Annotated in this window: 49 protein-coding genes, 3 tRNA genes and 1 pseudogene (2 of these 53 running past the window's edge); 20 read left to right on the forward strand and 33 right to left on the reverse strand. The window is 58.9% G+C overall.

What is annotated here, in order from left to right; genetic code table 11:
- On the forward strand, positions 1-613 hold the 3' portion of the coding sequence (locus ACP8KU_RS06180) for an amino acid ABC transporter ATP-binding protein (protein ID WP_284900561.1). It extends 152 nt beyond the left edge of the window; 613 of the gene's 765 nt are visible here — the last part of the coding sequence; the start codon falls outside the window, past its left edge; it ends in the stop codon at positions 611-613.
- A 28-nt stretch (positions 614-641) separates the two neighbouring features.
- On the opposite strand, the gene ACP8KU_RS06185 is transcribed toward ACP8KU_RS06180, so the two are convergent.
- Genes ACP8KU_RS06185 through ACP8KU_RS06220 form a run of 8 tightly spaced genes read right to left on the reverse strand, consistent with a single transcriptional unit; the run spans position 642 to position 7,879 of the window.
- The gene (locus tag ACP8KU_RS06185; protein ID WP_484483456.1) at positions 642-1,388 is read right to left on the reverse strand and encodes a TSUP family transporter; all 747 of its coding nucleotides are present in this window, start codon (positions 1,386-1,388) and stop codon (positions 642-644) included.
- A complete protein-coding gene (gene coaD / locus ACP8KU_RS06190; RefSeq protein ID WP_284853751.1) occupies positions 1,385-1,858 on the reverse strand; it encodes a pantetheine-phosphate adenylyltransferase in 474 nt (157 codons plus the stop codon). Before coaD ends, ACP8KU_RS06185 begins: the two co-directional genes overlap by 4 nt.
- Before the next feature lie 15 nt (positions 1,859-1,873).
- The gene (rsmD, locus tag ACP8KU_RS06195; protein ID WP_484483457.1) at positions 1,874-2,476 is read right to left on the reverse strand and encodes a 16S rRNA (guanine(966)-N(2))-methyltransferase RsmD; all 603 of its coding nucleotides are present in this window, start codon (positions 2,474-2,476) and stop codon (positions 1,874-1,876) included.
- Positions 2,477-2,689 carry a biotin/lipoyl-containing protein gene (locus ACP8KU_RS06200; protein ID WP_005280298.1) on the reverse strand — a complete coding sequence of 71 codons (213 nt, stop codon included), beginning with the start codon at positions 2,687-2,689 and terminating at the stop codon, positions 2,477-2,479. It lies immediately after the preceding gene.
- 19 nt (positions 2,690-2,708) lie between these two features.
- On the reverse strand, positions 2,709-4,835 hold the full coding sequence (locus tag ACP8KU_RS06205) for an ATP-dependent DNA helicase RecG (protein ID WP_484483458.1): 2,127 nt from the start codon (positions 4,833-4,835) through the stop codon (positions 2,709-2,711).
- Between the two features lie 2 nt (positions 4,836-4,837).
- Complete coding sequence (locus ACP8KU_RS06210) at positions 4,838-6,190, reverse strand: DAK2 domain-containing protein (protein WP_484483459.1); 1,353 nt, start codon at positions 6,188-6,190, stop codon at positions 4,838-4,840.
- A gap of 10 nt (positions 6,191-6,200) precedes the next feature.
- Positions 6,201-6,839, reverse strand: a complete 639-nt coding sequence (locus ACP8KU_RS06215) for a uracil-DNA glycosylase (RefSeq protein WP_484483460.1) — start codon at positions 6,837-6,839, stop codon at positions 6,201-6,203.
- A gap of 2 nt (positions 6,840-6,841) precedes the next feature.
- Positions 6,842-7,879: a thiamine-phosphate kinase gene (locus ACP8KU_RS06220; protein WP_484483461.1), complete on the reverse strand. Its 1,038-nt coding sequence runs from the start codon at positions 7,877-7,879 to the stop codon at positions 6,842-6,844.
- On the opposite strand from ACP8KU_RS06220, the gene ACP8KU_RS06225 reads away from it, so the two are divergent.
- Complete coding sequence (locus tag ACP8KU_RS06225; RefSeq protein WP_484483462.1) at positions 7,827-8,726, forward strand: DUF3515 domain-containing protein; 900 nt, start codon at positions 7,827-7,829, stop codon at positions 8,724-8,726. The two genes, ACP8KU_RS06220 and ACP8KU_RS06225, sit on opposite strands and share 53 nt — an antisense overlap.
- A gap of 15 nt (positions 8,727-8,741) precedes the next feature.
- Here ACP8KU_RS06225 and ACP8KU_RS06230 read toward each other — a convergent pair whose 3' ends face one another.
- Positions 8,742-9,809: a D-alanine--D-alanine ligase family protein gene (locus ACP8KU_RS06230; RefSeq protein ID WP_484483463.1), complete on the reverse strand. Its 1,068-nt coding sequence runs from the start codon at positions 9,807-9,809 to the stop codon at positions 8,742-8,744.
- A 22-nt stretch (positions 9,810-9,831) separates the two neighbouring features.
- Positions 9,832-10,830, reverse strand: a pseudogene (locus tag ACP8KU_RS06235) (NAD(P)H-dependent glycerol-3-phosphate dehydrogenase).
- Between the two features lie 150 nt (positions 10,831-10,980).
- Between ACP8KU_RS06235 and ACP8KU_RS06240 the strand changes: the two are divergent.
- On the forward strand, positions 10,981-11,979 hold the full coding sequence (locus ACP8KU_RS06240; RefSeq protein ID WP_237799742.1) for an NUDIX hydrolase: 999 nt from the start codon (positions 10,981-10,983) through the stop codon (positions 11,977-11,979).
- A gap of 30 nt (positions 11,980-12,009) precedes the next feature.
- On the opposite strand, the gene ACP8KU_RS06245 is transcribed toward ACP8KU_RS06240, so the two are convergent.
- From ACP8KU_RS06245 to leuC, 3 genes are read right to left on the reverse strand one after another with little or no spacing between them, the layout of a single operon-like run.
- Entirely contained in the window at positions 12,010-12,795 is a 786-nt protein-coding gene (locus ACP8KU_RS06245; protein WP_337887036.1) for a hypothetical protein, read from the reverse strand.
- 48 nt (positions 12,796-12,843) lie between these two features.
- Positions 12,844-13,434 carry a 3-isopropylmalate dehydratase small subunit gene (leuD, locus tag ACP8KU_RS06250; RefSeq protein ID WP_284639048.1) on the reverse strand — a complete coding sequence of 197 codons (591 nt, stop codon included), beginning with the start codon at positions 13,432-13,434 and terminating at the stop codon, positions 12,844-12,846.
- 22 nt (positions 13,435-13,456) lie between these two features.
- Positions 13,457-14,878 carry a 3-isopropylmalate dehydratase large subunit gene (gene leuC / locus ACP8KU_RS06255; RefSeq protein WP_023017841.1) on the reverse strand — a complete coding sequence of 474 codons (1,422 nt, stop codon included), beginning with the start codon at positions 14,876-14,878 and terminating at the stop codon, positions 13,457-13,459.
- Positions 14,879-14,930: 52 nt separating this feature from the next.
- Here leuC and ACP8KU_RS06260 point away from each other — a divergent pair, with 52 nt between their 5' ends.
- The 4 genes from ACP8KU_RS06260 to ACP8KU_RS06275 all read left to right on the forward strand — a co-directional run bounded on the left by ACP8KU_RS06260 (position 14,931) and on the right by ACP8KU_RS06275 (position 21,217).
- Complete coding sequence (locus ACP8KU_RS06260) at positions 14,931-15,614, forward strand: IclR family transcriptional regulator (protein WP_023017840.1); 684 nt, start codon at positions 14,931-14,933, stop codon at positions 15,612-15,614.
- Between the two features lie 217 nt (positions 15,615-15,831).
- Positions 15,832-16,125 (forward strand): hypothetical protein, encoded by a 294-nt coding sequence (locus ACP8KU_RS06265; protein WP_005282583.1) that lies wholly within the window; start codon positions 15,832-15,834, stop codon positions 16,123-16,125.
- 233 nt (positions 16,126-16,358) lie between these two features.
- On the forward strand, positions 16,359-19,031 hold the full coding sequence (locus ACP8KU_RS06270; RefSeq protein WP_484483464.1) for a YhgE/Pip family protein: 2,673 nt from the start codon (positions 16,359-16,361) through the stop codon (positions 19,029-19,031).
- Complete coding sequence (locus ACP8KU_RS06275) at positions 19,028-21,217, forward strand: YhgE/Pip domain-containing protein (protein WP_484483465.1); 2,190 nt, start codon at positions 19,028-19,030, stop codon at positions 21,215-21,217. Before ACP8KU_RS06270 ends, ACP8KU_RS06275 begins: the two co-directional genes overlap by 4 nt.
- 314 nt (positions 21,218-21,531) lie before the next feature.
- On the opposite strand, the gene ACP8KU_RS06280 is transcribed toward ACP8KU_RS06275, so the two are convergent.
- The 4 genes from ACP8KU_RS06280 to gltX form a co-directional block, all read right to left on the reverse strand.
- Positions 21,532-21,604: transfer RNA gene (locus ACP8KU_RS06280), tRNA-Glu, on the reverse strand.
- A 226-nt stretch (positions 21,605-21,830) separates the two neighbouring features.
- Positions 21,831-21,903: transfer RNA gene (locus tag ACP8KU_RS06285), tRNA-Glu, on the reverse strand.
- Between the two features lie 38 nt (positions 21,904-21,941).
- Positions 21,942-22,013, reverse strand: a tRNA-Gln gene (locus tag ACP8KU_RS06290).
- Positions 22,014-22,241: 228 nt separating this feature from the next.
- On the reverse strand, positions 22,242-23,735 hold the full coding sequence (gltX, locus tag ACP8KU_RS06295; RefSeq protein ID WP_237801121.1) for a glutamate--tRNA ligase: 1,494 nt from the start codon (positions 23,733-23,735) through the stop codon (positions 22,242-22,244).
- Positions 23,736-23,968: 233 nt separating this feature from the next.
- Between gltX and ACP8KU_RS06300 the strand changes: the two genes are divergently transcribed.
- From ACP8KU_RS06300 to ACP8KU_RS06330, 7 genes are read left to right on the forward strand one after another with little or no spacing between them, the layout of a single operon-like run.
- Positions 23,969-26,446 (forward strand): choice-of-anchor M domain-containing protein, encoded by a 2,478-nt coding sequence (locus tag ACP8KU_RS06300; protein ID WP_484483466.1) that lies wholly within the window; start codon positions 23,969-23,971, stop codon positions 26,444-26,446.
- A gap of 57 nt (positions 26,447-26,503) precedes the next feature.
- Positions 26,504-28,096: a choice-of-anchor M domain-containing protein gene (locus ACP8KU_RS06305; RefSeq protein WP_284624324.1), complete on the forward strand. Its 1,593-nt coding sequence runs from the start codon at positions 26,504-26,506 to the stop codon at positions 28,094-28,096.
- The gene (locus tag ACP8KU_RS06310) at positions 28,096-29,601 is read left to right on the forward strand and encodes an anchored repeat ABC transporter, substrate-binding protein (protein ID WP_484483467.1); all 1,506 of its coding nucleotides are present in this window, start codon (positions 28,096-28,098) and stop codon (positions 29,599-29,601) included. Before ACP8KU_RS06305 ends, ACP8KU_RS06310 begins: the two co-directional genes overlap by 1 nt.
- On the forward strand, positions 29,594-30,484 hold the full coding sequence (locus ACP8KU_RS06315; RefSeq protein ID WP_023028720.1) for a choice-of-anchor M domain-containing protein: 891 nt from the start codon (positions 29,594-29,596) through the stop codon (positions 30,482-30,484). Before ACP8KU_RS06310 ends, ACP8KU_RS06315 begins: the two co-directional genes overlap by 8 nt.
- The gene (locus ACP8KU_RS06320; RefSeq protein ID WP_484483468.1) at positions 30,471-31,205 is read left to right on the forward strand and encodes an anchored repeat-type ABC transporter ATP-binding subunit; all 735 of its coding nucleotides are present in this window, start codon (positions 30,471-30,473) and stop codon (positions 31,203-31,205) included. The genes ACP8KU_RS06315 and ACP8KU_RS06320 overlap by 14 nt, the downstream gene beginning before the upstream one ends.
- The gene (locus ACP8KU_RS06325; RefSeq protein WP_023031088.1) at positions 31,202-32,122 is read left to right on the forward strand and encodes an anchored repeat-type ABC transporter permease subunit; all 921 of its coding nucleotides are present in this window, start codon (positions 31,202-31,204) and stop codon (positions 32,120-32,122) included. Before ACP8KU_RS06320 ends, ACP8KU_RS06325 begins: the two co-directional genes overlap by 4 nt.
- A complete protein-coding gene (locus ACP8KU_RS06330; protein ID WP_484483469.1) occupies positions 32,119-33,666 on the forward strand; it encodes a choice-of-anchor M domain-containing protein in 1,548 nt (515 codons plus the stop codon). Before ACP8KU_RS06325 ends, ACP8KU_RS06330 begins: the two co-directional genes overlap by 4 nt.
- Before the next feature lie 26 nt (positions 33,667-33,692).
- On the opposite strand, the gene ACP8KU_RS06335 is transcribed toward ACP8KU_RS06330, so the two are convergent.
- On the reverse strand, positions 33,693-34,763 hold the full coding sequence (locus ACP8KU_RS06335) for a CE1 family esterase (protein WP_484483470.1): 1,071 nt from the start codon (positions 34,761-34,763) through the stop codon (positions 33,693-33,695).
- A gap of 100 nt (positions 34,764-34,863) precedes the next feature.
- On the opposite strand from ACP8KU_RS06335, the gene ACP8KU_RS06340 reads away from it, so the two are divergent.
- On the forward strand, positions 34,864-35,967 hold the full coding sequence (locus ACP8KU_RS06340; protein ID WP_023017828.1) for an isochorismate synthase: 1,104 nt from the start codon (positions 34,864-34,866) through the stop codon (positions 35,965-35,967).
- Positions 35,968-35,981: 14 nt separating this feature from the next.
- Here ACP8KU_RS06340 and ACP8KU_RS06345 read toward each other — a convergent pair whose 3' ends face one another.
- The 9 genes from ACP8KU_RS06345 to ACP8KU_RS06385 form a co-directional block, all read right to left on the reverse strand.
- On the reverse strand, positions 35,982-36,500 hold the full coding sequence (locus ACP8KU_RS06345; protein WP_156905114.1) for a class I SAM-dependent methyltransferase: 519 nt from the start codon (positions 36,498-36,500) through the stop codon (positions 35,982-35,984).
- Between the two features lie 106 nt (positions 36,501-36,606).
- The gene (locus tag ACP8KU_RS06350) at positions 36,607-37,419 is read right to left on the reverse strand and encodes a fumarylacetoacetate hydrolase family protein (RefSeq protein ID WP_023017826.1); all 813 of its coding nucleotides are present in this window, start codon (positions 37,417-37,419) and stop codon (positions 36,607-36,609) included.
- 115 nt (positions 37,420-37,534) lie between these two features.
- Positions 37,535-38,554, reverse strand: a complete 1,020-nt coding sequence (locus ACP8KU_RS06355; RefSeq protein WP_484483471.1) for a 3-isopropylmalate dehydrogenase — start codon at positions 38,552-38,554, stop codon at positions 37,535-37,537.
- Positions 38,555-38,687: 133 nt separating this feature from the next.
- Positions 38,688-40,274, reverse strand: a complete 1,587-nt coding sequence (gene serA / locus ACP8KU_RS06360; protein ID WP_005280258.1) for a phosphoglycerate dehydrogenase — start codon at positions 40,272-40,274, stop codon at positions 38,688-38,690.
- A 64-nt stretch (positions 40,275-40,338) separates the two neighbouring features.
- Entirely contained in the window at positions 40,339-41,250 is a 912-nt protein-coding gene (locus tag ACP8KU_RS06365) for a hypothetical protein (protein ID WP_237801087.1), read from the reverse strand.
- Positions 41,234-43,024, reverse strand: a complete 1,791-nt coding sequence (locus ACP8KU_RS06370; RefSeq protein ID WP_237801086.1) for a GmrSD restriction endonuclease domain-containing protein — start codon at positions 43,022-43,024, stop codon at positions 41,234-41,236. The genes ACP8KU_RS06365 and ACP8KU_RS06370 overlap by 17 nt, the downstream gene beginning before the upstream one ends.
- 124 nt (positions 43,025-43,148) lie before the next feature.
- A complete protein-coding gene (ilvC, locus tag ACP8KU_RS06375; RefSeq protein ID WP_237801085.1) occupies positions 43,149-44,162 on the reverse strand; it encodes a ketol-acid reductoisomerase in 1,014 nt (337 codons plus the stop codon).
- A 102-nt stretch (positions 44,163-44,264) separates the two neighbouring features.
- The gene (ilvN, locus tag ACP8KU_RS06380) at positions 44,265-44,780 is read right to left on the reverse strand and encodes an acetolactate synthase small subunit (RefSeq protein ID WP_005282517.1); all 516 of its coding nucleotides are present in this window, start codon (positions 44,778-44,780) and stop codon (positions 44,265-44,267) included.
- Between the two features lie 3 nt (positions 44,781-44,783).
- Positions 44,784-46,634 (reverse strand): acetolactate synthase large subunit, encoded by a 1,851-nt coding sequence (locus tag ACP8KU_RS06385; protein ID WP_484483472.1) that lies wholly within the window; start codon positions 46,632-46,634, stop codon positions 44,784-44,786.
- A gap of 303 nt (positions 46,635-46,937) precedes the next feature.
- Here ACP8KU_RS06385 and ACP8KU_RS06390 point away from each other — a divergent pair, with 303 nt between their 5' ends.
- The 3 genes from ACP8KU_RS06390 to ACP8KU_RS06400 all read left to right on the forward strand — a co-directional run bounded on the left by ACP8KU_RS06390 (position 46,938) and on the right by ACP8KU_RS06400 (position 50,740).
- Positions 46,938-47,480: a PH domain-containing protein gene (locus ACP8KU_RS06390; protein ID WP_005280251.1), complete on the forward strand. Its 543-nt coding sequence runs from the start codon at positions 46,938-46,940 to the stop codon at positions 47,478-47,480.
- A 56-nt stretch (positions 47,481-47,536) separates the two neighbouring features.
- Complete coding sequence (ilvD, locus tag ACP8KU_RS06395) at positions 47,537-49,390, forward strand: dihydroxy-acid dehydratase (RefSeq protein WP_237792018.1); 1,854 nt, start codon at positions 47,537-47,539, stop codon at positions 49,388-49,390.
- A 78-nt stretch (positions 49,391-49,468) separates the two neighbouring features.
- Positions 49,469-50,740, forward strand: a complete 1,272-nt coding sequence (locus tag ACP8KU_RS06400) for a glycosyltransferase 87 family protein (RefSeq protein WP_484483473.1) — start codon at positions 49,469-49,471, stop codon at positions 50,738-50,740.
- On the opposite strand, the gene ACP8KU_RS06405 is transcribed toward ACP8KU_RS06400, so the two are convergent.
- From ACP8KU_RS06405 to ACP8KU_RS06415, 3 genes are all read right to left on the reverse strand, one after another.
- Positions 50,715-51,032, reverse strand: a complete 318-nt coding sequence (locus ACP8KU_RS06405) for a transcriptional regulator (RefSeq protein ID WP_023026394.1) — start codon at positions 51,030-51,032, stop codon at positions 50,715-50,717. The two genes, ACP8KU_RS06400 and ACP8KU_RS06405, sit on opposite strands and share 26 nt — an antisense overlap.
- Entirely contained in the window at positions 51,022-51,477 is a 456-nt protein-coding gene (locus ACP8KU_RS06410) for a hypothetical protein (protein WP_023026393.1), read from the reverse strand. Before ACP8KU_RS06410 ends, ACP8KU_RS06405 begins: the two co-directional genes overlap by 11 nt.
- Before the next feature lie 147 nt (positions 51,478-51,624).
- Positions 51,625-52,515: a DoxX family protein gene (locus ACP8KU_RS06415; RefSeq protein WP_484483474.1), complete on the reverse strand. Its 891-nt coding sequence runs from the start codon at positions 52,513-52,515 to the stop codon at positions 51,625-51,627.
- A gap of 194 nt (positions 52,516-52,709) precedes the next feature.
- Here ACP8KU_RS06415 and ACP8KU_RS06420 point away from each other — a divergent pair, with 194 nt between their 5' ends.
- On the forward strand, positions 52,710-53,807 hold the full coding sequence (locus ACP8KU_RS06420; protein ID WP_484483475.1) for a glutathione S-transferase family protein: 1,098 nt from the start codon (positions 52,710-52,712) through the stop codon (positions 53,805-53,807).
- Here the strand turns inward: ACP8KU_RS06420 and ACP8KU_RS06425 are convergent.
- On the reverse strand, positions 53,776-54,648 hold the full coding sequence (locus ACP8KU_RS06425; RefSeq protein ID WP_005280244.1) for an ArgP/LysG family DNA-binding transcriptional regulator: 873 nt from the start codon (positions 54,646-54,648) through the stop codon (positions 53,776-53,778). The two genes, ACP8KU_RS06420 and ACP8KU_RS06425, sit on opposite strands and share 32 nt — an antisense overlap.
- Positions 54,649-54,717: 69 nt before the next feature.
- On the opposite strand from ACP8KU_RS06425, the gene ACP8KU_RS06430 reads away from it, so the two are divergent.
- Entirely contained in the window at positions 54,718-55,443 is a 726-nt protein-coding gene (locus ACP8KU_RS06430) for a LysE/ArgO family amino acid transporter (protein ID WP_484483476.1), read from the forward strand.
- A 114-nt stretch (positions 55,444-55,557) separates the two neighbouring features.
- Here ACP8KU_RS06430 and ACP8KU_RS06435 read toward each other — a convergent pair whose 3' ends face one another.
- Both ACP8KU_RS06435 and ACP8KU_RS06440 read right to left on the reverse strand, forming a co-directional pair.
- Complete coding sequence (locus ACP8KU_RS06435; protein ID WP_023017814.1) at positions 55,558-56,988, reverse strand: YkvI family membrane protein; 1,431 nt, start codon at positions 56,986-56,988, stop codon at positions 55,558-55,560.
- 202 nt (positions 56,989-57,190) lie between these two features.
- Positions 57,191-57,671 carry the 3' portion of an NAD(P)-dependent alcohol dehydrogenase gene (locus ACP8KU_RS06440; protein WP_484483477.1) on the reverse strand. The gene runs 572 nt beyond the window's last position, so 481 of the gene's 1,053 nt are visible here — the last part of the coding sequence; its start codon lies off the right edge, out of view; it ends in the stop codon at positions 57,191-57,193.

The following is a 57,671-nucleotide window of genomic DNA, read 5'->3' on the forward strand; positions in this document are numbered from 1 at the left end:
TAACCACCTGGATAAGGCCACGGCGGGCCGCCTTTATGTCGATGGTGAGCTCATTGGTTACCGCGAAAAGAACGGAATCCTCTACGAGATCAGCGAGAAGCAGGCTGCGCAGCAGCGCTCCGATATCGGCATGGTATTCCAGTCTTTTAACCTCTTCCCCCACCGCACGGTGATTGAAAACATCATTGAAGCACCGATGCAGGTCAAGAAGATGCCGGAGGATAAGGCCCGGAAGCGTGCCATGGAGCTATTAGACGAGGTGGGACTTGCCGCGAAGGCCGATAACTACCCGGTCCAGCTTTCTGGTGGCCAGCAGCAGCGCGTTGCCATCGCTCGCGCCGTGGCGATGGATCCAAAGCTCATGCTTTTCGATGAACCTACCTCCGCCCTCGATCCCGAGCTCGTCGGCGAGGTCCTTCGCGTGATGAAGAATCTCGCGGCCCAAGGCATGACCATGCTCGTGGTGACCCACGAGATGGGCTTTGCGCGCGAGGTCGCCGATAAAATCTTCTTCATGGATGGCGGCGTAGTACTTGAGTCCGGTACCCCGGCTGAAGTGCTCGACAACCCACAACAGCCGCGCACCAAAGAGTTCTTATCCTCGCTGCTTTAAGTAGCCCTCGCGCGGTGCCAGCCGCGCCCTAGGCACCGTAGGTGACGATACCGCGAATCAGCGCACTGAGAGCGCCAAGGCTTGCGACCGATAGCGACAGTGCGCGCGCAATATCCCTGGAGACTACATGCGCGATGCGCGAGCCCAGCCAGATGCCGATGAACATGCCGGCAAATCCTGCGGGCCAAATGATCCAAGGCAGGCCATCGAATGTCGCGGCACCGAGCGCGGTCTTGGTGATAACGGAAAAGAGCCCGCCCACCACAAAGATCGGCTGCAAGGTCGCCGTGTACATGGCTTGGGGCCATTTGGCCGCTTGTGCGTAAACGGTAATGACCGGGCCGGCCACTCCGGCCAAGGTATTGGTAAATCCGCCAAGGATGCCCGCGGAAATGGCCGGTCCTTTGCCTTCCATCGGTGGGACGAACCTAGCGCCGTAGGTCACCACCGCCAAGGCGATGAACAGTGCTGCACCCACCACTATCAATAGCCCTGCGGTATCGATCTTGCTAATCAACGCCGCGGCCGCCAGAGAACCGATAATCATCACGGGCGCGATAAGCCCGAACATTCTCCAGCTGACATTGCGGCGGACAGTGACCGTAGTAAGCAGAGCATTGACCGCCGCCAAGACGTTGATCACCAAGATGCCTTCTACCGGGCCCATCACCAACATAAGAATGGGCCCGCCGATGAGGCCAAGCCCCATGCCGGAGACGCGTTGCAGCGTGGATCCCGCGACAACGACGGCAAAAATAATCAGCGCCAATATCATCGGCGGTATTTTTCCTTCACCGCTTGAACTACCGGATCAGGAAGCATGCCAGTGACCTCGCCGCCGAATTGCGCGACCTGCTTGCACAGCGAAGAGCTGATGTAGCCGTACTTTTCATCGGTAAGCAAAAAGACCGTATCGATGCCGGACAAACGCCTGTTCATCTGGGCCATCGGCAGTTCGTACTCATAATCCAGGGAAGAACGCAGTCCCTTGACCAAAACGTCTACTCCGTGCTGCGAGGTATAGTCCACGAGCAGGCCGGACCAATAGTCCACGTTAATGCGCGAATCCACGCTTTGCCGGATGAGATCCATGCGCTCGTGCACGCTAAATAACCCGGAAGGCTTTTCTGGGTTGCCAGTAACGAGCACCGTAACCTCATCAAACATCTCGCTGGCGCGCTCAAAAATATTCACGTGGCCAAGAGTGATGGGATCAAAAGACCCGGGACACACGGCTGTGGTCATAAAATATCTCTTTCTCTAGTTATCAAAGGTGCCATCGGTATCGTCGGCAACGTCGGTACCGGGACGGGTATAGACTGCCATATCCATGCGCGCGATGCCGAAGGTACGCTTCTTTAATTTCTGCCCCGTCGGCTCAAAACCTTCGGGCCAGTCGGTCTCGGGTGATTCGACGTGGCGTTCAATGACCACCATCGCGCTATCTGTAAGCACTGGCTCTATTGCAGCGATAAGCCCGGCGACATCGTCAAACGCATAAGGCGGATCCGCTAGAACCAGATCAAAGTAGCCGCGCGGGGCGCTGGCCAGGTACGTAGATACCTTCCTTTCCTCCACGCGGGCACCGGGATGTTTCACCACGCCTATGTTGTGCTTGATGATAGAGACCGCCGCAGGGTTGGACTCCACCAACACTGCCTCGTCTGCCCCACGGCTTAATGCTTCCAGCCCCAAGGCGCCGGATCCAGCGAATAGATCAAGCACCGTGGAGCCTGCGAACCCCCAGCGGGCATTCAACGAGGAAAAGAGGCCTTCCCTCGCGCGATCAGCGGTCGGGCGGGTTCCCTCTGCCGGAACTTTAATAGTCCGCCCCCGCGCTTCGCCTGCAATAATCCGCGTCATTTACGCTTCTCCAATCTCCATAATTAAGTCTCCGCCAATAACATCGCTAAAATCCGCCACCGCTATGCGAGTAATCATCCCCGGGCCTGGGGACACGACGGGCGATTCCAGCTTCGTCGCCTCAACGGTAGCTAGCTCCTGACCAGTACTAATTTTCTCACCTACATCGACATGGCAGCGAACGATGCCCGCGAAGGGGGCGTAGATTTTCATACCTATAGCCTATCCCCTCTTAGTTTTTCTCCAAGTATTCCTGCTCGCTTTGGCTCAAATTCTGCGTCAGCTCTTCGGCCAACTGTGGATTGCGCTGAACCATGGCGTACGCATCCGCGTGAGTGCGCTCCACAATATCTTGGTCATCGGCAAGGTTGAGCAACCGCAGCGTCCGGTGGGTACCAGATTGCACCGCACCCAGAATATCGCCCTCGTGGCGTTGCCGAAGGTCTAATTCCGCAAGGTCAAACCCAGACGAGGTCTGGGCAATCTGGGTAATGCGCCGATACGAGGCCGAGTTCTCCTCCGCTTTCGTATGCATCAGGCAAATGGACGCATTGCCGCCGCGTCCTACGCGTCCGCGCAATTGGTGTAGCTGGGAGACGCCGAAGTTTTCTGCCTCGCGGATGAGCATGACCGTGGCGTTGGGAACATCGACGCCCACCTCGATGACCGTGGTGGATACCAAGATATCGATTTCACCCCGGGCAAAAGAGGTCATGACCTCATCCTTATTCGGCATCTTGCCGTGCAAGATATCTACCCGCAGCCCCTTAAAAGGGCCAGCAGCAAGCTGTTCCGCCAGTTCAAGCACTCCGCCCTCGCCTTCGATGCGCGGGCAGACGATATAGGCTTGGTGTCCATGCGCCACTTCCTCGCGAATGCGCTCGAGCGCCCGCGCCACCCAAACGGGTCGCCACTCCGCCACCACGGCGGACTGGATCGGTTTTCTCCCGCCGGGCAGCTCGGCGAGCGTCGATACGGCGAGATCGCCGAAAATCGTCATGGCGATGGTACGCGGGATGGGGGTTGCCGTCATGACCAAGACGTGGGGGCTTATCCCCTCGCGCGTCTTAGAGCGCAGGCTATCGCGTTGCTCTACGCCAAAGCGGTGCTGCTCATCCACGATCACCAAGCCCAAATCGAAGAACTCGACCGATTCTTGAATGATGGCATGCGTGCCGATGACGATATTCGCCTCACCCGAGACGATATCCAGGAGCGCTTGGCGCTTCTCGGCGGTCCGCATGGATCCGGTTAAGAGCACAACCTTGACGCCTTCTGGCACGGACGTACCAATCGAGGCCGCATGCTGGGAGGCCAAGACCTCAGTGGGAGCAAGCAACGCCGCCTGGCTTCCGGCATCGATGGCCTGCAGCATGGCGCAGGTGGCGACCATGGTTTTTCCCGAGCCCACTTCGCCCTGCAACAGACGCATCATGGGTAAGGAACCGGATAAGTCATCGTCAATCTCAGTAATGACCCTGCGCTGGCCTTGCGTGAGTTCAAAGGGAAGATGGGTCAATAACTCTTCGCGGAAACCGCCCAAAATAGCGGGCATCGTCGGCGCCGTGTGCGCATGCGCATCGCGCTGGCGCAGCGCCATGACCAGACCAATGGAAAGCGCCTCGTTGTACTTGAGGCGCTGAACCGCGCGTTGCGGGCCAGCCGCGCCGGGCTCATGGATTTCACGCACCGCTTGATCCAGGCTGATAATCATCTGCTGGTCTAACGGTTCCCTAATGGTTGGGGTGTGCGCGAGCACGTAGTGGATGGCTCCCATGAGGTACCAGGAGGTGATCTTTGCCGTGGCGGGATATACCGGTATCCATTCCCGCTCGAGCAATAATTTATCGAGCCGGCCGAATTGGGACAGGTTGCGCAGGGACCCGGTCGCCTTCTGTGGCTTTTTCTTTCCCGCCGCAGGCGCCTGGTAGGCGGCGAGTTCCCCGTCTGGGCGCCCGAAGGCATCGATTTCTACGAAATCCGGCTGTTGTAGCTGGGGCTGCTGGCGGAAATATTTCAATTTTCCGCTCATCATAACCCGCTGCCCACGGTGGAGCATGCGCAAGACGTACATGGCATTAAAAAACGTGGCGATAATATGACCATCGAGCTGGACGTTGATGATGGTGGTCTTGCCCGTATCGCGGGTCGTTATTCCCGTTACGGTTCCGGTAATGGTGACGATATCGCCCTCGGCGGCATCGCCAAGCCCCACGTCTTGATTATGGCGAATGTAATCGCGCGGATAGTGCGCCAAGAGCTCCCCGCAGGTCTTATATCCCAGCGCCTTGGTGATCTTGGTAGCGTCTTTTTTATCCAAGACATCGGTCAACGGGCGATCATCTTGCCAGCCAAGCATCGCTATTCCACCCCGATCTCGGTAGGAATATCCGGCACTTGCAAGGCCACTACATCGACGCCTAGCTCGGCCGCCAGCTCTTCTTGCGAGATGGCAAGCGGGCTAATGACCGTGACCTGTTCCCCGCCGGCGGCCAGCAACTGGCGGCACGTCTTAGCGATGGCTGCCTCTGTTTCTTCTGCTGGGTGCGCCACCCGCATCGACTGCGCCGCATCGCGCATGGATTCTACGACCGCGGCGGTATCCGCATTATCCGGTTCATAGACGGAGATGGCGGCCAGCCCCGCCGCAAGGGAAGAAATCTCCACGGTATGCGCGGCAGTTGCGTGTTCTTCTAACCCGCTGGATAACACGATGTCCTCGCCCGCCGCGTGGATTGTTTCTCCTGGTTCGACCACCGTAACCCCGGCGGACTGCACCAGCTCGGCCATGGGACCGGCGGGCACCGCGGCATAGACGGTGCGCGTATGACCGGCGTCAGTGTCTCCGCGCGGGGCCGAGGTTTCCGGAAGTGCCTCGAGGCGCAGGTTGCTGACCGATCCAGCGGCAAAGGCGGTTTCGATGACCGCACCGGCCTGGGTGGAATGGATGTGGATCGAGGCGCTATCGTCGCTTGCTTGCGCGATGACCAAGCTCGTGCCCAAGGGGGCAATCTTCTCCTTCAATGCTGCGCTATCGCCTTCGAAAAAGAAGACCACCTCAAGTTCGGTGACGGCCTCCGGCATGGATTCGGGCGCGTGGCTAGTCGTGCCCTCGATTTCTGCAAGGAGGGCCTCTAAAAGGATGACTAGGCCGGCACCGCCAGCATCTACGACCCCGGCTGCACGCAGTTCTGGCAGCTGCGAGGGTGTTTCCGCAAGGGCTTTCTGGGCTGCCGAAATCGTCTCCGCTACGACGCCATGAAAACTAGATTCGGGTTGCCGCGCGGTGTGCTCCGCCTTTTCTGCCGCACACCGCAATACGGTAATGACCGTGCCTTCCACCGGCTCTGCAATGGCTCGGTCCACGAGCTCTACCGCATGCATAAGCGAAGCCGCAAAAATGGCGCCATCGATGGTGGAATCCACGGTGGCCTCCGCGACCCCGCGCAGGACCTGCGAGAGGACCATTCCGGAATTTCCCCGCGCCCCGCGCACGGCCCCCATGGCTAGCGCAGCCGCAACGTCACCGTCGCCCTTTTCCACCTCGGCGACGGCGGCTTCCATGGTGTGCGCCATATTCGAGCCGGTATCAGAATCCGGCACCGGAAAAACGTTGAGCGCATTGATTTCGGCGCGCCGATGGGAAAGCTCGCCTACAGCGCGGTGCGCCCAATTGCGCAATCCGTGAGCGTCCAGCGTGCTGGGGTATGACATGCGCAATAGTTTACAAGTCCCACGCGATCTCCCGCGCGCATTGGTCCCGCAAAAGGGCGTTTGCCCGGGAAAATGGGCGGGAACCAAAGAACCCCCGGCTGGCCGAAAGCGGCGACGGGTGCGGCGAGGTAATGCAGGGCACATCGGGAAGGAAGCGCTCGCAGGATTGGGCATCGCGGCCCCATAAAATCGCGACCATCGGGGTGCGGTTGAGGGCGCGGATGGCGGCCTCGGTCACCTCTTCCCAGCCAATACGCCGGTGCGAACCCGCCTGGCCCGGTGCCACGGTCAGCACCCTGTTAAGGAGCAAGACCCCCTGGTCGGCCCAGGCGCTTAGATCGCCGTCCTCACGCCCGCGAACGCCCACATCGTCATACAGCTCGCGGTAAATATTGACCAAGGAGCGCGGGGGTTTGACCCCCGGCTTAGTGGAAAAGGCCATCCCCATCGCGTGGCCCGGGGTGGGATAGGGGTCTTGGCCAACGATGAGCACGCGGACATCATCAAGCGGCATCTGCAATGCCCTGCATACGTCTTCTGCCGGCGGCAGGTAATCCTGATTGTCCAGCGCCTGAGAAATCCGTGGCCACTGCTGCTCCAGCACCGGCGCGAGAACCGGTTCCCACGAGGGATGGTAAGTCGGGTGCATATCTAAAATCCTGCCCACCCTTCTGCATAACGGGGTTGTTTACCATCCACCGTAACGCCGCTGCCGCGCGAGACGGTGCCGATTTCCCGGAACCCCGAAGGTGCCTGCTTTGCGGTGGTTCCGATCAGGGTATGGTCTTCGCCGCCGGCTAGGACCCATTGCCAAGGATCGCAGTCAAGAACGGCGGCCGCGGCGTGCAGGAGTGGATCGGGCTGGATGGCATCGGCATCCAAATCGATGTGCACCCCGGAGCGCTGCGCCATGGTTCCGCAGTCTTGGATGAGGCCATCGGAATTATCGGTCATTGCGGTGACCTCGGCGGCGCGGGCGATAACGCCGCGGCCGGGGCTGAGCCAGGGGGCGCAGTGGGCATCAATAAGCGGGTACAAATCCGCATGCTCTGCCGGTAGATCGCGGCCAAACCGCTGCAGCAAAGACAAGCCCGCCGCCGCATGGCCAATCTCACCGTGGGCTACGACCTTCTGGCCCGCGCGCGCCGCATCAAGGGTCAACGCTGCCCGGCTGCCGCCCAAAAAGCCGATGGCGGTGATGTTGATAACCAGCAGATCCGATTTCGTAATATCCCCGCCCACCAGCTCGGCGTTGTAAAAAGAGCAATGCTCGGCGATGCCCTTAGCTACGCCCCTGACAAAACTCACCGGCGTACCACCCGGTGCGGCGATGGCTAAAAGGGCCGCCACTGGGCGCGCGCCCATGGCCTCGATATCGGCGAAGTTGCGCAGGATGGCCTTCTTGCCAATTTCGCGCGGGGTGGACCATTCCCGCAGGAAGTGCCGGCCATCTACCATCAGATCGGTAGAGGCCACCGTGCGCGAATTGGGCGGTGCCGCGAAAAGTACTGCGGCATCATCGCCATTCAGGCTGCTGGGAGCGGCCGCTGTGATTTCTCGAATTACCGCCTGCTCCCCCACGTCCGCGAGAGTCTGACTTAAGTTCACCGGCATCCTTTCGATAAAATGAACCCCTATGACATCCCAATTTAACCGCACCGCGATCTTCATTTCACTTGGGTTGTCCATAGTGATGGTTTTAGCGGTCCTTTTCGGCGCGAAATACGTATTCACAAACACGGCCAAGGCCCCCGTGGCGGTCTCCCCGGTGGATTCGCCAGAGGCCGATTCACAGGCGTGCACGGACTTCGTGCATGCGCTTCCCGATGAAGCCATGGGCCAACCGCGCGCCGATATTGCAGAGCCCGTCCCCGCCGGCGTTGCCGCCTGGGCCGCTAACTCCCAGGAAAAGGTGACGGCGCGCTGCGGTGTTGCCATGCCCTTCCAGTACACCGATTACTCCACGACGCAAGACGTCGACGGTGAGCAGTGGTTCAAGGTCAAGGATGCGACCTCTGGTTCTAACCTCTCTACCTGGTATTCGACCCAGCGCTTCCCGGTCGTGGCGGTAACGACCTTTAATGATGAAAAGCCGCAAGACCTCAACGAGGCCGTTGCCACCCTGGAGAACAAGCCGGCCGAAACCCACCCGGCACCCTTGCGCGATTTAAAGGCGGCAAAAAATGACCGCTGTACCGCGGTAGAAAAGGCGCTACCGGATGAGATTGCGGATAGCTACCACCGCCGCGAGGTGGACGACAAGGACACCTACGTGTGGAGCTCTGAGGGGCACGAGGACATCGTCGCGCGCTGTGGCATCGCCCAGCCAGAAAATTACGAGGCGGGCGTGCAGCTCCAGCAGGTCAACGATATTGCCTGGTTTGAGGATACGACCTTGGCCCAAGGCACGACCGCAGGAACCTGGTTTGCGCTCGGCCGCGAGAATTACCTAGCGCTGCACGCCCCGCAGGATTCCGCGCAGGCAGCACTGGTGGCGCTCAGCGATATCACCGCGAAGCACGTCCCAGAAAGGTAAAAGGAAGCCGCAGACCTATGCGGTGCGGGCCTCTGCGCTGGCGATGAGTACCTCAAGCAACGAGGGGTAATCCACGCCAGAGGCCGCCAGCACCTGCGGGTACATAGAAATCGGGGTAAATCCCGGCAGGGTATTGACCTCGTTGATGTACAGGCCCTCTTCGGTAACGAAGAAATCCACGCGGGAAAGGCCTGCGCAGTTGAGCGCTTTGAAGGCCCGAATCGCCATATCGCGCAATTGCGCCGTGAGTTCTTCTGGGAAAGGCGCGGGAATTTGGGCCGTGACCACGTTATCTAGGTATTTGGTCTCAAAACCATAAAACCCTTCATCGGAGTCATCGATGCCCTTAAGCAGCGCCGGCACAGAGGCAATAAGCTCGCCATCTGGGTATTGCAGGACGCCGACCTCTACCTCGCGGCCGACGATTTCTGGCTCGACCAAAATCTTGTCATCGTCTTCCAAGGCAATGCGCACGGCTTCTGGGAAATCCGCCCAGTCGCTGACCTTGGAGACGCCAATCGAGGAGCCCCCGCGGGCAGGCTTGACGAAGACCGGCAGGCCAAGCCGTTCTTTTTCTTCCACGGTCAATTCCGTGCGACCCTGCACGATGACCTCTGGTGCCACCGGCAGGCCCGCTGCGGATAAAATCTTCTTGGTAAATTCCTTGTCCATTCCCACCGAGGACGCCAATACGCCGGGGCCCACATAAGGGATTCCGGAGAGCTCGAAAAGCCCCTGCATAGTGCCGTCTTCACCATAGGGTCCATGGAGAATGGGAAAGATAACGTCAACCTGGGCATACAGCGAACCGTCACTAATCGCGCGGATTTCGCCCTTGCGCGTTGGATCCGCAGAAAGCGCCAATTCCGTGCCGCGCTTGACCTCAGGCATGACGCCATCGACGATTTCTAAGCCCTCGGTATCGCCCGGTGTCCACGTGCCCTCGCGCGTAATGCCGATGGGCACCACCTGGAATTTTTCCGGGTCGAGGTGCTTCATAATTGCGCCTGCGGATACGCAGGACACGGAGTGCTCGGTACTGCGGCCACCGTAAAGGACGGCCACGCGGGTCTTTTCAGTCATGGGCGATGATTTTACCTTTCTGCTACTCCGACTTCTTGGAGCGACCCATAAGGGCAATGATCATATCGTCTACAGCCATGCCCTGATGACACACGCCGTAGACGGCTTCCGTAATGGGCATCTCTACCCCAGCCTGCTGGGCTAGGCGGAAGATGGAATCAGAGGAAAACACGCCTTCTGCCACCTGGCCATTGGTGGCCGCCTTCGCTTCTTCTAGGCTGCCACCTTAACCGAGGCGGTAACCGAAGGTCCTGTTGCGCGAGAGCGTGGAGTTACACGTGGCGACCAAATCGCCCAAACCCGCCAGGCCGGAAAAGGTAAATGGCTCCGCCCCCAAGGCCGTGCCCAGGCGCGTAATTTCCGCCAGGCCGCGGGTAATCATCGTGGCCATGGTGTTATTGCCCAAGCCCTTGCCCGAGGCCATGCCGCAGGCCAAGGCGATGACGTTTTTGCACGCGCCACCGATCTCCGCGCCGATGACATCGGTATTTGTATAGGGCCGCAAGTAGGGCGCGGCGATGGCCGCCTGCACCGCCTTAGCGCGCTCTTCGTCGGTGCAGGCGATGACCGTGGCCGTAACCTGCCCCGCTGCTACTTCTTTGGCTAGGTTGGGCCCAGATAGAACCGCCACGCGCTGCGGATCCACACCCGCTGCATCCACGATGACTTCGCTCATGCGCTTGAGCGTGCTGGTTTCTACGCCCTTAGAAATGGAGACCAGCGTGGAATCCGCGGGCAATGCGGGCGCCCAGCGCTCCACGTTGGCGCGCAGGGACTGCGATGGCACACCGAAGACCACGATATCCGCGCCGGAAAGCACCTCTTCCTCATCGTGCGTGGCGCGCAGTGCCGCCGGAAGGTGGACATCCGGCAGGTAGTCAGGGTTGGTATGCGTTTCATTGATCGCTTCCGCCAATTCGGTCCTGCGCGCCCACAGGGTGACATCGTTTCCTGCGTCCGCAAATACCTTGGCCAAGGTGGTGCCCCAGGAACCGGCACCCATTACCGCTACTTTTACCATGGCTTCCTCCAAACGTTTTTCCTATTAGCTCCACCTTAAGGCATTTATCACTCCGGGCGTGGCAAGGATGCGGCAGGGATCTCCCCCGTGGAACAATGATGATGAGGTTAACGCCAATTTTTCACTTACCGAAGAAAGGCACGAAAAGCTATGCCGAGCGCGAAGAAGATGCACGAGACCGATAAAGATAAAAAGTCCGAAAAATTCATTTCCGGCCGGCACCAAGAAATTCCGGTGGATCCAGCCAAGGAATTTCCCCGCACTACCCTTGCCGCCGGCGCCGTAGTCTGGCGCGGCGACCCCGCGAACCCAGAGATCGCACTCATCCACCGCCCGCATTACGACGATTGGTCCCTGCCCAAGGGAAAGGTGGATCCAGGCGAATCCCTGCCTACCACCGCGGCGCGCGAAATTGAGGAAGAAACCGGCTTCCACGTACGCCTGGGCAAGTTGATTGGCAAGGTCACCTACCCCGTGCAGGGGCGCACCAAGGTGGTCTATTACTGGGCGGCGTTCTACCTCAGCGGCACCTATACCCCCAATGATGAGACCGATGAGCTGCGCTGGGTGCCCATTGACCAAGCACAGCAGCTTTTGTCCTATGACGTGGACAACGACGTCGTCTCCAAGGCACAAAAGCGGCTGCAGCTCGCCCCCACAACGCGCCTATTGTACGTTCGCCACGCCCACGCCCACGACCGCAAAAAGTGGGAGGGCGATGACAACCTGCGGCCTTTGGATAAGAAGGGGCGTCGGCAAGCAGAAATGCTCGTGCCCATGCTGGCGGCCTATCATCCCACCGCGATCTATTCCGCTCGCCCGCACCGGTGCCAGCAAACCGCCGCGCCGCTTGCCGACGAACTGGGCAAGGACATCGCCATTAATAAGGACTTTGGCGACGAGGCATGGGAAAAGAATCCGGCGGCCGCCAAAAAGGCTTTCCGGCGTGTAGTAGAAGACGGCGGGGTGCCAGTCATTATCAGCCAGGGACAGACCATCCCCGGCATCATCGAGGATTTGGCGCCGCAATTCCTCAAGAAGCCACAGGAGGAATTGAAGTTTAAAAAGGCCTCGGTGTGGGTCTTGTCCTTCAATAATGGTGAATTAACCGGGGCAGATTATCTTCCCAGCCCCCTGCCGGTGCGCTAGCTGGCTTGAGGCGAGCGAGCCCCCGCCTCCCTAGCCGTGCATGCCGAGGTTGCGGCGCACGAACAAGGTGGGGGCCAAAGCCATGAGCCCCGGCAGCACGACGATGCCCACCACGGTTGAGCCCAGCGCCATGTAAAGGATGATGAGGACGATGCCCACCAGGAAGGTGGTGCCGATGTTCCTCTTTGCGATCTCCGCGGAAAGCTTAAAGCAGGCCCCTAGGCCTAGGTCAGGGCGTGCTGCCTTGACGGCTGGGACCCACCACCAGAAGAACAGGGCGAAAAGTCCGGGGATTATGAGCAAGACAAAGCCCATGCCGATGACCACGCTGGTCACGAGGTATGCCAGCATGATGCCGCCCATGCCCTTAACGGTAAAGAAATCCCCGAAAGTTAAGTCCTGGCCGTTGACCTGCTTAGTAGCGGCTTGGTACCAGATGGCGTTTGCCCACAGATAAATAACTAACAGGGCTATTACCCCGAGAATAAGTAACAGCACGCCCAGTACGCCAAGGGAACCGTCTAAGGCTCCCTCGGTCGACGCCTCGATGGAAAGAGATCCGCCACCGGCGGCAAAGACTACGGCGATTACGGCGTAAGCGACAAAAAGGACGACCATCTGCACGAGCGGGGCAAAAAGCCACGGCACCCAATTGCGGCCGAAATAGCGGAAGCTATCGCCGATGATGCTGACGGTATCTATGCCGCCTGGGGCGGGCGGCTCGCCGGAATATCCCGGCTGCCCATTTGAATAGGGCTGCTGGGAATAGGGATTATATTCATCATGGTCGCTTGAATCGGAATAAGGCGAAGTCATACCGCAGACAATAGTGGATAATCCCGTTTCACGGCTACGGTGCTGCCGCTATTCCGGGTGAACCGCGGGCTTAAAGCTGGCGCGGGAGTTCTCGAAGCTCGTGATCGCCTCTTCATCGCGCAGGGTGATGCCGATGTCATCAAGGCCTTCCATCAGGCGCCAGCGCGTGTAGTCATCGATGTCGAATGAGTAGGTGTTTTCGCCAACCTGAACGGTACGCGCCTCCAGATCGACCGTGACTTGGGTTTCCCCCGCTTCCAGCTGCTTCCAAATAAGCTCGATGTCTTCTTGTTCCATCAACCCGGTAAGCAAACCAGACTTTCCCGAGTTACCGCGGAAGATATCCGCAAAACGGGAAGAGAAGACCGCCTTAAAACCGTATTCGCGCAAGGCCCACACTGCGTGCTCGCGCGAGGAACCGGTGCCGAAGTCGCGGCCGGCGAAGAGAACGGAGCCGTCCTTGAACTGCTCCCGGTTAAGTACGAAGGTGGAATCGGCGCGCCAGTTGGAAAACAGCCCCTCCGCAAAGCCCGTGCGCTTGACCGATTTGAGGTAGCGCGCGGGGATGATTTGATCCGTATCCACGTTGGACGCCCGCAGCGGGACTCCGGTGCCGGTATGGGTGATGAATTTCTCCATTGTTTCAACCTTTCTCGCGTGCTTATTTCAGGTCAGCCGGGCTGGACAGGTATCCGGTGACGGCGGTAGCGGCAGCAACCTGTGGGGAAACGAGGTGGGTTCGCCCGCCAGGGCCCTGCCGGCCTTCAAAGTTACGGTTGGACGTGGATGCGGAGCGCTCCCCTGGTTTCAGTTGGTCGGGGTTCATGCCCAAACACATGGAGCATCCCGCCGTGCGCCACTCTGCGCCGAAGTCTTGGAAAATCCGGTCAAGGCCTTCCTTTTCCGCATCGGCCTTGACCACCGCGGAGGAAGGAACCACGATCATGCGCGTAGTGGAATCGATGGTGCGGCCCTTGACCACCTCAGCGGCGGCGCGCAGGTCCTCGATGCGCGCATTGGTGCACGATCCCACGAAGACGGTATCGATCTTGATATCGCGCAGTGGGGTACCTGGTTGCAGGTCCATGTACTCCAATGCCTTTTTCACGGTGGCCTTGGAATTGTCATCGCCGAAGTCTTCTGGATCCGGTACGGTTTCGCCCAGCGGCAGGCCTTGGCCCGGGTTCGTTCCCCAGGTCACGAACGGTGTCAATGCTGAGCCGTCGATTTCTACGACGCGATCGAATTCGGCGCCATCGTCAGTAGGCAGCGTCTTCCAGTACTCCACCGCAGCATCCCAGTCGGCGCCCTTAGGAGCGAACTCGCGGCCCTTGACGTACTCGAACGTCGTCTCATCGGGCGCAACCATACCGGCACGCGCGCCGGCTTCAATGGACATATTGCAGATGGTCATGCGGGCTTCCATGGACATCTTCCGGATGGCTTCACCGCGGTATTCGATGATGTAGCCTTGGCCGCCGCCGGTGCCAATCTTGGCGATGATGGCAAGGATGAGGTCCTTGGCGGACACGCCTTCCTGCAATTCCCCGGTGACTTCGATGGCCATCGTCTTAAATGGCTTCAAGGACAGCGTCTGGGTGGCCATGACGTGCTCTACCTCTGAGGTTCCAATGCCCATGGCGATGGAACCGAACGCACCGTGGGTAGAGGTATGCGAGTCGCCGCACACAATCGTCATGCCGGGCTGGGTAATGCCCAGCTGTGGGCCCACGGTGTGCACGATGCCTTGCTGCTCATCGCCCATCGCGTGCAACCGCACGCCAAATTCTTCGCAGTTCTTGCGCAAGGTGGAAACTTGGGTCCGCGATACCTCATCCTTAATCTCTAAGAGGTTGCCGGATTTAATCCCCAGCGTCGGCACGTTGTGGTCCTCGGTTGCCAGGTGCAATTCTGGGTGCCGCATAGTGCGACCTTGCAGTCGCAGCCCATCAAAGGCCTGCGGGCTGGTAACTTCGTGCAAAAGTTGAAAGTCAATATAGATAAGGTCTGGTGCACCTGCATCGCCCTCTTGGACAACGTGGTCGCGCCATACTTTTTCAGCCAAGGTCAGCTTCTGGTTCATAAACATCACTCCACACTTGAAATCTCATAATTTGGGACGTAGATTTCATTATATGGGAGAGTATAGCGCAGTTTCCGGCATTAAGGTACTAGATCGTGCAATGGCCATCATGATGGCCGCCGCGAACCATCCATCGACCCTTAATGAATTGTGTGAAACCACGGGGCTACCTCGGGCGACGACGCACCGGCTAGCCACCGCACTGGAGGCACACCGCATCCTTGTCCGCACCCCTGAAGGAAAGTGGAAGGCCGGCCCCGCACTTCCCGGCAACCGCGATCACATCCTAGAAGTTGCGGGCCCCATCATGGATCAACTCCTCAACCGCACCGGCGAGTCCATTCAGCTTTATGAGTTCACGGGCACCACCCGCACCTGCATTGCCACCCGCGAACCCACGTCCGGCCTACACAACGTGGTCCCAGTAGGCCGCCAGCTGCCGCTGACCTCCGGTTCTGCAGCGCGCATCATCGCAGGCTATGTGGACTTTCCCCTAGACGCCGCGCAATTCAGCGCCGCCGATGTGGAAGCCGCTCGCCGCCAGGGCTATGCAGAATCCATCGAGGAGCGCGAAGCTGGCCTAGCCTCCATTTCCGCTCCCGTCTTTGATTCTTCCGGTGTTTTCCGCGCGGCACTGTCCATCTCCGGGTCCGCCGAGCGCTTCCGCCCCTCGCCCGCCAAGAAGTACGCCCACCTGCTTACCTCCGCCGCCCGAGAACTTTCGGAACTACTCTAGCTTTACAACCATCTCACCACTACCCCTGGGCCAACCGCTGGCCCAGGGTTTTGTCATGTTTTACCTCCACATACCCCGCTCCTCCGCGGTCTAATGAAAAAATATCGAAACTCTGCCGCGCGCTATTGAAACCGTACTGAAAACATGATTTAATGAAAACAGAGTGAAAACGAAAAGGACACTCCCCAACCACAAAGCGCAGAAAGGATTCATGATTATGACTCACGCTACCCACACTGAACACGAGCACACTCACGGTGAAGGCTGCGGCCACGTTGCCTTCCCACACGAGGATCACACCGACTTCGTGCACGATGGCCACATCCACCGCGAGCACGAAGGCCACTGGGACGAGTGCGAGACCACTGAGCACGTCGAGGCTGAGCCACACAGCGAGCACACCCACGGCGAAGGCTGCGGCCACGTAGCCGTCCCCCACGGCGACCACGTTGACTACATCCACGACGGCCACCGCCACGCCGCTCACGGCGATCACTACGACGAGCACTAAGCCTCGCCGCCAAGCGCCCCGCAGCGCCCGAGCGCCGCGATAATCCACCGCTTCGATGCATGGATTATCGCGGCGCTTTTCTACGCATTAGCCCAGCGTGAATTAACCTTTTATTAACCCTAGCCGCATTGATGCGCAAAGCACGGTGACTGAGAGGTAACCAAGCTATCAATTTCGCGGAATCTGCCTGCTTGACTATTAGTTAACACCGTTTCGGTGCTACGGTCTTTCGAGTGATTACTAGTTGGAAGCTTTTTCTCCAAGACTTCGTCCGCCTGTGGCGGACGCCGCAAGTCTGGGTGATTCTCATCGGTTTGATGATTACCCCTGCCTTATACTCTTGGGTCAACGTCTCCGGTTTTTGGGATCCCTATGGCAATACCGAACACCTCAAGGTAGCCGTGGTGAATGAGGACAAGGGTGCCTCGTCAGATCTCACCGGCGATATTGACGTCGGCGGGCAGATGATGGAAAAGCTGCACAACAACGACAAACTCGGCTGGCAGTTTATGGACCGCGGCGAAGCCGAGCACGCGGTGAAATCCGGCGATGTTTTTGCCTCCATCATCGTCCCGGAGGATTTTTCTTCTGACTTTGTCAGCCTCTTCGAGGGCACGTACTCTCAACCCACCTTGGAGTATCAGGTCAATGAGAAGATCAATGCCATTGCCCCCAAAGTCACTGACTCCGGTTCTTCTACTCTCGAAACCACGATTAGCGCCACGTTTAATGAAAATGTCGCGAAATCTGTAGCCACCGAGTTGAGGAATTCCGGCGGCGATCTCAGCGATAAGATCAATAGCACCGCGGGCAATACCGCGAATTCCTTCTCAGAGACCGCCGATACCGTGGCCAATTCCCGCAATTCCCTGACAGATGTCACCGCCACTATCGACGATGCTCGCCCCACCATCGCGCAGGCGCGCAAGTCCCTGGGCTCCGTGCAGACCACGATCGATGACGCGCAGCAGGCCTTAAACCAGGTCACCGCCTTGACCGACGAGGTGCAAAAGGAAGTAACCTCCTTCGCTGACGATGCCACCGCCGCTTATATCCAAGGCACGACTGCGCTTGCCGATGGCACCGCGAACGCCAATGCCAATATCGGTTCTGTCACAGGGAAGTTAAACGGCGCTCTCAACCGCGTCGATGCCGCGACCGACGGCGCAGAGGGCATCCTTGGTCAAGCCGATAAGGCCATCGACCAATTAGCCGGTGTCGCTGCCCTGCCGGCCCTTCCCCCAGAGGTCTCGCAGCAGATCAATCAGTCAGTCTCTGAGCTGCGCGACCGCAATAACCAAAACCGCGCGGTGCTAGGTGAGCTCGATTCCCTCAATAGCGATACCAATGCCACCCTGGATTCGCTGAATAAGACCTCAGAATTGCTCAATTCCATGGCCGCCCAAGCGCGCGATGATTCCCATGGACTCCGCGATGACGTGGCCAACGGCCTGCCAAAGCTTAATTCCGCGCTTTCTAATGTCTCCGCTACCGCCGGACGCCTATCCGCCTCGCTCAACAGCCAGAAAGCGCTGGTTGGGCAAACGGACGGGCTTCTCGGGGGCGTCGACGAGCAGCTGACCCACGCCCAAGAAGTGGTAAAGCGCTTCTCGGTCGACCTGGATCGCGTCGAGGAAGGCCTGCGTTCCGCGCGGACCGATGTCATTGCCTTGAGCAACACGGCCACTAATAACACCGTGCTGAAGTCCGTCAATGGCCTTGATACGGACCACGTATCTTCCTTCCTCTCCTCGCCCGCAGAGATGGAAAGCCACGCGGTCTTCCCCGTTACCCACTACGGCTCCGGCATGTCCTCGCTGTTTATCAACCTCACGCTGTGGATCGGTGCCTTCATGCTCCTGATCATTTTCCGCGCCGAGGTTGACCCACAGGGCCGCCGGGATCTGACCATCAATAAGGCGTATTTCGCGCGCTTCTTGCTCCTCGGCTTTTTCGCCATTGCCCAGGCACTAATCGTGTCCATCGGTAACTTGGTCATTGGCGTGGAGCACGTCAGCGCCACCGCCTATGTCCTTACCTCCGTATTCATCAGCCTGTGCTACCTCAGCATTACCTATGGCTTGGTCTCGACATTTGGCCACGTGGGCCGCGGTATCGCGGTGGTCCTCGCCTTCATCCAAATTCCCGGCGCATCGGGCCTGTATCCCATCGAGATGACGCCGGACTTCTTCCGCGCCGTCCACCCCTTCTTGCCCTTTACCTACGGCATCGACGCCATGCGCGAGACCGTGGGTGGGTTCTACGGCACCCATTACATCCGCGATATCGCCGCGCTGACCGGTATGGCGGCTATCGCCTACCTCATGGGCACCTTCTTAAGGCGCGGGTTGTCCAACGTCACCATGCTGGTCAATGACGAGCTGGCCAAGGGCGGGCTCGTCATCAATGAGCAGGTCCACCTCATCGGCAGCCGCTACCGCTTCACCGATCTGTTGTATGCCTCCGCGGACCGCGAGGGATACCAAAAGAGCTTGGATACCAAGTGGATGACGGCCAGGAAGAACTATTCTCAGCTGATGAAGCTGACCATCGCCATCGGGTTGGCCTTAGTGCTCGCACTCGTGATTTGCTCGCGGTTCATGCAGGACCAAAAGGCGATCTTCTTCGGCATCGCGTGCCTCGTCGCGCTGATTGCGGTCGCGACCATTTGTTCGCTGGAATACGTGAAGCAAAGCATCGCGCACGATAACCGCCTGGCAGACCTCAGCGATGAGGAAATCCAGCAGCACCTTCAGCATCAACGCCGAAACCCCAACCAGTATCGGTTAGAAGATGTGCAATCGGATAAACACGCCGAAATATCTTCTACCCCACAATCGCAGGGCGATACTACAGATAAGCCCGCCGACGGCGGCGAAGAATCCGGAAAGGGAGATAAGTCATGAACAACATCCTGACCATTCTCCGCGATGACCTCAAGGCCATCCGTGGCAACGTAATGACCGCCGTCATCATTTTCGGCCTCGCCATTATCCCGCTGCTTTTTACCACCTTTAACGTGCTCGCCAGCTGGGACCCGTTTGCCAATACCAAACAGCTCAAAATCGCCGTCGCCAGTGAGGACGAGGGCCACCAAAGCGACTTAGCTTCGCTCAAGCTCAACCTAGGCGATGAGGTTTTATCCCAGCTCAGCCGCAACGACGAGATCAACTGGGTCCTTACCAATAGCGATGATGCCATTGAGGGCACCAAGTCCGGCGAGTACTACGCCGGCATCGTCTTGCCCAAGGATTTCAGCGCCAACCTTCTTACCTTCTATGTGGAAGGCACTGAGCCGAGCAAGCTGAATCTCTATACCAATGAGAAGAAGAATGCGCTGTCGACCACGATTACCCAGCGCAGCGCTACTGGTGTGATCGAAAAGATCGACGAGTCCTTCACCCGCGTCGTGTCCAATGTGGGCCTTGGTGTCATTTCCTCATTGGACCAGTACTTGGATGAGGGTGAAACCCAAGCTGCGCTCAATAACGTGCACCACCGCGTCAACACGGTGCAATCGCGCCTCGATGCGGCCTCAGGCACGGTCATGGCGCTAAGTAATCTGGTTGATTCCACCATTCCACTGACCCGAGCTGCCAATAACATCCTGAATGAGGCGGGAAACCAGGCGTCCAGCACCACGAATGACAACGGCGAGTCCCCCATCGACATCCTCAAATCCACGCTGGATGAGTCCACTGGTTCTTTGGACGCGTCCCTTGCCGCGACCATGCAGAGCTACGAGGCCCTATCCTCGCAGATTGAGGAATTGCTCAACAACGCCAGCGCCACCTCCGCGCAGACCGCTCAGACCTTCCGCACTGCCGCGGACCGCGTGGGACAGCAAACCGCTGCTTTCCAAGGTGTGAAGGACAGCATCCAAAAAGAAGCCGATAAGGTCAATCTTCCCGCCCCTGTGGCAGCGGGATATAAGGCCGTCATGGGGCAACTCGATGCCAGCATCGCCCAAAGCAATGCGCTGCACGATTCCTTGACCTCTACGGCCAATAACATCGACAACGGCGGAAAGTCCCAAGAGTCCAAGCAACAAACCCAAGCTGCGATTGCCAGCGCCAAGCAGGCCGTACAAAACGCCCGCAACTCCTATAACTCCAACCTCAAGCCGCAGTTAGCAGCCTTGGGCGATAGCGTGGGCACGGTGGCCAACGATATCGATGCGGTCAAGCGCGATATCGCGGGCGTCCGCAATACCATCTCCAATGACAACGATGCCCTCGTGCGGGCACGCGATCTGACCGCCGGCCTATCCGGCACCCTGCAGCAGCAGGCGGCCCGCTTTGGTGAGCTCAGCCAAAAGATCGATGAAATCCGCGACGGCGGCGATCTCAGCCAGCTCGCCGATCTCATCGGCGATGATCCAGAGCTACTGGCCTCCCGCATCGCCTCACCGGTCAATGTGGACCGCCAGCCCATCTACGAGGTTGCCGCCTTCGGTGTTGGTATGACGCCGTTCTACCTCACGCTCTCGCTGTGGGTCGGCGCCCTACTCGCCTGCGTGCTGGTACACACCAACGCCGAACGCAAGTACTTGAAGAAGAACGAAAACCTCGACAAGAAGGATCACTTCACCAGGAACCAAGTCTTCTTGGGCCGCTTCATCACCTTCGGGCTCATCGGCATCGCCCAATCCACCCTTGTGGTCCTCAGCCTGATTTTCTTCGTGGAGATCGAGCCCGAGCACCCATTCATGATGCTCTTTGCCTCGTGGATAATCACACTGGTGTTTATGTTGATAATCTATTCACTGGTTATCACATTCGATAGCGCGGGTAAGGCCCTCGCGGTGCTGCTCTTGGTTATCCAAGTCTCCGGTTCCGGCGGCGCCTATCCCCTGCCGCTGCTTCCAGAGTGGTTCCAAAATGTCAGCCCGTGGCTGCCGGCCACCTACGGCATCGACGCATTCCGCAGCGCCATCGCCGGCATTTATGAGGCCGATATCCTCCGCGAGCTCGGCATGCTCCTCCTCTTCGCCATCCCGGCGCTTATCCTCGGCCTGTTCTTGCGCCCCGCCATGGATAACTATCACAAGCGCCTCCAGAAGGCGATTAAGAAGACGAAGGTCATGGCCTAGCCACACGCCTACACACAACGCCCAGTGCAGCCTGAGAGGCTCGCTGGGCGTTGTTTTTGCAGTGCGGACCCATCTCCCTCCCTTGGCGCTCACAGGCAGCTGACCCCGCTCCAGTCCTCACTGAGCCAGTGAGCGCGAAGGGTGGGCTGCGGCTAAAGCAGACGCTTTCCGATGCCCCTTCCTCGCCCACCGTGCTCCCCAAAGCGCGCTGCTCAATGCGGCGCAGGAAGAGCCGTTTAAGCGCTCCAGAACACGCGAGAAGAAAATAGCAAAAGAAAAAGGCTGCGAGCGTTAAAGCTCGCAGCCAATATATGTACCCCGTACGGGATTTGAACCCGTGTTACCGGCGTGAGAGGCCGGCGTCCTAGGCCGCTAGACGAACGGGGCTCGTTCGCGCGTAGCAGGCAAATCAAAAGCTGTATTGCTTAAAGCTTGCTTGCTGCGGACTCGTTAAACAGTAAACGATGGGTAAACACAATACAAATCAGCAGATAGTAAGGAAATTCGCACCAGTAAATCCCCCAGTTAAGACCCACTTTGGTCCCGATTAAGCCGCAAGCGCACATACGAAAAATTCCTCCAGCCGCAATGGTTGGAGGAATCATTTTATTTGTACCCCGTACGGGATTCGAACCCGTGTTACCGGCGTGAGAGGCCGGCGTCCTAGGCCTCTAGACGAACGGGGCATAGAACTAGTGAGCCTGCTTTAAAAGCATTTTCACTGCTGGCCTACCAGGACTCGAACCTAGAATGGCGGTACCAGAAACCGCTGTGTTGCCAATTACACCATAGGCCATTTGCTCACTCGCTTGGAACCGCACCGTTACCGGCTGTGCTCCCTTGCTCGCTGCAACGTGTTATAACTATAATGATCGTTGCCCAATGCGCCAAATCGCCAGCACAACCGGCATTTTTAGGCGTTTTCTTAGAGATAAAATAAAGCGGCGGATGACATCTGTGTAAGTTCGATGTTCATCCGCCGCTTTAGTGGGCTTTCTCCGTCAGGCTTCTGACGGTTCCGGTATTACTCGGCGGCCGAAACGTACGGAGTTACCTCGCGGGCAGCGCGCAGGCGCGCCAAGGTGGACTCTTTGCCCAGAAGCTCCATGGACTCAAAGAGCGGCGGCGACACCTGGGCACCAGAGATTGCTACACGCAGCGCGCCGTAGGCCTTGCGCGGCTTTAGCTCTAGGTCCTCGATGAGCGCCTTGGACAGCGCTGCCTCGATAGCGTCGGTCTTCCATTCCTCTACCGCTTCAAGGGTGTCAATTGCCACCTCGAGCGGCTGGACGGCGTCGTCCTTCAGGTTCTTCTTGGCAGCCTTCTCATCCAGGGTGAGCTCAGCATCGGGGGTGATAAGGAAGCTGAGTAGCCCGTAGGCATCGGCAAGCGTCTTAATGCGCGTTTGCACCAAGTCCGCGGCGAAGGCGAATTTCTCGCCGTCATAATCGGCCGGGAAGTCCGTGTACTCCGTCAGGTAGTTGCGCAGGCGGAAGGCGAACTCCTCGGGCTCGAGCAGGCGAATGTGATCGGCGTTGATGGCCTCGAGCTTCTTCTGGTCAAAGCGCGCGGGGTTACCCAGAACATCGTTGACATCGAAGTTCTCAACCAGCTCGTCCATGCTGAAGATGTCCTGATCCGCGGACAAAGACCAACCCAACAGTGACAGGTAGTTGAGCATGCCCTCCGGGATAATGCCGTTATCGCGGTGATTGAAGAGGTTGGACTGCGGGTCACGCTTGGACAGCTTCTTCTTCCCCTCACCCATCACGAAGGGAAGGTGTCCAAACTCTGGGGTAAATTCCGCGATGCCAATTTCCTTCAGCACCTCATACATGGCCAGCTGGCGCGGGGTGGATGAAAGCAGATCCTCGCCGCGCAGCACGTGGGTGATGCGCATCAGCGCGTCATCCACCGGGTTGACCAGGGTGTACAGCGGGGCGCCGTTGGAGCGCGCCACCACATAATCCGGCTGCGTTTCGGACTTGAAGGACATCTCACCGCGCACGAGGTCGGTCCAGGCCCAATCCTTGTCCGGCATGCGCAGGCGCCAGACAGGCTTGCGACCTTCAGCCTCGAAGGCATCGATCTGTTCCTGCGTCAGGTCGCGGTCGTAGTTGTCATAGCCCAACTTGGGATCGCGGCCGGCGGCCTTGTGCCGCTCTTCTACTTCCTCAGCGGTGGAGTAGGCGGGATAGACATGTCCTGCATCGATAAGCTTTTTGAGCACATCTTTATAAATGTCCATGCGCTGGGACTGCCGGTACGGTTCATGCGGGCCGCCTACATTAACGCCCTCGTCCCAGCCCAATCCGAGCCAGGTCAAGGAATCAATGATGGCCTGATAGGACTCTTCCGAGTCGCGGGCAGCATCGGTATCTTCGATGCGGAAAACCAACTTTCCGCCGGTGTGGCGGGCATAGGCCCAGTTGAACAGGGCCGTACGCACCATGCCAACGTGCGGGGTACCAGTGGGAGAAGGGCAAAATCTAACGCGAACTTCAGTCATGGCCACCATCGTAGTGGAGCCGCGGGACACAGTCCGCACCAGCCCAAACCATCGCCTCACTCACATACCTAAAAGTGTGCACCCATCTATGTGGACACACACAAAAGGGGGTAGACGATAACGGTATTCATTATAAACCCACAGGTAAATGGGAAACGGTTTCAGTTGATTATCCAGTAATAGGAATCATTTTCTATAGTTTCGGAGTGAACTACTGACAACTGCAGAAAGGTAACGCGCTGGTGGCTTCTCCTCGTATCCGCTTCATGGCCGCGCTCAGCACGATCGCGCTGATTACCCCGGCTACCGCCTACGCCGGTCCAGACGACGGCAAAAACATCGCGACCCAAACCCACGTCGACTCCCCCAAGAGCTTTTGGGAAAACGACAACTTCCTACTGAAATCCGAGTTTTCCGGTCAGACCCCGCTTATCGATGACACCGTTGCATGGATCGGCAAAGGCTATTCCCGCGAAGACGAAGACGGTAAGCGCCACCAGAACTTTATGTATTCCCTGCCGCAAAACGGTACGCAGGATTACATCGGCGACCCAGGCACCACGTACTACACTGCCCCGTGGCAAGCCTCCGCTAACCAACAGCCCATCTGGATCGGATTCGGTTCAAAGGGGCTTCCCGTGGAAAGTTTCCGCAACAACATCGCCTTCCTCGATCTTTTAAGCGTGGATGGCCCAGGGGACGTGGAGCTTTTTACCAATAAGGACGATAAAGACGGCACCGATCTCAATCGCATGCTGGGTTCGTTCGAGGACTCACCACACTCTGCATTTCTCGAACGTGGTAGCCACACTCACAACTACACGCTCTTTACCAAGCCCGGCCGTTATCGCTTGACCTTTCGCACCACCGCGCGCACGGCGGATGGGCAACTCGTGGCCAGTGAACCGCAGACCACCAGCTACCAAGTGGGTGGTCAAAAGCCAAAGGATGAAAAGACTCCGAGCCTCAAGGAACGTTTCGATAAATCCTCCTCCGGAGATGCCGCCGCTGCTGGCTACAGCCTGAGCATGGACAAAAAGCAGAACCTGGAAAAGGACGGTGACGATAAGCTCACCACCATTTCCTTTGATGCAAAGAATAAGGCATCCGGTACGCTTACGCTGCTTATCGATGGCTACTTCCTCACCGATCTGCCCGTCACCGATGGCCACGCCGAGTGGGATGAGTACATGGGCCCAGAATCGTCCAATATCCAGGCCGTCTTTACCCCAGAAGACGATGCACCGCGCTGGATTTCGCAGCAGGTGAAATTTACCCCCGGCTCTCCCGCCCACACCGATTCTTCCACTACCGAAGAGAAGTGGGAAGAAACCGAGACTCCGCGCCAGCTGGCTCCTACCGAAGAGGTAACGCTGCAAGAAACCGGCTATACGGTGCGGATGCGCAAACAGGGTGAAGAAGGAACCAAAATTATCATCGACATGGATGATAAAAACTTCAGCGGCGTGATGACTGGTGGTCTCTACAAAAACAAGAACGACGAGAAATCCTCTACTTCGGTGGAAGCAGCGATTACCAAGGGCCACGGAGAAGCCACTTTTACCTTCGGTAGGTACTCTGAAAACTACACTGCCAAAGTCAACGTCTTCCCGCACTCAACTGTCAAGGCCGGTCACGGAAGCACGGTGCTGACCGAGTCCTACAAATTCGATGAAAACTACGAAGTAAAAGACGAGCTTTCTACCAGCGCGGACGGGAACACCGCTACTCCAGGCGAAAAGCCTGGGGCCGGCGATTCATCCGCACCCAGCGATTCACCCGCGCCCGGTGATACGCCGGCACCATCTCAACCGCCACAGGACGAGGAAGCTCAGCGCTGCAGCGAAAAGCAGGTACTTGACCGTGGGCACGTCGATATCAAGGCACTGCCTACAGACGATGGTTTCCGTACCGTCCTTCGTGATGACACAGGACAAATTGATAAGAACTCGGTAGACCGCTCGCTAGATGACGTAGTGCTTGGCGTGCACAATAACGCGCTTACTCCTCGCGGCAAGCAGCTGGGTGATAAGAAATTCGATTTCCTTGGCAATATCGGTGACCGTTTTTACCACCTGCCACAAACGCAGAACCAAGCCATCATCTGGCCGGGGTATAACACCGAAAAATTGGATTACTCCAAGATGAAAGATGGCACGGTCAATTTGAACCTCAAGCCCACGCACACACCAGAGGGCGCTGAGTGGGGCGCATATATCGATAAGGCCAGGGGTGTCGGATATGACGTCCTTGCCAATTCCGCCGAAGACGACCACACGATCGAGACCACTTTCGCATCGCATAGGCATACCCATTGGGCTTTTACCAAGCCAGGAATCTACACGTTCGAGGCAACCTATACGGCAAGTACCACCGATGGCAAAGAACTTGCATCCGAGCCACAGACGTTGACCTTTGCCATTGGTGATGACGCGGTGAAGTCTTGTTCTACGCATGCGCCTTCCGATGCCCCATCGGAAAAGCCGTCCGAGAAGCCGTCCGACAAGCCTTCGGACTCGGCCAAGCCCTCGAAACCGTCTAAGCCTTCCAAGCCCTCGAAGCCGTCCGAGCCATCTAAGCCGTCAGCTCCTGCGGGCAACTCGTTTAATCCTTGGGCCCTGGTCTTGCCTGCGGTCCTTGGCATCACCTTCAAGGCCTTCTACAACTTCTTCCGCGACAACCAAGATCTCATTCGTGAGCGCTTTGGCTGGCGCATCTAATAACTAATCCGCAGCTAATGGGAACCCCAGCCCAGGCGATTTAAAGGAATATCAACCATGGATACCAACACCACTTCGCGCACCAGAGCCCACAGGCCTGGCAGCCGCATCATCGCGGCGGTGATTACCGCCCTTATCGCGTTTTTCGTTCCGGCCACACCAGCGTTGGCCTTCGAGGACGTCTTTGACTCCGGACATATCGATGCGTTCTACGTCACCGCGCCGGATGGCCAGCTGCACCTATCCATGCAGGAAGATGTCACCGGTTCACACGTCCAGCGCCCCGGCGATGACGTGCTGCTCCAGGTTGTGGAATCGGCATGGTCCGATGCCACAGAGGCCGTTCCCGAGATCGGAGAACCGACCTACTTCCTGCCCCAGACCCAGGACCCGAATATCATCTGGCCAGGCTGGGATACGCAGCCAGCACGCGATGGCGGCTTTACCAACATTGACTTCGAATTCACCAATATCTCTGGGCCAGGCTCGGTCTATGTCTTTGAAACCACTGGGTTTGGCAACGTCGGTGCCGTGACCAATTCCGGTTCGATGGAGCTCACCAGCGGCGAGGTTATTAACCAGCCGAGTCCCGCACACCGCCACGTTAACTGGGCCTTTAGTGAGGCCGGTACCTATGAGATGACCGTTCAGGCCTCCTCCAATGGCCAAACCAGTAACGCAGTGACCTATACCTGGCAGGTGGGCGAAGGCGGAGAGGCAGTCTCCGGTCACCGCTCTGCGGGCGGTTCTGGCGATGCAGATAACTCCGGCAATGACGCTGGACACAGCAATTCCGAGGGCGGCCAAGGCGGTAACGCTGCAAGTAGTGGACAGTCCACGGACCCAGAGTGCCGGCCGGGTATTATCCCGAAGATTAAAGACGATACGGTCTCGCCACCGCAGTGGCGCGATGCCGATGGCGCGACTTTCTACCTCTCCGATAATTCCGGCGTCGAGCTGCCAGAAGATGTTGGACCTGTTTCGGCCGGCCAGGCCTGGATGATTGGTTCTACGCAGGTCGATGGCGTGCCGTGGCTCGGTGCGAATACCCAGAGCCCCTCCATGCGCGAGCACATTCCGGGCGACGTTACCTGGGAACTCGTAGACATGAAAGGCCCTGGTGCCATGATGGTCTACAGCCAGGGTGGCCTGGGCAAGATCGTCGGCGATGAATGGTTCCGCGGCGCCAATGGTGCTGTGGAAGGCAGCTACAATATCGCGCCCAATACCCACGTGCACCCTAACTGGGTCTTCGAAAAGCAGGGTACCTACGACGTCACCATCCGCCAGGTGGCGCAAACCTCCGCCGGCAAGCAGGTGGCAGGCCAAGCAACGCTGCACTTTGTCGTCGGCGGTGGCAGGCCAGAGGGCTCCTTCGATAATGGCCACTTTGACCTGGGCGCGGAAGTGAACCCGGATGGCGGCGACTGTGGTGTTGGCGCCGCAGCCGGCGCGGGCTCTAATGGTTCCGGTTCTGGCCAGGATGGCGCTGGCGGTTCCGGTGCGAACGCATCCGGTAAGGGCGGCAACGCGGCTCTTGCCAATACTGGGACCCCCACCATGCCGCTTGGAATCGGTGTGCTCGGCCTGGGCATGCTGTTCCTTGGCCTAGGTATTGCACGCCTAGCTGTGGCGAGGGCAAAGAATTAATGCCAGTGCCCCACTACCGTTTCGTACCGCGCGGGCTGCAGGCCGTCGGGGCGCTCTTTAGCGTCTCCCTCCTTGCGGCAGGCTGCACGACCTCGGCAGCGGTGGATACCTCGGATCGCTTCAGCGTGGTGGCCACGACGCCCATTTTGGCGGATATGGCACGCCACGTCGCAGGCGAGGATGCTTCGGTCACCGGCCTTATCCCAAGCGGAAAGGACCCGCACACCTTTGAGCCAACGCTGCGCACAGTGCGCAACGTGGCCAATGCGGATCTTGCCTTGAGCAATGGATACCTCTTGGAACCGCAATCCCTGATAGATACCTTGCACGAGTCCACGGATGCGCCCGTGGTAGAGGTCGCTGACTCGGCCTCCACCCGCGGTGCGACCCTCGTACCGCTGGTTGAAGATGTCTCCCTGGATGCCATCTGGTTGGGCCTGCGCATTAGCGGTGCCGAGCAGCGAAACTCCGGCGTGGATTTCCGCATGGTCTCTGCCGATGGGCCAGGCGATGTCGCAGCCTACGTGGTCTCCACCTTCGGTACGCCGGAGGTGCTGTTTAATAGCGCCGATGGCATCGACGCTGGCGATGATTCGGTCACCCTCCCGGCCAATGCGCACACGCACGTCTCGTGGGGTTTTTCGGAGCCGGGCATCTATAAGCTGGGCTTTCAGGCAGATGGCACGGAGGTAGAGCACCTCACCGTCGCGGTGGGCGTGAACCCTCCGGAAGATATTGATGTCATTGATTCCGGCCACGTGGATATTGCCGCTGATGTGGCTAAGGGATCTATTGATCTGCGCGATCAAGACCAGCATTTTGATCCCGCCCATACCGCGGTGGCGGTCCCCTCCTCGGTTTTGCAGCCCATTCCGCCGGATCCCGCCTACCGCTTCTTGGGAACCCCCGGTGCGGATACGTACCTGCTCCCCCAGGCGGTCTTGGGTAAACACATCCACGGCGAGGTGGATCCGCACCTGTGGCACAACGTGGACAATGCCATTGCTTATGTCGATGTCATCGCTGAAGAAATGGCGAATGCGGATCCGTCCCACGGCGCCGAATACCGCGCCCGTGCTGAGTCCTATATCGCGGAGCTGCGCGAGCTTGACGGGTATGTGGACCGCGCGATCTCTTCCATCCCGCAGAGCAACCGCCACTTGGTCACCACCCACCACGGCTATGCCTACTTAGAGCAAGGCTATGGCCTGTCGGTGGCTGGGTTCGTGACGCCCAATCCCGCCATTGAGCCTTCGCCACGGGAGGTCATTGCCCTGCGCCGGACGCTGGAGAACCTGCACCTTCCCGCCGTCTTTGTGGAGCCGGTGGAACAGGCCAGCGCCAGCACGCTGAAAGAGGCCGCCACGCAGCAAAACGTGGAGCTGTGCCCCATTTACGGCGACACGCTTGATGATGCCGTGCCTACTTATATCGATCTCATGAAATTCAATGCTGACTCGCTGCAGCGTTGCCTACATCCTTCGAATGGAGATAACCATGCTTAACCTTGCCTCTCGAACCGTTACCCGCGCGGCCACTCGCACGGCAGCCTGCATCGTCACCGCCGGCTTGGCCGTATCCACAACGCCCGCTTGGGCCGGCGACCTCGCGCAGGTGGTTGGCGCGGATGAAACCGTGGCGCCAGAGGGCGAAGAAAAGGTCATCGATGCGGGCCACGTTGATATCGGCACGCTGCTAAGCGGCTCCGATGCCGAGCTATTGGCCCGCGATGATGCGGGTGACTCCCCGGTCTGGCGCCACCTTGATGACCTGGTGTTCTCGGTGGGCGATGCGGCCCAGCAAACGCTGCCGGATACCGATGATTTCAGCTTCGTCGGCGCCCAATCCGGCGAGGATGTGTGGGTTGTCCCGCAGACTGAGCAGGTCGGCGTTCCGTGGTTGGGCTGGAATACCCAGGCGCCTTCGCTTGTCGATAACGCCGATCGCGGCGTCACCATGGAATTCCTCGGCCACTCCGGACCAGGAGATTTTTCCCTATTTTTGCAAAACGGCGGCTTTGAGGCACCCCAGCTACTGTGGTCTACGGCAGAAAAAGGCGAGTCTGAGTTCTGGGTAGACCTCAATACGCACACCCACGCCAACTGGACTTTTACGGAGCCGGGCACCCACCAGGTGGGCATCCGGATCAAGGGCGAGACCACAAACGGCGAGGAGTTTAGTACCGACGGCGTGCTGACCTTCGCCGTGGGCGATGGCGCAGACATCCAGGCCGCCCAGGATGCGGAGTGGAACCCGGCAGACGCCACGACCGAGGATTCTTCCCTGCCGGTATGGGTTTATGTTTTGGTCGGCGGCGGAATCATCGTACTAATCGCCGGTGTTGCCGTGTTCGCGAAATCCCGCAAGCGGGGCGATGGCCATGTCTAAGCCGTGCATTCAGGTGCGCGGATTGCAGGTAGCCCTATCTGGCCGCACCGTGATTGAGGACGCCAACCTCGAGGTAGGTACCGGTGAATTCATTGGGCTTCTAGGCCCCAACGGTGCGGGTAAGACCACGCTGATGCGCTCTATTTTGGGCCTTATCCCCTCCTCCGGCACATGCTCCGTCACCGGCTCTGTGGGCTATGTTCCCCAGCGCCACGAGGTGGAATGGGGTTTTCCCATCAACGTGTACCGCACCGTGCTCAGCGGGCGTACCGGGCTCATTGGATGGTTCAAGCGCCCGAGGAAAAAGGATCATGCCGCCGCTGCGGAGGCGCTGCGCTTGGTGCATATGGAGGAATTTGCCTCCCGGCCCATTGAAGAGCTTTCCGGCGGCCAGCGCCAGCGCGTACTGATCGCCCGCGCCCTCGCCATTCAGCCGGAGGTCTTGCTGCTCGATGAACCTTTCACCGGGCTCGACGCCCCGAATACCGAGGCGCTTTTGGAGCTTTTCGCCGAGCTTGCGGAGCAAGGAAAATCCATCGTGATGTCTACCCATAACCTGTCTGAGGCGGCGCACACGTGCAAGCGCCTGGTGCTATTTAATCGCACGGTTATCGCAGATGGCCCCGCCGATGAGCTTTTGGCCGACAAGGATCCGTGGACCCGCGCGTTTGGCGTCAGTGCCTCGTCCCCGTTGCTCGCTGCGATTGGAGTGGCTGCATGATTGATATCTCATTTATCGATTTCCTGCGGGATTTAACCAATCCCCACCTCGATTTCCTTGCCCGGGCGGTGGGCATTTCGCTCATCGCCGCCATCGTGTGCGGGGTCATCGGCTGCTATGTGGTGCTGCGTGGCATGGCCTTTATTGGCGATGCCGTCTCGCACGCCGTGTTCCCAGGCCTGGCCATCGCCTTTGCGCTGCAGGCCTCAGTCCTCTTGGGCGGGGCGGTTGCCGGCGCGGTCGTCGCGGTGCTCATCGCCGCGTTTTCGCAACGCAACCACGTGCGCGCCGATTCCATCATCGGCATCTTTTTCGCCGCCGCCTTTGCCTTGGGCATGGTAATCATCTCGCGCACGGATGGCTATAGCGCCTCGCTGACCAGCTTCCTTTTCGGATCGCTCACCGGCGTTTCGCGCACAGATATTACCGTCGCCGCGAGCGTTTGCCTCGTGGTCCTAGCCGTGGTCGTGGCCTTTGGCCCGCAACTCAATGCCACGTGTTTGGACCGAGAGACCGCCCGCGCCATGGGCCTGCCGGTCTTTGCCCTGGATATCATTCTTTATCTGTGCGTGACCGCCGCGGTGGTCATTTCCGTAAGCACCATTGGCAATATCTTGGTTCTCGCCCTGCTGATTACCCCGGCCGCCACGGCGCGCCTGCTGACGGCCAACCTCACCACGATGATGTTCCTCTCGGCCATCATCGGCGCAGTGTGCAGCTTCTTCGGCATCTATTTGGCGTGGGCCATCGATCTTCCCGCGGGCGCGACCATCGTGTTAACGCTCACGGTCCTCTTCCTCATTGTCTGGGCCCTGCATCCCTTCCTGCGCTCTCGCCGCAAACCGGGCCACTCTTCTCCTCGCGTGCCAGCTAACGCTTCCGAGAACACCCCACGAAAGGAAACCATCGAATCATGAAACCTTTGTGCCGTACCGCTCTTGCTCTAGGCACCGCCGGATTCCTCAGCGTGGGAACCCTCACCGGAGTGGGTCTACCCTCTTCCGTTATGGCCACCGCGCATGCCGCAGAGACCTGCAGCGCCGAGGACTTTATCCGCATCACCGAAGGCCACCAAGACATGGCGCTCAAGGATGAAGGCGGGGATATCAGCTTTGTGGTCAAGGACGATCACAAACGCAAGGAATACCAGTCCGAAGAATTCGCGGTAGAGGTAGCGGAGAAGAACAAGCAGCGTATTTCTGATCTCAAGATCCCTTCCCTGCCCGACGAGGGATGGGTGCTCCCGCAAACCCAGATTAAAGACGTTCCATGGTTGGGCTTTAATACCCAGGAACTCTCGGAGGAATACCTCGGCTCGAAGCAGACCGCGACCTTAAGCATGGCCATCGCGTCTGGTCCCGAGGATGGGCGCATTGTGGCCTTCCAGAATGAGGGCATCGGCGATCTCAAAGTCCGTATGGACACCGAGGACGGCACCGCTTGGGACTATCCGGGCAGGTCCCACTCCCACCCTGCCTTCGCTTTTACCAAGCCGGGCACCTACGCCGTGAGCTTTACCTTTGAGCTTCCCGATGGCTCCCGCCACCACCTGCACGCCGGATTCCTCGTGGGCGATGACGCGGATGCAGCAGAGCTGTGCGGCGTGGACTACGACGAGTCCGATGATGCCGAAGGAAGCGTTCCTTCGGGCGGAACCTCCCGCCCAGATCAGCTGGCCAAGGACATCAAGGGAGTAGATAAGGCCATCGCGGGCCTGGATAAGGAGCTGGAAAATACCCTGAAGGAAGGCCAAAAATTCCTCGAGGGCGATAAGAAGAAGGACAAAGACGCCAAGGATAAATCTGGCGATAAGCCGTCTAAGCAGGGCCAGTCCGGTGGCTCCGGCGGATCCGGTGGCTCTGGTAAGAAGGCTGCCGAGAAAAACTCTGGTTCGAAGCAGGGGTCCAACCAAGGCTCCAAGTCTGGGTCGAACTCCGGATCCAACAAGGGATCGGCCCACGGTTCTGGGGCAGGCTCTGGTGCTGCGTCGCGCAATTCGGGTGGGGGCTCATCGAAGGGATCATCGTCAAGCAGCGGCTCTCGCTCCGGTTCTAAGGCCTCGCAATCCAAGTCTGGCGGAAATTCTGGCCAGAAATCCGCGGGCAAGTCCACCCCGCAGTCCAAGAGCAGCAAGTCTAAGGACAGCAAATCCAAGGGCACTAAGTCCGAGAACCGGAGTACGGCGCCAGCGCCCAACGCGTCCGCGGGCGGCAAGGGCCAGAACAATGAGGCGCTTGCCGATGCCGCCTACACCGCCTCGCTGACCAAGAGCAGCTTCTGGGCTGGCATCTTGGCAGGGCTCGGCGCATTCGCGCTCGTGCTAGGAATTGGTCTTTTGGTCTATGTCCAATTCTTCCGCAAGAAGGGCGCCGGCGAGCAGGCTGCACAACCCGAGCAGCCAGAGCAATCTGTGCCGCCGCAGGCCGATGATGCCACGACGCAGATTCCGCGCGTGCGCTAATGCTGCCCCGGGTTGCGCCCGGGCCCCTACACGTGGGTTTTGGTGGCTAAAAAGTCCCACACAATGTTTGCGGTATCCGGCTGCCAGAACCACGTGTGGTCGCCGGGTACCTTGTACAGTTCCACGTCCTTGGCGCACCCATTAAAGCCCAGGCGCTCGGAGTGACCGGCGGCGGGGTGGGACTGGAAGGTCATATCGCAGTGGTTGCGGTGCAGATAGCCGCCTAAGACGGTGCGCACGGGAAGGTAGCCGGATTCATGGCGGGTGCCACCCTCATAGGTGAGCATTTTATCCCTGGTGCCGTGCATGATGAGCGTGTGCATCGGCGCATCGACGCAATTGGTTTCCACTGGGGTATAAAACGCCCCGGAGACCATCGCTACCGCCGCGAACATATCTTGGGCGTGGCAGCCCAATACTGAGGTAAAACCGCCCCCATTGGACATTCCCATGGCGTAGACGCGGTTGCGGTCCACGTGATAGTCCGCATCCACAGCATCTAAAATGCGCTTGATAAAGCGGATATCCTCGCCGTCGCGCGTCTTTGCATAGGGCGCTGGCTCCCAGGCGCGTTCGAAGCCTTCTGGATAGACGATGATCGCATCATCGGTGGCCTTAGTCGTTCCCATGCGCGCGTAGCCAGAGAACTCCTCCGGGGAATCTCCCCACCCACCAAATCCAAAGAGCACCGGTGTAGGAGCCTCGGGCGAGTAATTATCTGGGATGCGCAGGAGGTAGCGACGCTTTTTGCCTTCATGCTCCATCTCCAGCGACTGCGTGTCCCCAGCAGCAATGGGCGGATGGGGGTTGATGCTGGCATCAGGCTCTGGGCGCGGCGCCGGCGCCGCGTCTGGGGCTGGGGCTGGGGCCGGCGCAGGTGCTGGCTGGTTCGGCGTGGATTCCTCGACGCCTTCTGGCAACAGGTGGGTGTCATCCGGTGCCGGTTCCGGTGCAGGTGCGGGAGGGGCCGGTTTCTCGGGAGCTGCTGACGTTTCTTGCGCAGAAGCCACTGCCGGGGCAGAGAACGCACCGCTAGCAATCAGGAGCGCTGCAAGGAGATAGCCGATCCGTAGGGAAAATTTAGTAACACTTGCCACATTATTAACACTAGCCACAGGCGCTGCGCCAGGTGGTGCCCCCACGCTTGGCGGAGGGCAATTTCTACCAACTTTTAATAAGGCACTAAGCTAGATCCTCATGCACGAAGACAGACCAAGCACCGCCCCGGATTTCTTGCTCTCCCGAGCAACGGGGTCTGTCCGTACCCAAGGTGCGCGGGCAACCTTTACCAGTGCCGAGGCCGCGGTTGACGCCTTGCGCCGCGGCGGTGCTGAGATGGTAGTTGGCGCCATTCCCTTCGACTCCGATACCCCCGCCGCCTTGACCGTTCCAGAGTTAATCATCCGGGAAGACGGCCCGCTGGAACCCCACGCGTTCTACCGCAACCAATCGCTCAATTCCCGTGTCGTGGGCTTTGACCCAGAGCCCGAGGAGCACCTGCGCCGCGTTGAGGCGGCCATCGGCACCATCGAGACTTCCAAGCTGGAGAAGGTGGTCCTCGCCCGCGCGGTCGATATCGAATTTGCCGCGCCCATCGATCCCCGGTTGGTGGCCGCGCGCCTTATCGATCTCTCCGTCAACCGCGACGGGTTCATTGCGGATCTCTCCCCCGCAGGCCGCCTAGGGTCCATGCTGGTTGGGTCTTCGCCGGAGGTGCTCATCAAGCGCCAAGGCTCGACCGTGTCTGCATTCCCACTCGCCGGCTCCACCCCGCGTCGAGCCAATAAGGCGGCAGACCACATTGCCAGCCAAGACCTCTTGCACTCCGCCAAGGATCTGCTCGAGCATTCCTTTGTGGTAGAACACCTGCGCAGGATGTTAGAGCCGCTGTGCAGCAGCCTCGATATCCCTGAGACCCCGCAGCTCATACACACCAATGAGATGTGGCACTTGGGCACGCCGGTCACCGGCACGTTGCGGGATAAAGACCTCACCGCCCTGGAATTGGCAGAAGTAGTCCACCCCACCCCTGCAATCTGCGGCACGCCGACGGAAGCGGCGCAGGCGCTTATTGAGACCGCCGAGACCGACCGCGGCTTCTATGCCGGCACCGTCGGCTGGTGCGATAGCTCCGGCGATGGCGAATACATGGTAGCCATCCGTTGCGCAGAAGTTGCCGGCGATGGCCTCTCCGCCCGCGCGTGGGCTGGCGGCGGCGTGGTCGGTGCCTCCAATGCCCAAGCCGAGCTGGAAGAAACCACCGCCAAGCTCCAAACGATCCTTCGCGCGCTCAGCCTTTAAAAGCGCGGTGTGGCTTAGCGCCTCTTCGCTACCAGGACCACATCACTGGTGTGATGGGCGCCTGCGCCGCTAGCTACATGGCGCGGCGATCGCCGCAAGGTCTGCACCGTCAATTCGGTCAGGTTTTCCGCCAGCCATTCCGGCATGGCGATTTCTTCTGATTCCATGTCGTGGTGAACATAGAGCAAGGTTCCACCCGGGGCAACGAGTTTTTCTAGCAATGCTACTTCCTCTGCGGTGGCGCGGACGCTGCCGTAGTGGACTGTAACCAGATCAAAGGGGGCGTGGCTAAATTCATCAAAGGTGGCAACCTCCGCGGGGACTCCACGCGCCCTAGTCCGCGCTACGGCCGTGGGAGCAAAATCGATGCCGAGCACCTGCCAGCCATTCTCGTGTAGCCACTGGGCGTCAGCGCCCTCCCCGCAGCCGATATCGAGTGCGGTACCGGCCGGAAGGTCGCTGACATAGTCCACCAGCGTGGCATTCGGACTCCCTGACCACACCTGCGCGGTGGCGCGGTAGCGCTCCTCCATCTCCTGCGCGCTGGGCGCGGACCCGCGGTGGCCCTTATGCGAATGTTCCGGCACGCCGTTCTCCTTCTACCAGTACCTCACCAGCGGCAGCTGCATTGCAGTGAACCTACTGCGCCCTGGCAATCGTATTGCGCAGGGTGCCAACCCCTGGAATCTCAACCTCAATGGTATCGCCCGGCACCATTGGTGCGGTTCCTGCAGGCGAGCCGGTAGTGATGACATCGCCAGGCAGCAAGGTATAGGCGGCAGAAATCTCTTCCAAGATGCCGCCCATCTTGACGATCATCTGATCCGTATTGGAATCCTGCTTCTGCTCCCGGGAACCATCGTGGGTCAGGTACGCATTGATCTTCTGATCATCAAGATCCAAGCTCTCCAGGTCCGTTTCAATCCACGGGCCCAGCGGGCAGAAGGTATCAATACCCTTGGCGCGCGCCCACTGGCCATCCTTAAATTGCAGGTCACGCGAGGAAACATCGTTACAAATGGTGTAGCCCAAAACGTGGTCTTTCCAGTTTTCAGCCTTGATATTCTTCGATGGCTTGGAAATAACCACGGCCAGCTCGCCCTCAAACTCCACGTTGGTGGCGTAATCGGGAATCTTGATGGCCTCATTCGGGCCGATAACCGCGGTCGATGGCTTCAAGAAGATGGTTGGCGGCAGCGAATCCGAGGACTTCTTAAAGACCTCCGCGACGTGGTCGGCATAGTTCCGGCCGAGCGCTACGACCTTGGTAGGCAGGGTCGGCGCCAAGAGCCGCACCTCGCCCAGCTTCCATTCACGGCCGGTGGGCTCCGGCGGGGTAAATGGCGTGCCGGAGATTTCTTTAGCTACAAGCTCCTCCATCGGGGCATCTTTCGGCCCGTCAATGATGGCAAAGCAAATTCCTTCTGGGTGTGCAATTCGTCCTAAACGCATAACGGCCATCCTACTAAACGGTAGCCTTTACATGTGTGCAAAGTTTGCGGTGTTAATTTGCGAAGATCCTTTAGGTCCCCGCCGGAACCGGATTCGCACTCAGGATTCCTTACGCTTAAGCCTTCAGGCTCCCCGCGATGCGGTCTCCCACCTCGACGGTCTTGATTGGGGCATCGCCACGCTTGGCGATGTCCTCCGCCACCGCCTTTTCAATCTTCTGCGCATTGCCTTCATCACCCAGCTGCCGCAAGAGCATCGCCGCCGACAAGATGGACGCGGTTGGATCCGCGATGCCTTGTCCAGCAATATCGGGCGCCGAACCGTGCACCGGCTCAAACATGGAGGGGTTCTTACCCGAGGCATCGATATTGCCCGATGCAGCCAATCCAATTCCGCCGGTAATAGCGCCTGCTAAGTCCGTTAAGATATCGCCGAAGAGGTTATCGGTAACGATGACATCGTAGCGGGACGGATCCGTCACCATGTAGATGGTCGCGGCATCGATGTGGTTGTAGTCCACTTCCACCTGCGGATATTCTGCCGAGACTTCTTCTACCGTGCGGTGCCACAGATCGCCGGCATTGACGAGGACATTCGTCTTGTGCACCAGGGTCAGGTGATTGCGGCGCTGCGATGCCCGCTCAAAAGCCTCCCGCACCACGCGCTCTACCCCAAAGCGGGTATTTTGCGAAACCTCGCTGGCTACCTCGTGCGGCGTTCCTTCCCGCAGCGTGCCGCCATTGCCGCAGTACAGGCCCTCGGTGCCTTCTCGCACCACGACGAAATCAATCTCGCCCGGGTGAGCCAGGGGCGAGTGGGCCGTGGGATACAAGATGGAGGGGCGCAGGTTCACGTGGTGATCGAGCGCAAAGCGCATCTTCAATAAGAGGCCGCGCTCCAGAACACCTGGGGGGACCTCGCCGGGTGCGCCGATGGCGCCCAGCAAAATGGCATCGTGTTCGCGCAAGCTCGCCAGGTCCGCGTCCGTTAAAAGCTCGCCATTGCGCAGGTAGCGCCGCGCGCCCAGGTCATAATCGGTGGTTTGAATATCGCTGCGCACCGCCCGCAATACCTTCAGGGCTTCCGCCGTTACTTCCGGCCCAATGCCGTCGCCGCCAATAACCGCTAATTTCATTAGATAAGATTCCTTTCTCACATAGTGGATTAGACATTAGCCTACCAAAGGAAACCCGCCCATCGCAGCAGAAATCTGCGCGATGGGCGGGCACACGTACGCGGTTAGGCCACTCTCCTAACCTGCGCTGAGGTTATTCATCCATGTCGAATTGCTGGCACGTAGCGCCAAGGGCCGAGTTGATCTCCTCGATGAGAGAATCTGGCACCTCGGACTCCACGCGCAAGATGAGCACGGCATCGGATTCCTGCTTGCCCTGCGTCAAGGCCGCGGCGATGATGTTGATACCTGCTGCACCCAGCTTGGTACCCACGGTACCCAGCGCGCCTGGGGCATCGGCATAGCGGAAGAAGAGGTTGCGGCCCTCAGCCCGCATGTCCACGCCGCGGCCATTGATGCGCACAAACTTTTCGGTCCCGTCGATGCCAATGAGAGCACCGGTAAGCGAAGACGTCACGCCCTCTGCGCTAATGACCTTGACCTGCAAGGAAGAACGGTGGCCCTTGGATTCTGGGTTGGTGGATACCGAAACCTCGACCCCGCGGCTTTCGGCAATCTTCATCGCGTTGACGAAGGTAACCGGCTCTGAGGTCACGCCGCTAAACAGGCCGCGTACGACGGAAAGGCCCAGTACGTCCACGTCCTCAGTGGACAGCTCGCCGCAAGCCTCGATCTCCACGGCGACGGGAGCCTGGTCCAACAGGCGTCCGGCCGTAAGGCCCAGCTTGCGGGCGAGGTCGAGCCAGCCGGCAACCTCTTCTCCCACCGTGCCGCCGGAGACGTTGACCGCATCGGGAACGAACTCGCCGGCCAGAGCCTTGAGCACAGATGCGGCGACATCGGTACCCGCGCGGTCCTGTGCCTCCACGGTGGACGCGCCCAAGTGCGGCGAGACCGTGACCTGCGGCAGCTTAAAGAGCGGGGAATCCGTGCACGGCTCCGTGGAGTAGACGTCAAAGCCCGCACCGCGGTGGTGGCCGGAGGTAATGGAATCCGCCAAGGCCTGCTCGTCTACGAGGCCGCCGCGGGCGGCGTTGATAAGAATCTGGCCTTCCTTTGCCTTGGCCAGAAGCTCCGCGTTGAACATTCCGGCGGTCTCTGGTGTCTTGGGCAGGTGAATGGTGACAAAATCTGCCTGCGCCATCAGCTCTTCCAGCTCGACCAATTCCACGCCAAGCGCTGCCGCACGCGCCGGATTGGCATAAGGATCGTGGGCAATAATCTTCGTTTCAAAGGCGCTTAACCGCTGGGCAAAAAGCTGACCGATGTGGCCGAAGCCGACGATGCCAATAGTCTTGCCGTAGACCTCGACGCCCTTGAAGGAAGAGCGCTTCCACTCGCCCTCGCGCAGGGACTGATCCGCCGCAGGAATCTGGCGGGCAGTGGCCAAAAGCAGGGCAATCGCCTGCTCGCACGCAGAGTGGATATTGGAGGTGGGAGCGTTGACCACCATGACGCCCTTATTGGTGGCGGTGTCAATATCCACGTTATCTAGTCCCACTCCCGCGCGGCCCACAATCTTTAGTTTGGGTGCTGCTTCTAAAACCTCAGCGTCGACCGTGGTGGCCGAGCGCACGAGCAGCGCATCCGCCTCTGGAACCGCGGCAAGCAATTCCTCGCGGTTCGGGCCATCTACCCAACGCACCTCGACGGAATCCCCCAAAGCCGTCACTGTGGATTGGGCCAATTTATCGGCGATAAGAACTACCGGCTTCGACATATCATCCTTCGTTTCACTTCGTTGTGCATTACGCGACAATAACCGCGTGTGAAGGAAGTGTAGTTCAGTTTGGGGTGCCCTGCCGTATTTTTTCCTTAAATTCTTTCACGTGACCGAATTCCGGGCCCAAAGCGATAAGCGAGCCCTCATCGAGCCCTGCCACCATGGCCATACTCCGCTTATCTTCCAGCGGATCCGCCGTCGGCATCACCAAAACCGAGCCACCATAGGCCGCGGCAGTAATGACATTGGCTACCGGACTATCCGCCGTGGCCACGATATTGGGCGCCATCTGGCCATCGCGCCGCGACTGTGCCGGGACGGCCGGCAGCTTTTTGCCATCATCGTCAGGTTCGCCCTCATAAGGAATCCAGGCAGGACGCAACTCAACGTAGGGTGTTTTATCCAGCCGCGCGATGTCCTTGACCACCTGGTTCGGCGAGGCAACCACCTTGGACTCGTACTGGAAGGCCGTAAAATCCCCCAGCGCTTCATGCGTTCCCGGATCCTTGATGACAGTGAAATCACCGCTGGATTGCGTCCACGGGATATCACCCACGATAACGAGTCGTTTTACCTCCAAGTCTCCGACCAAGTTGAGGATGTCACCGCGGCGCGAGCGATCATATTCCACGGCCGGCAAGTGCTGGTTAATCGCCAACGTTGCCGCGCGCAACACGGATTTATCATCAGGCGCAAAGAGCACCATGGAATCTGAATCATCGAAGAAAGTCCGCGCGGCCTCGATGCCACTCGGATCGTCGATGATGTCCAGCTTGCCGGCGAACTTGGGATCGATAAGGCGGTTTTGATTCTCTGACTTGGCGCGCTCGAGTTCGACATCAGACTCGGAGAGATCCGACAGACCACGCTTAACAAGCTTGGGCTCCTGCAAGGCATCACCGCAGCCAACAAGTACGAGGGAGGCTGCGATAACCACTGCAGCCGCCCGATACCTCTTAGCGGCCAAACGCATGTGGCCCCTCTTCACCGCCGGCCAGGTTTGCTTCATCGACATCTCGAATGACGGGAATACCTAAGGTTTCTTCCACTAGATCCACGAAGCGATGGCGACGATCAGCCAAGAATTCCTGAATCTTTGACTCCCTTAGGTTAGCGACATCGAGGTCGTGCGATGCCAGGACGGCATCAAATTCCTCGTCTTCCATGATGGACTTGGACTGCACGCGAGGCAGGTAGCGGTTCGGAGCGAACCCATCGAGGACGACCTCTGTGCGCTTGCCCATCGGGGTGTAGTTCATGACCGAATGGGCCAAGACCGAATCCACCCCGTGGCGGTGGCACCAATTCAGCGGGAATACCGGGAAAAACCCGGGCTTCAACTCTTCAAAGGTGTGACGAGTAAATTCGCTGCCCGTCCGCCAATCCTTCGCGCCGCGGGCCATAAGCAGGGCATAGATTCCGTGCCATACCCCATCGTTTTCATCGACCGAGAGCAGGCGGGATTCCCGGAATCCTGCATCCGCGACCGTCTTGGGAACATCATCGGTGGCCCCGGCTACCCACTCGGTCACCTCATCCACATCGCGGGCGGCGCGCAGCGGCACCGCGGAAGAACCGTAGAGCTCACCAAAAACGCCGCACCAGAACCACTGGTCAATGCGATCCCATGCCTGCTGGCTGGAAAGGGCCCCAGGCCGCTTGGCCAGGCGCGCAATGATGACCGCCAGCGGCACGATCTGTTCGGTATAAGGAACCTGATCCAGGCTTAAAATGCGGCGCTGCGCCAAGAATTCGGCGACCTCGTGGAAGGTAATGCGCAGGTCGTGCGCGGCCGCCTTGTACTCGGACAGGGAAAGCTTCAAAATGTCTTCGCGCTGGCCGCCGGCATTGCCCTTCTCCCCTGTGACCAAGAGGGATACTGCGGAGAGGAATTCATTGCGTCCGATGCCATCGAGCGCAGGAGAATCCCGCAGATCCTTTTCCACCTGCTGCCAATCGTTGGCAAGGTGGAAGGTCGGATCTTCGGAGGCAAAGACGGCGGTTAAGAGATCGAAGACATCCATCTGTAAGCCTGCGGAATTTGCCTGGGCAAAGATGGAACCGATTCCGGAGCGCTCCGTTTCGCGGGACAGCCGGATCATCGGGATGTCATAGCCCGCCAAGGGGCGCACGATGCGGTTATTGAACGCGGCAAGCTCGGCACTGTATTGCTCGTGGGTGGCGGCGAGCTCGAAAAGCATGCTGGTGCCTTCCTCGCTGAGTAGCGAGGCCACGGGGATGCACATATTGTCCAGCCCATCCTGGCGGCAGGTAATAGCTCCATCAACGTCGGGGCCGAAGTGCGAGCAGATCTCGCCGTTTTGGTCGACGGCGAAAATGGCGTCATCGGCAAGCAAGTCCCCGCTTACCGCGGCGCGGACGTCGATGAAAAAGCGGCGGTGGACCTTCTTTTTCCGGAAGTCAGTGGTCTTGACAAAACCCTCGCCATTAAAGCAGTGGTACAGGGAGGTAAGGCGCTGTTGGCCGTCCAAGAGCAGCAACCCGGGCTCGACGCCAACCTCGGGCGCACCCGCCAGCACCCTGGGGCGGAAACGCATCTTTTCATTGCGGGTATCCAGGGCCATCAGCGCGCCGATGGGGTATCCACGCAGGACCGTAACGATAAGTGAGCGGATGCGGTCTTCATCCCAGGCGTAGCTGCGCTGGAAATCCGGAAGCTGGATATCGCCCCGGTCAATCCGCGAAAAAAGGTCCTTGAGATCATAGCTTGGCGTCGTAAAACCCATAGGGCCAATACTACCCGCAACACCTTCGCGGTACCTCACGGGCGTAGCGCTGGAATCCAAGGTACAAGTAAGAAAAGCGGCCCACGGGGAGTTTCCCGCGGGCCGCACTGGATTCAGCTATTGACTAGGCAGTAGCGTCCAAAGGATTCTTGACCCAGCTCATGAGATCGCGCAGCTTGGTGCCGGTCTTTTCGATCTCATGCTGCGCAAATTCATCGCGCAGGTCTTCCAGTTCCTTGTTGCCGCCCTCAACGTTGGCGAGCAGGCGCTTGGTGAAGGTGCCGTCCTGAATATCGGACAGGACATCCTTCATGCGCTGCTTGGTATCGGCGTTGATGATGCGTGGACCGGAAATGTAGCCACCGAACTCAGCGGTATCAGAGACCGAGTAGTTCATGTTGGCAATGCCACCCTCGAACATGAGGTCCACGATGAGCTTCATCTCGTGCAGGACCTCGAAATAAGCCATCTCTGGCTCGTAGCCGGCCTCGGTGAGGACCTCGAAGCCATTGCGGATGAGGAACTCGACACCACCGCACAGGACGGCCTGCTCACCAAAGAGGTCGGTGACCGTCTCTGCCTCGAAGGTGGTGGGGATAACGCCGGCGCGGGCGCCGCCGATTGCTGCGGCATAGGACATGGTCAGGTCATGGCCCTCGTTCTTCGGATCCTGCTCAGTGGCAATCAGGCAAGGAACACCCTTGCCGTCAACGAATTGGCGGCGGACCAGGTGGCCTGGGCCCTTGGGGGCAACCATACCGACGGTGACGGACGCAGCCGGCTCAATCAGCTTGAAGTGGATATTCAGGCCGTGTCCGAACAGCAATGCATTGCCGTCCTCCAGGTTTGGGGCGATGTGCTCTTCGAAGATCTCCTTCTGGGAGGTATCCGGTGCCAAGAGCATCACGACGTCGGCCCACTTGGATGCCTCCGCGACGGACTTGACCTCGAACCCGGCCTCTTCTGCCTTGGCTGCGGACTTGGAGCCCTCGCGCAGGCCGATAACAACCTCGACGCCGGAATCGCGCAGGTTCTGGGAGTGGGCGTGGCCCTGGGAGCCGTAACCGATAACCGCTACCTTGCGGCCCTGGATGATCGACAGGTCAGCATCGTCGTCGTAGTAGGTATCAATTGCCATTTCAAATCCTCAATTCTTTGGTAGGAAAAGCTGTAATGAAGCGTCCTGACGCAGAGTATATACCACTGCGCGAGACATTGTGTTCACATCGTGAGATTTTATTTACTTTTTGGGAGCCGTAGCCTTCGGGCCGCGCCCCAAGGCTACGTGGCCCGATTGCACGAGTTCGCGAATGCCGAAGGGCTCGAGGACCTCAAGCAGCGCCGCGAGCTTGCCCGGCGTACCGGTAGCCTCCACGACGACCGATTCCTTTGCCACGTCCACCACGCGGGCGCGGAAGATATTTACCGCATCCACCACCTGCGCGCGGTTAGAATTATCAGCCGCCACCTTTACCAACATGATGGCGCGGGCGACGGTGGAATCTTCCTTGAGTTCCACGACCTTGATGACCGGAATGAGCTTATTGAGCTGCTTGGTGACCTGCTCAATAATGACCTCAGAGGCATCCACGACGATGGTCAGGCGGTTAATCCCTGGGGTTTCCGTGTGTGCGGAGACCAAGGACACCAGGCTGTAGCCACGGCGGCTGAACATTCCCACCACGCGGGCGATGATGCTTTCTACATCCTCGACTAATACCGATAAGGTATGGCGAGTTACCTCGTTGTGCGTCATGGTTTATGCCTCCTGGATGGTTTCGTCGATCTCAGCCGGGGTCTCCGCGGCGGATTCAGCTTCATCAAAAAGCGGGCGCAGGCCGCGGGCGTACTGGATTTCCTCATTGGAGGCACCGCCGCCGATCATCGGCCAAACCTGCGCATCTTGGCCGACGATGAAGTCAATGACAACTGGCTTATCGTTAATTTCCTGTGCGCGCTTAATGGCCGGAACGACATCCTCTTCGCACGTGACCCGGATAGCTTCGCAGCCAAGAGCCTCGGCCAAGCGGACGAAGTCCGGGGTGAAGGCGTTTTCTTCGCGCAGCTTGGTGTGCGAATAGTGCTGGTCATAAAACAGCGTCTGCCACTGCCGGACCATGCCGAGGTTGCCGTTATTAATGACGGCGACCTTAAACGGGAAGCCCTCCAAGGCTGCGGTGGTAAGTTCCTGATTGGTCATTTGGAAGCAGCCATCGCCGTCGATGGCCCAGACTTCTTTATCTGGGCGCGCCGCCTTTGCACCCAAGGCAGCGGGAACGGCGTAGCCCATGGTTCCGGCGCCACCGGAGTTGATCCAGGAACGCGGGTGCTCAAAGTCCAAGAACTGCGCGGACCACATCTGGTGCTGGCCCACGCCGGCACAGTAGATAGCTTCCGGTCCTACGGTTTCGCTGAGCTTTTCCAAGACGAATTGCGGGTTCAGCAGGCCGTCATCAGTGGGCTCGTAACCGCGCGGGAAACGCTCCTGCATACCGCGCAGGTAATCGTGCCACTGTTTCACATCGGCGGCAGGCTGCACGTCCTTCTTGCGGTACTCCTTGCTCAACGCGGTCAAGCACTTTTGCGCATCGCCGACGATGGGGACCGCAACTTCCCGGATCTTGCCAATTTCTGCCGGATCGATATCGGCGTGGATAACCTTCGCATTGGGCGCGAAAGTGGAGGTATCACCGGTCACGCGGTCATCGAAGCGGGCACCAATGGCGATGATGAGGTCCGCGCGCTGCATGGCCGCGACGGCTGGGACGGTGCCGTGCATGCCAGGCATTCCCAGATGCAGCGGGTGGGAATCTGGAAAGGAGCCCAGGGCCATCAAGGTGGTAACCACGGGGATATTCGTCAGCTCTGCAAACTCCAGCAGCTCCTGGGAGGCGTTGGCTTTCATGACTCCGCCGCCGACGTAGAGCACGGGCTTTTCCGCATGCGCCATCAAATCCACGGCCTGGGCCACCTGCCGGTGGTGCGGCTTGGTAACCGGCTTGTAGCCTTGCAGGTCAAGCGTTTCCGGGAAATGGTAATCTAAAAAGCCGTTTTGCACGTCCTTCGGGATATCCACGAGCACCGGACCGGGGCGGCCGGTAGAAGCCAAGTGGAAGGCGGCCGAAATAGCGGAAGGGATCTCTGCGGGATCCGTCACGATGTAGTTGTGCTTGGTAATCGGCATGGTGACACCGCGGATATCGGCCTCTTGGAAGGCATCGGTGCCCAAAAGGTTGCTGCCCACCTGGCCGGTGATGGCGACGATGGGAACGGAGTCCAGGTTGGCATCGGCAAGCGCGGTAACCAGGTTGGTCGCACCAGGACCGGAGGTAGCGATGCACACGCCCACCTTTCCGGAGGCCTGCGCATAACCCTCGGCGGCGTGGCCGGCGCCTTGTTCATGGCGGGTTAGCACATGGCGCAGCTTGGTTGAACCATGCAGTGCATCGTAGAGCGGAAGCACGGCACCGCCTGGAATACCGAATACGAGATCGGTGCCCAGATCTTCCAGCGTGCGGACAATTGCATGAGCCCCACTCATTCGCTCCGTGGGCGCAGCGGTAGTCGCAGCGGCCGCGGAACTAGGCGTGGGCGAGGATGTCGTTACCACGGTGTATGTGCTCCTTGGGTTGGTCTGTCATGGAAACTGATCATCGGAAAACGCCCTAGTTACAACTAAAGCCCCCGCGGGCCGGTGGTCTGCGGGGGCGAAAGCGTCGACGTTCAGGAAACGCCGCGGTCACCGCCGCGCTCGCACCACCTGAAGTCGAATAATGATCATATTTCCAACTATATACTGATAGAATTATATCTGGAAGCGGTTACCCCCTTTTGGGAAAACTTTCCCACATGTTGAAACGCGGCGGAAAAATGGTTCGCTTCCCCACCGCATGGTCAATTAGGCTGGCTGATTATGACCCCACCAGCACAGGACAAACAACCTCGTCAGTCCACCTCCCAGGCAGAGGTCTTCACCCCTTCCCGCGACCACATCTTGGGCATTTTAATTCTGTCCACGATCGCCTTGTTGAGCATCGGCTGGGCGCCCAAATACCTGGGATGGCTGCTCATTATCCCCGTCATCGGCCTATGGTGGGTCCTCAAGGCCCGCACGAGGGTCTCTGAGAAGGGCATCTCCATTTCCTATGCATTCCGCAAGAACGTCTCCATTGCGTGGGATGACTTCGCCGGGATTGGGTTCCAGCGCGCCCGGGCCTTCGCACAGACTAAAAATGGTGCGAAGCATAACCTACCTGGCGTAACCTTCAACTCACTGCCCCGCTTGGCACAAGCATCCCGCGGACGCATTCCCGATGCCCTCACCCAGGGCCGCGAGGCAGCCGATGACAAGGTCGTCATCGTGCACCGCGACGGGCAGCAGATCCTCTTAAGCAAAGAGGAATATGCTGCATACCTAGAAAAACACCCCGAGCTTAAAGATTCGGCAGATAATTAAATTTACTTTCTCCTCCTCCCCATCTGATTAATCTATAAGGAATGGTGACTTAAACCATGTTCCCGCTGCGCTCTAAAGTAACTACCGTCGGACGTCAAGCCTCCGGTGCGCGTGCCTTGTGGCGCGCTACCGGCACCAAGGAAAATGACTTTGGCAAGCCGATTGTCGCCATCGCAAATTCTTATACGCAGTTCGTCCCCGGCCACGTGCACCTGAAAAACGTCGGCGATATCGTCGCCGATGCCGTCCGCGAAGCCGGTGGCGTGCCCAAGGAGTTCAACACCATTGCTGTCGATGACGGCATTGCCATGGGACATAGCGGCATGCTGTACTCATTGCCCTCGCGCGAGATCATCTCCGATTCCATCGAGTACATGGCCAATGCGCATACTGCCGATGCCCTCGTCTGCATCTCCAACTGCGATAAGATCACCCCGGGCATGCTCAATGCCGCGATGCGCTTGAATATCCCCACGATCTTCGTTTCGGGCGGGCCGATGGAGGCCGGCAAGGCCGTCGTGGTCGATGGCGTTGCCCATGCACCGACCGACCTGATTACCGCAATCACCGCATCCGCGAACGACAGCGTTAGCGATGCCGGTTTGGCCCAGGTCGAAGAATCCGCCTGCCCCACCTGCGGTTCCTGCTCCGGCATGTTTACCGCCAACTCCATGAACTGCTTGACCGAGGCTCTCGGCTTGGCGCTTCCGGGCAATGGCACCACCCTGGCTACCCACAGCGCGCGCCGTGAGCTCTTTGAAAAGGCCGGCTCCACCATCGTGGATATGTGCCGCCGCTACTACGGCGAAGAAGACGAGTCCGTCCTCCCCCGCAATATCGCCACGAAGGAAGCCTTTACCAATGCTATGGCCCTCGATATGGCCATGGGCGGATCCACCAACACCATCCTGCACACCCTCGCCGCAGCGCAAGAGGGCGAAGTGGACTTCACGCTGGATGATATTAATGACATCTCCTACCGCGTGCCTTGCCTGTCCAAGGTCGCGCCCAACGGCACCTACCACATTGAGGATGTGCACCGCGCCGGCGGCATTCCGGCCATCTTGGGCGAGCTGCGCCGCGCGGGCCACCTCAACCTCAAGGTGCACACCGCCCTCTATGACAATGCGGAGCAGTGGCTCGATGATTGGGATATCCGCAATCCCCGCGTAACCGATCAGGCCCGCGAGCTGTACTACGCCGCCCCCGGTGGCGTGCGCACGACGGAGCCGTTCTCCCAGTCCAACCGGTGGGATGAACTGGATACTGACGCGGTCAATGGCTGCATTCACGATGCCGACCACGCCTTTTCATCCGACGGCGGACTGGTGGTCTTGCGCGGCAACCTAGCGCCGGACGGGGCCATCGTCAAGGCGGCCGGCGTGGAGGAAGAACTGTGGACCTTCTCGGGCCCAGCCCGCGTGGTGGAGTCCCAGGAGCAGGCCGTGTCCATCATCTTGAATAAAGAGGTCCAGCCCGGCGATGTCGTCGTCATTCGCTACGAGGGCCCATCCGGCGGCCCCGGCATGCAGGAGATGCTCCACCCGACGTCCTTCCTCAAGGGCGCAGGTTTAGGCAAGGCGTGCGCCTTGATTACCGACGGCCGCTTTTCCGGCGGCACCTCCGGGCTCTCCATCGGCCACATCTCCCCGGAGGCCGCCCACCAGGGCCTTATCGGACTCATCGAAAATGGCGATACCATTTCCATCAATATCCATGAGCGCGAGCTCACGCTCGACGTAGACGATGATGTTCTGGAGCGCCGCCGCGCCGCGCAAGAACAACGCGAAAAGCCGTGGACCCCGGTGGACCGCAACCGTCCCATTACCAAGGCGCTGCGCGCCTACGCCGCAATGGCGACCTCCGCGGACCGCGGCGCGGTGCGCGTGGTAGACGGCTTTGTGAACTAGCACAATTGGCTGCTAAATCGCTGTGACCTCGGTGGGGGTGCGAGCTCTGTAGTTAAAAATCGCGTAGTTTGTATCGCGATGAAATTCGCTCGTACCCCGTTATTCCGATATACCGTGGCCCTGCTGGGGTTCCTTTTCGGCGCCTGGAAGGTCGTTGAAGACACCTGCATCACAGACTTCCCCATCGATATGGTGGTCTACCGCGAGGGCGTCAAGGCCTTCCTCGAGCACCGCTCCGTCTATAGCGCGCCGATGCCCGCCGGCGATATTCAGCTGCCCTTCATTTATCCGCCCTTTGGCGCCTTGGCGATGGTACCGCTGACGGCCTTCGACGCCATCGACCACACCCTGGCCGGCAATATCATGGTTATCCTTTCGGATCTCCTTGTGCTCGTGTGCCTTTACTTCGTTTTCAGGGCGGTGCTCAAGAAGCCAGAATTCCTCTTACCCGTAACCGCCATTACCTGGGCCATTGTCTTACACTTTGAGCCGGTTGACCTCAATAACAACTATGCCCAAATCAATATAGTGGTCATGGCGCTTGTTATCCTCGACCTCGTTCCGCGCAAGCAATTCCTGCCGCAGGGAATCCTCATCGGCGTGGCGGCCGCCATCAAGATCACGCCTCTGGCGATGCTGCTGTACTTCCTTGTGCGCAGGGAATGGAAGCAGATTGCCACCGCGTTGCTCTCCGCCGTAGCGGCCACTCTTCTTGCCGCGGCCTTCCGCTGGGAGGCGTTCGTGGAGTTCTTCAGCTCCACACTGCTCGACATGGGCTCCGGCCGTGACTTCGGCGTGGGAACCGACTATCAGTCCAATAGCTCCATCAAGGGCGCCATTCAGCGCATCTATCCATCCACCGAATCCATGGAGGCGAATGGCCTGACGATAGGCCTCGCGTGGATCGCGGCGTCCCTTATTGTCATCATCGTTGCGGCATGGCTCATCAAGCGCTTATGCGCGGAGCAGTTGCTTGTCGATGCCCAATTGGTCACCGCCCTCACCGTCCTGCTCATCTCCCCTGTATCTTGGTCCCATCACTGGGTCTGGCTCACGCTCGTTATTCCGGTGTTCATCTACCGCGCGTGGAGCTGGCTTTCTACCGGATGGGCTGCCCGCAGCCTCGTGGCCGTCCTCATCGCCTGGTCAGGCCTACTATTGACCGTTCCACCGAAGTGGTGGTGGGGCGATCAAGTCAATGTCCATGCCATGAACCACGTCCAAAAGTTCTGGGTGGATGACTTTGTCTGGCTTACCGTGCTTACCGTCGCGCTGTACGCGACCGCGTTCTGTGCGGCCCAGTGTCCTCACGCCACAAGCAACGCTACTCCTGCTCCGCTAGCGACTTAAGCGCGGCGAGGTGGGCATCGAATGCGGACTTGCCGGTAGCAGTGAGCATCACCCACACGGTGTCCTTATCGCGGGAAGATCCGTACTCACGGAATCGGCTGACATAGCCTTCCTTTTCCAAGGCGGTTAATTGTTTGGATAAGGTGGCGGCCGATTGCCCTACCTCTTCCCGCAGCGCCGCGAAGCGCATTTCGCGGCGCACCGTCCCTTCAACCGCACCCCGCGCGTTCAAAACTGCGCAGATTTTGAAGCGATTGAGCGGATAGATAACGGGGTCAATATCACTGAGCACTACGGCCCTCTCCTTGCCGCGCTGCAAGGTCCAAGGCACGAGATTGCAGCACCCACACCATTGCCGCTGCCCACAAGACCACGAAGATTACCAGGGCCCACGTGTGCTCACGCAGCATGTTCGTAATAAACATCGGGATAAGGATTATTGCCATCCCCGCATAGTATTTCTTATCGGCCTTGGGCTGGGTATACGGATCCTGGCGATAGCTGGTCCGCACCTTATTTTGGTAATGAAGCAGCGCCCACACAATGAATCCTATAAGGACAAAGTAGAAAATGAGAAACGCGACGGGGTGCATGACCTCCGCGAATACAGTCATTCCCACGTAGAACGCTGCCAAAGCGATCACTATAAGGATATTTTGCACCAGCCGCTTACGCTCAGCGCCTTTATCCTGCAGGCTGTCATTAAACTCGAGCGACTTCTTTAGCTCATCTTCCATCTTCTACCACCATCTCCAAAATCCAGGATTCCATACTTTCCTTTATGGCAATTCTTTCACTTTCCAAAGTGAAAAGCAAGGGTGGAAAGAAAATCCCCACCGCATTGACTGCGGCGGGGATCCACTCAAGCGGTAGCGAATAACAGGCTAAGCAATGGGGTTTACTGCCGCACCAAAGAACCACACGGCAACCAAGATGGCGATGCCAACCACCACAAAGACCCACGACGTACCCAGCGGGCGCCGTGCCCAAGAGCGGCCAAAGTCCAAGGAAATGAAACCGGGACCGGTAAATTGCAGGCCAATCGCGATAACGAAAAGTACCAGGGACAGCCATACCGAGTCCGGCCAGTCAAAGACCTGGAGACCGGCACCCGATTCCGCCAGCTCGTGCAATGCGGTGAAACCTGTAACGACCAAGCCAAGCATTGCCGCCAGCGGGCTAATCAGGCCCAAAAGGAGGAACGCGCCCGCGATGAGCTGAACGGTTGGTACAGCAAGGGCAAACGAATCAGCCCAAGCATACTGGGAGTAATCGCTTTCCAGCCCGGAGACACCTGTGTCATTGCCCAGCGAGAAGAAGGTGGATATTCCGGCAATAATAAGGTAAGCACTCATAGCCAAGCGGACGAAGAAGAGGCCGAAGTCGATGGTGCCGCGGCGCCCATAGCGCTTATAGCCTTCCTTATCCTCCTGTTCCTGCTGCAGCTGACGCTCTTGTTCCGCCTGCTCCTCTGGGGTCAGGGCAGCATCTTCATCCGCGAAGCCTTCGGTCTGCGCCGGTGCTGCGGGATCCAATACCGCGGTATCCTCACCCGTGGATTGTTGGCTCCCCTGCTGTGCAGCCCCATTGGCATCAGGATTGGGCATAACTTCCGTTTCCGCTGCCTCTTTCTTGCGCGGCCGAATTTCTTGCGGTTCGGCGCGCCCTGCGCGCGCAAAGACATCGGGGTTATCCCGTTGCACAGAATCGTAGGCAGGGACGTTGAGATCCTCGTCTAAGGGATTAGCTTTATCCGGTTGCTGCTTATCGCTCATATGACCAATTTAAGACACTTGCCTGCAGTTTTGCGGTACCGTTAACGGCGCGCCGCAATTGTTCCCCGCACCTCCCTTCCCCTGACTTGCAACTTGTTGTAACATCAACATTGTCATGTAGTTGACATATAAACATTAATTGCCAGCGGGAAACTTCCCCGCCTTATTAATCCACCAAAATTGGGAGTGAATCGATGACTTCACACGACTCCGATTGGGCAGGAGATGCCCGCAATGCTTCACCAGACGGCGAGTTTATTCGCGATACCACCTATATCGAAGACCGCATTTCACCTGCGGTATCCGAGGTAACCTCACAAGACGATGGCACTTTTTATTGGCCGATGGAGGCTGGCCGCTACCGCTTAGTCGCCGCCCGCGTGTGCCCGTGGGCGCACCGCGCGGTCATCGCCCGCCGCTTATTAGGTTTAGAAGATTCCATTTCCCTAGCCCTCGCCGGGCCCGTGCACGATGCGCGGTCCTGGACATTCGATCTAGATGAGGGCGAAGTGGACCCGGTTTTGGGCTACAAGCGCCTGCAGGAAGCCTACTTTGAGCGCTTTCCGGACTATCCCCGCGGAATTACCGTGCCAGCCTTGGTAGAAGAATCCACCGGCCGGGTGGTCACCAATGATTACCCCTCTATGGTGCGTGATTTTATTGAGCAGTGGACGGACTTCCAGGCAGAAGGTGCTCCCGATCTCTTCCCTGAACAGCACCGCGAGGAGATGGACGAGCTCAACGAGTACATCTTCCACGGCATCAATAATGGCGTCTACCGCTGCGGTTTCGCCGGCTCGCAAGAAGCCTACGAAGAGGCTTATGACCAACTGTGGGAGGCACTCGATTGGGCCGAGGAGCGCCTGGGCACCCAGCGCTATATGGTTGGCGATCACATTACCGAAACCGATATCCGCCTGTTTGCCACCCTCGTGCGCTTCGATCCGGTGTATTACTCACACTTCAAGTGCTCGCGCCACAAGATCCAGGAACTGCCCAACCTGCGCGGCTACCTGCAAGAACTATTCCAGCTACCAGGTTTTGGCGATACCACCGATTTCACCGAAATCAAACAGCACTACTTTGCCACGCACACCGAAATCAACCCCACCCGCATCGTTCCGGTGGGACCGGATATGTCCTGGCTAGCAGAGCCGCACGACCGCGATCGCTTTGGCGGGCAGCCCTTTGCCCCTGGCGTGCGACTCCCGGGCCCCATTCCCTCCGGCGAGGAAGTAAAGAATCCGGAAGACTTTCAGCTTAAGCTCTTCCCAGCCCCGCAGCCGCGTTAATTACGGACCTCGTCAGATCGCTTAAGACCTCGGATTCTAGGCGCCAGCGCTGCCAGTAGAGGTCGATGTCGAGCTGGTGGTCATCGAGAAGCAGCAGCTCTTTCGATTCCACCAGTGGCTGGGCCTGGGCCTGCGGCAAAAGCCCCCACCCCAGGCCCACGCGCACGGCCTCCAGGTAGCCTTCCGAAGAGGGAATTTGCGAGACCCGTGCGCGCACGACGTGGGAGTCAATAAAGCGCTCGCGCATGGCATCATCGAGCACTTGGTCATTGGGGCCATAGCCCACCAGCGGCATCGTCTCCCAGGTAAACCGCCCTGAATGAAAGCCTTCCGCGATGTGTGGGGCGGCAACGGCGAAATAGCGCATGGTCCCCAAGAACGTGGAATCGCACCCGGATACCGGCGAATGCTCCCTTGTTACCGCACCCAAGACATCGCCGCGCCGCAGCATCGCGAGCGTGCGGGCCTCATCCTCAATGCGGATGCGCAGGGCAACGTCTCCCCGCTGCGCGGTATCGCTTAATACCTGCGTAAACCAGGTGGCGAGCGAGTCGGAGTTGATGGCCACCGACAGGGGCACGCGCGCTAGGCGCTGGCCCAACCGGGCATCGGTTTCTGCCTGCACCAACGCCATGCGCCGGGCCGCCTGCACCAAGATCTCGCCGGCTTCCGTCGCCCCCACCGGATTCGCCCGCCGCACCAGCACGCGGCCGGTGCTCGCCTCCAACGCCTTAATGCGCTGGCTTACCGCAGACGGGGAAATCCCCAGGACCGAGGCGGCGACCTCAAAGCTTCCTTCTTCCACGATGGCCAGCAAGGTTTCCAAATGTACCGGGTTCATGAAGCTATTCTAAACCATATGAAGATAGATTAACTGGACTTATTTACCGCTTGGATTCACACTAGAGGCATGTCCATCGTGCTTGCTGGTTTTGTGCTTGGTTTATCCCTCATCGTGGCCGTCGGCCCCCAAAATGCGATGCTGTTGAAATACGGCATCCGCCGCGATCACATCGGGCTCATCATCGTGGTGTGCGCGCTTTCCGATGTCATCCTCATTACCTCCGGCACCGCCGGTGTCGGCTACCTAGTCGAGCGCTTTCCCAATGCGCTTGAGGCGCTCAAGTACATCGGCGCGGCATACCTCGCCTTTTTCACCTTCACCTGCTTCCGCGATGCCTTCAAAACCAAGGGCGAGGCCATCGACGTGGAATCCACTTCCCCGAATTCGACCGAGGAAGTAGCAACCTTCGACGGCGACGGCGACAGCACGAGTGGGGCCGGCACCGAGCACGGTTCTGTCGCCACAGCTACTGCCACCCAGCGCCAAGAGATCAAGCGCTCGCCCTCCTGGGTCAAACCACTCCTTACCGCGCTGGCGTTAACCTGGCTCAACCCTGGTGCCTATGTCGATGTGCTGGTCATGCTCGGCGGCATCGCCAACCAGTATGGCGACCCCGGCCGGTGGCTGTTCGCCGGCGGTGCCATCGCCGCCAGCTTTACGTGGTTCCCCGTCATTGGCTTTGGCGCTGCTCGCTTCTCCCACGTCCTCTCCCGCCCCGAGGTATGGCGCTGGATCAACGTTGGCATCGGTGTCATCATGATTGGCCTGACCCTCAAACTCCTCCTGCTGTAATCCCCTGGCCCAGCTCCAGCCCTAAGAGTTAATAGGGGCATCGGCAAGCACAAGGCATAGAAAATCCCTCCTCAGGAAATCCTGGGGAGGGAAATTTATTGCCTGAAGGCGAGACTACTTCTGGGAGCTTTCCGCTTCGGAAGACTCATCGTCTTCCTCCGGATCACCGATAGCACCGGTTTCCTCGATCCACTTTTCAATCTCTTCCGGCGAGCGGTCGTGCTCTACGCCATCGCGCTCGATGTAGTAGGTGTGATCGTCCTGGTTTTGCTTCTCAAATTCTTCCTTATCAAAGTCCACATCGTCATCACCGTCGAGCTTTTCCGTCACCTCGGTCACGAGCTCTTCATAGAGCGCCTCGCTATCCATATTGGAATCCTCAAGGTGCTGACCAATCTCGTCGTCGTAGCGATCTGCGTCGTATTCCTTGTTCGGATTCAGCTTCAGGTGCATCAGCGAACGCACGCGCTCGCGGCGCAGCGCCTCGTCCTGAATCTTGGACTGGCTGCGGAACCATGCAAAGACCAAGACGGCCACCATCGCGATGCCCATGTAACCGATGACCGGGTAGACGTACTGCATCAAGGTCTTGAAGCCGAAGAAGGAAACGCCAAAGCCCGCGAAACAGCCAGCGATGAAGATAACGCGGAACTTGGACTCGTTGCCGGCGGAGAGGCGCTTACCCAATGCGTAAAACATACCGATGGCGGTATTGAAAATCATCAGGTAAATAACGATGGCCATGATCCCGCCCAAGACTGGGTTGACGCTATCGACCAAGGAGAGCATCGGGATATCGGAGCCCTCGATCTCCTCGGCGTTCATCAACAGCGCAAAACCTGCCAGGCCCATCATGACGGAGTAGACGATGCCACCGAAGATGCCGCCCCAGCCGGCCTCGCGCGGGCTAATATTATCGCCGCCGATGACCAGCGACATGGATACCGCCAGCATCAAAGCTAGACCGTTGTAGTTCAGCGCGGAGACCAGCCAGTTGCCAATCGGGGTATCGATCTGGCTGGAGGCTTCCATCGCTGCGCCAATATCGTCCGGCATATGGAACATGGTGTAAATGGCCACGCCGATGACGGCGATGATGATGGACGGGGTAAGCATACCGATGACCTTGGACACCTTATCGACGTCCATCATGCCGACGGCAATCACGAGCCCCAGCATCAGCGTCGAGCCGATCCAAGCCGGCCAGCCAAATTGCTGCTCCATATTGGAACCTGCACCGGCCAGCATCACGAAGCCGATGGCAAAGAGCGTGATGATAACGGCCACGTCCAATAGCTTGGACACGATGGGGTGGGTGACTTTGCGGAAGACCGTGTTGTGCTCAGTGGCGTGGAAATAGCTGCCCAATTGCAAGAACACGGTGCCCGCCAGCGTCATAATGGCCGCTGCGACGATAATGCCGGCAATACCCCAAGAGCCGAAGGCGGTGAAATATTGCACGACCTCCTGGCCCGTAGCAAAGCCTGCGCCTACCAGCAGGCCCACGAAGGACATGGCCATGGCGAGAATATTTTTATAAGACACAGTTGCCTAACTTTTGTAGCGGATAATTTTCACACACCAGTGCGCGCGTTCCAGGCCCCCTCCTTATCCCCCGACGCGTGCAGGGAGGCGCGGCGCAGGAGTGTGCTCCTGTGCACATGGTACGTAAGCCAATAACGAAATCCTACTTGCACGTGCGTGAAATACAATACATCATCTTTTGGCGATGAAGTAGCTTACATACTTAATCCGCGAAAGTTTCCGTATCGATGACGAAGCGGAACTTTACGTCACCGGCAACAACCCGCTCATAGGCTACGTCAACGTCATCAACGCCCACCTTTTCGATGACCGCGCCGATGCCGTGTTCTGCACAGAAGTCCAGCATCTCTTGGGTTTCGGCAATGCCGCCAATATTGTTTCCGGTCAATACCTTGCCGCCACCGACGAGGTTGCCCATCGTGATTCCCAGTTCCTCTGGGGGCAGGCCGACCACGGACATGATTCCCCGCGGCTTCAACAGCTGCAGGTAGTCATTGAGGGAATAGGAGGCGGAAATGGTAGACAAAATCAGATCGAACTCGCCCTTGTGGTTGGCAAAGAAATCGGGGTCCTCACCCGTTGCCAGCACCCGCTTCGCGCCGAGCTCATAGGCTTCTTGTTCCTTGCGCAGGGACCGGGAAATGACGGTGACCTCAGCCCCCTTGGCGGCGGCGATCTGCACA

The sequence above is a fragment of the Corynebacterium sp. LaCa_282 genome, assembly GCF_057198125.1.

Bases quoted from the DNA above. Each gene is read 5' to 3' on its own strand.
- ACP8KU_RS06185 (WP_484483456.1), bottom strand. From the start codon at position 1,388: ATGATATTGGCGCTGATTATTTTTGCCGTCGTTGTCGCGGGATCCACG.
- coaD (WP_284853751.1), bottom strand. From the start codon at position 1,858: ATGACCACAGCCGTGTGTCCCGGGTCTTTTGATCCCATCACTCTTGGC.
- rsmD (WP_484483457.1), bottom strand. From the start codon at position 2,476: ATGACGCGGATTATTGCAGGCGAAGCGCGGGGGCGGACTATTAAAGTT.
- ACP8KU_RS06200 (WP_005280298.1), bottom strand. From the start codon at position 2,689: ATGAAAATCTACGCCCCCTTCGCGGGCATCGTTCGCTGCCATGTCGAT.
- ACP8KU_RS06205 (WP_484483458.1), bottom strand. From the start codon at position 4,835: ATGCTTGGCTGGCAAGATGATCGCCCGTTGACCGATGTCTTGGATAAA.
- ACP8KU_RS06210 (WP_484483459.1), bottom strand. From the start codon at position 6,190: ATGTCATACCCCAGCACGCTGGACGCTCACGGATTGCGCAATTGGGCG.
- ACP8KU_RS06215 (WP_484483460.1), bottom strand. From the start codon at position 6,839: ATGCACCCGACTTACCATCCCTCGTGGGAACCGGTTCTCGCGCCGGTG.
- ACP8KU_RS06225 (WP_484483462.1), top strand. From the start codon at position 7,827: ATGACATCCCAATTTAACCGCACCGCGATCTTCATTTCACTTGGGTTG.
- ACP8KU_RS06220 (WP_484483461.1), bottom strand. From the start codon at position 7,879: ATGGACAACCCAAGTGAAATGAAGATCGCGGTGCGGTTAAATTGGGAT.
- ACP8KU_RS06230 (WP_484483463.1), bottom strand. From the start codon at position 9,809: ATGACTGAAAAGACCCGCGTGGCCGTCCTTTACGGTGGCCGCAGTACC.
- ACP8KU_RS06240 (WP_237799742.1), top strand. From the start codon at position 10,981: ATGCCGAGCGCGAAGAAGATGCACGAGACCGATAAAGATAAAAAGTCC.
- ACP8KU_RS06245 (WP_337887036.1), bottom strand. From the start codon at position 12,795: ATGACTTCGCCTTATTCCGATTCAAGCGACCATGATGAATATAATCCC.
- leuD (WP_284639048.1), bottom strand. From the start codon at position 13,434: ATGGAGAAATTCATCACCCATACCGGCACCGGAGTCCCGCTGCGGGCG.
- leuC (WP_023017841.1), bottom strand. From the start codon at position 14,878: ATGAACCAGAAGCTGACCTTGGCTGAAAAAGTATGGCGCGACCACGTT.
- ACP8KU_RS06260 (WP_023017840.1), top strand. From the start codon at position 14,931: ATGGGAGAGTATAGCGCAGTTTCCGGCATTAAGGTACTAGATCGTGCA.
- ACP8KU_RS06265 (WP_005282583.1), top strand. From the start codon at position 15,832: ATGACTCACGCTACCCACACTGAACACGAGCACACTCACGGTGAAGGC.
- ACP8KU_RS06275 (WP_484483465.1), top strand. From the start codon at position 19,028: ATGAACAACATCCTGACCATTCTCCGCGATGACCTCAAGGCCATCCGT.
- gltX (WP_237801121.1), bottom strand. From the start codon at position 23,735: ATGGTGGCCATGACTGAAGTTCGCGTTAGATTTTGCCCTTCTCCCACT.
- ACP8KU_RS06305 (WP_284624324.1), top strand. From the start codon at position 26,504: ATGGATACCAACACCACTTCGCGCACCAGAGCCCACAGGCCTGGCAGC.
- ACP8KU_RS06310 (WP_484483467.1), top strand. From the start codon at position 28,096: ATGCCAGTGCCCCACTACCGTTTCGTACCGCGCGGGCTGCAGGCCGTC.
- ACP8KU_RS06315 (WP_023028720.1), top strand. From the start codon at position 29,594: ATGCTTAACCTTGCCTCTCGAACCGTTACCCGCGCGGCCACTCGCACG.
- ACP8KU_RS06320 (WP_484483468.1), top strand. From the start codon at position 30,471: ATGGCCATGTCTAAGCCGTGCATTCAGGTGCGCGGATTGCAGGTAGCC.
- ACP8KU_RS06325 (WP_023031088.1), top strand. From the start codon at position 31,202: ATGATTGATATCTCATTTATCGATTTCCTGCGGGATTTAACCAATCCC.
- ACP8KU_RS06330 (WP_484483469.1), top strand. From the start codon at position 32,119: ATGAAACCTTTGTGCCGTACCGCTCTTGCTCTAGGCACCGCCGGATTC.
- ACP8KU_RS06340 (WP_023017828.1), top strand. From the start codon at position 34,864: ATGCACGAAGACAGACCAAGCACCGCCCCGGATTTCTTGCTCTCCCGA.
- ACP8KU_RS06345 (WP_156905114.1), bottom strand. From the start codon at position 36,500: ATGGAGGAGCGCTACCGCGCCACCGCGCAGGTGTGGTCAGGGAGTCCG.
- ACP8KU_RS06350 (WP_023017826.1), bottom strand. From the start codon at position 37,419: ATGCGTTTAGGACGAATTGCACACCCAGAAGGAATTTGCTTTGCCATC.
- ACP8KU_RS06355 (WP_484483471.1), bottom strand. From the start codon at position 38,554: ATGAAATTAGCGGTTATTGGCGGCGACGGCATTGGGCCGGAAGTAACG.
- serA (WP_005280258.1), bottom strand. From the start codon at position 40,274: ATGTCGAAGCCGGTAGTTCTTATCGCCGATAAATTGGCCCAATCCACA.
- ACP8KU_RS06365 (WP_237801087.1), bottom strand. From the start codon at position 41,250: ATGCGTTTGGCCGCTAAGAGGTATCGGGCGGCTGCAGTGGTTATCGCA.
- ACP8KU_RS06370 (WP_237801086.1), bottom strand. From the start codon at position 43,024: ATGGGTTTTACGACGCCAAGCTATGATCTCAAGGACCTTTTTTCGCGG.
- ilvC (WP_237801085.1), bottom strand. From the start codon at position 44,162: ATGGCAATTGATACCTACTACGACGACGATGCTGACCTGTCGATCATC.
- ilvN (WP_005282517.1), bottom strand. From the start codon at position 44,780: ATGACGCACAACGAGGTAACTCGCCATACCTTATCGGTATTAGTCGAG.
- ACP8KU_RS06390 (WP_005280251.1), top strand. From the start codon at position 46,938: ATGACCCCACCAGCACAGGACAAACAACCTCGTCAGTCCACCTCCCAG.
- ilvD (WP_237792018.1), top strand. From the start codon at position 47,537: ATGTTCCCGCTGCGCTCTAAAGTAACTACCGTCGGACGTCAAGCCTCC.
- ACP8KU_RS06400 (WP_484483473.1), top strand. From the start codon at position 49,469: ATGAAATTCGCTCGTACCCCGTTATTCCGATATACCGTGGCCCTGCTG.
- ACP8KU_RS06410 (WP_023026393.1), bottom strand. From the start codon at position 51,477: ATGGAAGATGAGCTAAAGAAGTCGCTCGAGTTTAATGACAGCCTGCAG.
- ACP8KU_RS06415 (WP_484483474.1), bottom strand. From the start codon at position 52,515: ATGAGCGATAAGCAGCAACCGGATAAAGCTAATCCCTTAGACGAGGAT.
- ACP8KU_RS06420 (WP_484483475.1), top strand. From the start codon at position 52,710: ATGACTTCACACGACTCCGATTGGGCAGGAGATGCCCGCAATGCTTCA.
- ACP8KU_RS06425 (WP_005280244.1), bottom strand. From the start codon at position 54,648: ATGAACCCGGTACATTTGGAAACCTTGCTGGCCATCGTGGAAGAAGGA.
- ACP8KU_RS06430 (WP_484483476.1), top strand. From the start codon at position 54,718: ATGTCCATCGTGCTTGCTGGTTTTGTGCTTGGTTTATCCCTCATCGTG.